Origin of the sequence: Pseudosulfitobacter pseudonitzschiae (genome assembly GCF_002222635.1) — a bacterium.
Classification (GTDB): Bacteria; Pseudomonadota; Alphaproteobacteria; order Rhodobacterales; family Rhodobacteraceae; genus Pseudosulfitobacter; species Pseudosulfitobacter pseudonitzschiae_A.
On record NZ_CP022416.1, the window covers coordinates 342,502 to 398,587 of the forward strand.

Below are 56,086 nucleotides of genomic sequence, written 5' to 3' on the forward strand. Positions count from 1 at the left end.
CAAAACCAGCGCCGCACCATCACCATTGCGGTGCAAAAGATCACCAACAACAACACGATGGATGTATGGAACGAACAATCCAACGTCGGCGAACGGGTGTTTTTCCCGAACCTTTGGGAAGGTCTGATCAACCGCGACTGGATGGGCGATCAGGGCGGTGTGCCCGGACTGGCGACAAGCTGGAAGCGGCTGGATGACAAAACGATCGAACTTAAGCTGCGCGAAGGTGTGAAATTTCACAACGGCGACGAAATGACCGCCGACGATGTGGTGTTTTCATTCTCGGACGAACGCGTCTTTGCAGGCACGCAACCCGATGGCGGCGCAACGCTTTATGCGGAAAACTTCAAACCCAAAACCGACAAAGAACTGCCCGCTGGTGTCCCCGGTGTTGGCCGTCGTCTGTGGCCCGCCCTTCGCGGTGTCGAGGCGATAGACAAATACACCGTGCGCTTTCACAACGCATCGCCCGACGTCACCCTCGAAGGCCGGATGATCGCCTTCGGGTCGCAAATTGCCAGCCGTCGTGCGTGGGACGAAGCGGCGACCTATGCGGATTGGGCAAATGCTCCGGTCACCACCGGCGCTTACAAGGTTCAGGAATATCGCCCAGATGTTTCGTTGACGCTGGTCGCACACGATGACTATTGGGGCGGGCGCCCGCCGCTGGCGGAAATCCGGTTCCTCGAAGTGCCCGAAGTGGCCAGCCGCGTGAACGGTCTGCTGTCCGGTGAATATGACTTTGCCTGCGACCTGCCACCCGACCAGCTTGACGCCGTGCGCAACACCGCAGGGCTCGAGGTGCAAGGTTCGACAATTCTGAACCACCGCATTCAGGTTTTTGACAAGGTGCATCCGGTTCTGGAAGATCCGCTGATCCGCCGCGCCATGACCCATTCCATCGACCGCCAATTGATCGTCAACGCATTGTGGGACGGTCAAACCGTCGTGCCCGCAGGGCTTCAGTTCGAATTCTACGATGATATGTTCATCAAGGGCTGGACTGCCCCCGAATTCAATCTGGAAATGGCGCGCGATCTGGTGAAACAGTCGGGCTATCAGGGCGATGCGATCCCCTTCCGCGTACTGAACAACTATTACATCAATCAGGTCTCGAACGCGCAGATCATGGTCGAGATGTGGAAACAGGCCGGTCTGAACGTCGAAATCCAGATGGTCGAGAACTGGGGGCAGGTGTTGGAAGACAACGACACCCGCGGCATCCGCGACTGGTCGAATTCGGCCACGTTCAACGATCCGGTATCGTCGATTGTCGCCCAGCACGGTCCCAACGGGTTGCAGCAGCAGCGCGACGAATGGTCCAACGTCGAGATGAACGAGTTGTCGAACTTCATGCAAAAATCGACAGACCGTGCCGCCCGCAAAAAGGCCTTTGCCCGTATGCTGGAAATCTCGGAGCGTGAAGACCCCGCATTTCAGGTGCTGCACCAGAACTGCGTGTTCACCGGCATGAAATCCGAACTGAACTGGAAGGCGGCACCCGCCTTTGCGATGGATTTCCGGACCAACAACTGGAACGCCTCCTAACCCAAGCCTGACACCGATGGCGCGGCGCATTGTGCCGCGCCATTCGGTATTTGAAAGCGTGATATGTCTTTTGTTTCCATACGCGACCTGAAAGTTGCCTTTGACGGCGTTCAGGTCTTGCACGGTATCGACCTTGATGTTGCAGCAGGCGAGGCACTGGGGCTGGTGGGTGAATCCGGTTGCGGCAAATCAGTGACGTGGCTTGCCGCCTTGGGCCTGTTGCCGGGCAAGGCTACAGTGACCGGATCGGTGACCGTTCAGGGCCAGCAGCTGATCGGGGCCAACCGCACCGCCGTCGAAGCGGTGCGCGGGGGCCGGATCGCGATGATCTTTCAAGACCCTTCGTCGTCGCTGAACCCCGTCCGCACAGTGGGCCGCCAGATTTGCGAAAGCCTGCGTCTGCATCGCGGCATGGACCGCAGCGCCGCCCATACAGAAGCAGTACGGCTGCTGGACATGGTCGGAATTCCCGATGCGCGCAAACGGGTGGACCTGTACCCGCATGAATTTTCCGGTGGGCAATGCCAGCGCGTGATGATCGCAATGGCACTGGCGGGTGCCCCCGATCTGCTGATCGCGGACGAGCCGACAACAGCGCTGGACGCCACCATTCAGGCGCAGATTCTTGATCTGCTGGCGATGCTGCGGCGCGAAACCGGCATGGCGATGGTGTTCATCAGCCATGACCTCGGTGCGGTCGGTGCGATCTGTGACCGCGTCCATGTGATGTATGCAGGCCAGATCGTTGAAAGCGGCGCAATCGGTCCGATGTTCGACACGCCACGCCACCCCTATACCCGTGGGCTGTTCGATGCGATTCCGCGATTGGACGGCACGCGCAACCGGCTGATCCCGATCCACGGCACCGTGCCCGACCCGCGCCACATGCCCAGCGGGTGCGCCTTTGCCCCACGCTGCCCCAAGGCGTCGGCATTCTGCAACAGCGCCGAACCTGCGCTGAAACCACAAAAAGACGACAGGCAACTGGCCTGTTTCTATCCTGTCACCGCGTCCCCCGCCGGTGCTGATACCCCCACCGAAAGGTTGCCGGCATGAACGCTTTGCTACAGGCACGCGGGCTGGTCCGTTGCTATGAAGGCCAGAAAACCCTGTTCAAACAGGCCACTTCGGTGCGGGCGGTCGATGGTGTCGACCTGACATTGCAGGCGGGCGAAACATTGGGAATCGTGGGCGAAAGCGGCTCGGGCAAATCCACGTTGGGCCGGATGCTGTTGGGCATTGATGCGCCAACGGCAGGGCAGGTCACCTTTGACGGGCAACCAATGCCCGACCTGCAAAGCGCTGCATGGCGTGCCCTGCGCGCACAGATGCAGTTTATCTATCAGGATCCCCTCGCGGCGCTGGACCGGCGGCTGACCATCGCCCGCCAGATCGGAGAACCGCTGGAGATTCACGGGCTTGCCAAAGGGGCCGAACTGCACGAACGGGTCGCGGACCTGATGGCGCAGGTGGGTCTGCGTCAGGATCAGGGCGCACGGTATCCGCACGAGCTTTCTGGCGGGCAGCGCCAGCGGGTGATCATTGCCCGTGCATTGGCCACGTCTCCACGGCTGCTGGTCTGCGACGAGCCTGTGTCGGCGCTGGATGTGTCTATTCAGGCGCAGGTGGTGAACCTGCTGCGCGATCTTCAGGAAAGCCACGGCATCGCCATGGTGTTCATCAGCCACGACCTGAAAGTCGTGCGCAACATCTGTGACCGTGTCGCGGTCATGTACCTTGGCCGCATCGTGGAAGAGGCCTCCTCGGACGAGATTTTCGCCCGTCCCGCGCATCCCTATACTCAGGCGTTGGTGTCGTCGGTGCCAGTGCCGGGCAAACGGCTTGAGGGGCGTATCCTATTGAAGGGCGAACCGCCAAACCCCGCACAGCGCCCCTCAGGTTGCGCGTTCCATCCGCGTTGCACAGCAGCCGTGCCCGCATGTGCCGCAACTGTTCCATTGCTTCAGCCCGTGGCACCAGCGCGACGTGCGGCCTGTCATCTGCTGGCCACGCCCTGTGCGGAACAGGCGGCGTGATGGCCCGCCGTATGAACCGGAAAGCTCCGACATGCTAAGCTATTTTCTGACCCGCCTGTTTCGTGCGGCGCTGACCATCCTTCTGGTGATGACCTTTGCCTTTGTCGTTTTGCGGCTGTCGGGTGATCCCGCGTCGATCCTGCTGGGGCCGGATGCTCCAACCGACAGCATAGATGCGTTCCGCGCCGAATGGGGCTTGGACGATCCGTTGTGGAAACAGTATTTCGCCTATTTGCGTTCCATTGCCCAACTGGATTTCGGCGTGTCCATGCGTGACCGGTCTTCGGCAATTGAACTGGTGCTGCAACGGGTGCCCGCTACGCTGGCGTTAACGGTGCCGACGCTGATCATCCAGCTGGGTATCGGCATTCCCGCAGGTGTCTATGCGGCGCTGCACCGTGAATCGGTGGCCGATCGCGGGGTGATCATGCTGTCGATCTTCGGCTTTACCATCCCGTCCTTTGTCATGGGGCTGGTGCTGGTGCTGATCTTTGCCGTCACGCTGGGCTGGCTGCCGTCGGGCGGTCAGGACAGTTGGCACCATGCGATCCTGCCCATCGCCACCATGTCCGTCGGCGGGATCGGTATCCTTGCGCGGTTCTCACGTTCGGCGATGATCGAGGTCATGGGACAGCCCTATATCCGCACGGCGATGGCCAAGGGGCTGAGCTGGCGCGATGTGGTCTGGAAACACGCGCTGCCCAATGCCTCGGTGCCGATTGTCACCATTGTCGGCTTTATGGTCGGGTCGCTGATCGCGGGGGCCGTGGTGGTCGAAAGCATCTTCTCGTGGCCCGGCATCGGCAGACTGCTGATCGTGTCGGTGTCGAACAGGGATCTGGCGGTGGTGCAATGCCTGCTGCTGATGATCGCCTCGACGATGGTCATCGCAAACCTGTGTGTCGATTTCGCCTATGGCCTGCTGGACCCGCGTCTGCGGTCCAAAGCCACAGCGCACTAAGGAGACGGATATGACCGCACAGGCAACCGACATCGCATCCGCACCCCGCATGATCAGACGGCTGCGGTTCAAGGCACCCTTGCTGGTCATGTTCGGGCTGGCGTGGCTGGGGCTGATGGTGATCACGGCAGTGTTTGCCGATGTCATCCGCCCCTATGACGTGACGCAAATGGACCTGTCCGCCCGACTGGTCGGCCCGCTGACCCAAGGCCACCTGTTGGGCACCGACGAATTGGGCCGTGATGTGCTGTCACGCCTGATCCAGTCGATCCGCGTGTCGCTGGTCATCGCCTTTGGCGCGACGCTGTTGTCGGCGTTCTTTGGCACCACATTGGGGTTTCTGGCGGCACAGTTCCGCGGTGTGGTCGAACATCTGATCCTCGTGCTGGCCGATTTTCAGGCGGCATTGCCCTTTCTGATCCTGTCGCTGGCGGTGCTGGCGTTTTTCGGGTCGTCCATGACGCTGCTGGTCGGCCTGATGGGGTTTTACGGGTGGGAACGCTATGCCCGCATTGCGCGCGGTCTGGCGATCTCAGCGGGCGCGCAGGGTTATGCCTCGGCGGTGGTTCAACTGGGGGCAAAACCGTCGCGGGTCTATCTGCGGCACATCCTGCCCAATGTCGCCTCGACACTGATCGTGTCGATGACCCTGACCTTTCCCGAAATCATCCTGATGGAAAGCGGTCTGTCCTTTCTGGGTCTGGGCGTTCAGCCCCCCGAAAGCTCGCTGGGCAATATGGTGGGCTTTGGCCGCGAATATCTGACCCGCGCGCCTTGGATCATGCTGGGGCCTGCCTTTGTCATCATGATGACTACGTTGTCGATCTCGCTGGTCGGGGACTGGCTGCGCGACAAACTTGACCCGACAATCCGTTAACAAAGGACGTTTTGCGTGACCAAAATCATCGCCCACCGTGGTGCCCGCAATTTGTGGGCAGAAAATTCGCTTCAGGGGTTTCGCAACGTGCTGGCGCTTGGCGTTGGTGCAGTGGAATTCGATCTGCACCTTGGTGCAGGCGGCGAGGTTCTGGTGATCCACGATGCGACGCTGGACCGCACCACAACGGGCACAGGGCCGGTGCGTGCATTGACAGACAACAGTCGCCACGCCGTGCGGCTGATCGGCCCCGATGGAGAAATCGACGAGGGTGTTCCGCTGTTGTCCGAAGTTCTAGACATTCTTGCGCCCGTTGCTGGTTTGCAAATCTATCCTGAAATCAAGGCAGATGAAAACGGCTACTATGATCCGACACTAGTTGCAGCCACGGTCGGGATGTTGCGTGCCTACGAGCTGGAAAGCCGTACGGTACTGCATAGTTTCGACACCGGTGTGCTGCGTTTGATCCGTGATACCGCGCCGGAATTCGCGCGCATGGTTTCAGTGAACGAAGATTGGATCAACCGTCAGGGCGGCGTGCAGACGTTCATTGCCGGATTGGGCGACCTTATTGGTGTCATGGCCGTACATCACGACCTGTTGGCACGTGAATTCGACAGCATCACGGCACGGCTGCCGTTGCAAAGGCTTGGCGTCTGGACGTTGAACGACCCCGACCAGATTACGCGTTGGTTGCGCCGCGGGGTGGGATACCTGACCACAGATGACCCGCGACTGGCCCAAGAGATCATGGCACGGGAGATGGCGGCATGAGCAATGTGGATCTGGTTATTTTCGACTGCGACGGAGTTCTGATCGACAGCGAGACGATAGGTGCCACCGCATTGGCCGGCGCGATCACCGATGCGGGCGTGCCAATGGCAGCGCTGGCGGCCGAACGCATGTTTTCGGGCGCGGGTTACGGCGAAACCTGTGCGTTGATAGAACGTTTGGGGCTGGCATCCGCGCCTGTCATCATGGATGCCGATGCACGTATGTCGGCATTGTTCGACGATGGCGTGTCGCCGGTGCAGGGGATGCACAGTGTTCTGGCATCCCTGCAGGTTCCGATGTGCGTGGCCTCCAACAGCAGCGTGGCGCGGCTGGGCAACAGCCTTGGCCGCACGCCGCTTGCAGCCTTTTTCGGGCCGCATATCTACAGCGCCGACCATGTGCAGCACAGCAAGCCGGCGCCGGATCTGGCGTTGCATTGTCTGGCGCAGATGAAAACCGCCGCAGAACGCGCTGTGTTCGTCGACGACAATACCCACGGCATCCGGTGCGCACGGGCGGCTGGCGTGATGGCCATCGGCTTTGTCGGGCCAACCGACCACCGTGCGGGCCATGCCGACAGGCTGCGGGCGGCGGGGGCCGATCATGTGGCTCACGGCGCCCGCGCCCTACAAGAGCTGCTGGCCCGGTTGACACAGCGCACCGTCGAAGACGTTGCCACAATCTGACTTTCCCCTTTCCCCAACCCTCAAGGAATACACCATGACCGACCTTCCGCTGCTGGGTGTCGCCATTCCGACGACCACGCTCGAGACGCTTCAGGATTTCATCCTGTCCGAAAACCGCGATCTGGAAATTCAGGATTTCTGCGATGCCGACCTGCTGAACGGCGACTGGAAAACGGTCGCTGACCACGCCCGCACCCTGCTGACGGGCTATACCGGACGATTGGGCATCCACGGCCCGTTCTGGGGGCTGAACATCGCCAGCCCCGACACCGAAATGCGCGCGCTGAACCGGCGCAAGCATTTGCAGGGCATAGAAGTTTGCGAACATCTGGGGGCCACGCAGATGGTCATCCACAGCCCCTATACCACATGGAGCTATAACAATCTCGACAACGCGCCCGAGCGCAAGGAATACGACCGGCTGTTGGAAAACTGCCATGACACGATGGACGAAGTGGTAAAACGCGCCGAAGATTGCGGCGTGACAATGGTGATCGAGAACATCGAGGACATCGACCCCGATATCCGCTGCGCGCTGGCCGACAGCTTTAGTTCGCCCGCGATGGCCGTGTCGATCGACACCGGTCACGCGCATTACGCCCACGGCACCAACGGTGCGGCTCCGGTTGACTACTACGTGCGCCGCGCGGCCAACCGGTTGCAGCACATCCACCTGCAAGATGCCGACGGCTATGCCGACCGTCATTGGGCGATCGGAGAGGGAACCATTCGCTGGGAATCCGTCTTTCGTGCCCTGGGCGAGTTTGACAGCAACCCGCGCCTGATACTGGAACTGCGCGACAAGGCAGGCATTTTGCCATCCGTCGCCTATCTGCAATCGCTGGGGCTTGCCCGCTGATAGCAGACAGCTGAACCCTTGGGCAATGGCTCAGGGGTTCAGCTCCGCCGCACCCGTGGCATAGCGCGTCAGACGGTCGGCCAGATGGCCCACAGTGATGTGCAGCGCCACGGTCAGCACTGCCAACACGATCAGGCTGGCAAACATCAGGTCGATCTTGGCGCGGCCATTGGCCAGCAGCATCAAATAACCCAACCCTTTCGACGCGCCCACCCATTCACCGATCACCGCCCCGATCGGCGCATAGACTGCCGCCAGCTTCAGCCCTGTGCCCAGACCGGGCAGGGCGTTGGGAATTTGCACGTGACGCATGAACCTGTATTTGCCCGCGCCCATCGTCACCGCCAGATCGCGCAGGCCCTGATCAACACGCGTCAGCCCGTCGTGAAATGCTGCCGTGACCGGAAAATAGATGATCAGCACCGCCATCACGACCTTGGACCCCATGCCGTAACCGAACCAAAGCGTCAGCAGTGGCGCCAGCGCAAAGACAGGGACCGCTTGGGTAAAGACCAGAACGGGCAGCAACAACCGCTCAGCCGTTTTTGACAGCGCCAGTTGGATCGCGGTAACCACGCCCAGCAGCGTGCCCAGCACCAGACCCAGCAGCACTTCGATGGCGGTGACACTGGCGTTTTCGGCAATGACCGCACGGCTGTGGTATGCCGCCTGTGCCACCCGCCACGGCGCTGGCAGGATAAAGTGCGGCGCACCCGTCAGCATCACCAGCCCCTGCCACGACGCCAACCCCAGCAGCACCGCCAGTGCTATGTCGCGCGCCCTCATGCCGCCGCCCGCAGGTGCGCCAGCAGACGGGTCTGACAGTCAAAGGTGCGTGGGTCGTCAATGGCCCGCAGAGCAGGGGTGTCGGGCACCGGCCAGATGCTGGTCTGTCGTGCAGTCATGACAATAATCTGGTCCGCCAGGCGGGTCGCCTCGGACGGGTCGTGGGTGACCAGCAGCACGGTACGGCCCTGCAAAACCTCGGCGGCCAGTTCCTGCATATCGGCGCGGGTGCCTGCGTCCAGCGCCGAAAACGGCTCGTCCAGCAAAACCAGCGGACGGTTTTCGAACAGCGTGCGGGCCAGCGCGGTGCGCTGGCGCATGCCGCCCGACAGCATGTGGGGCCGCTTGTCCGCATGGGACAGCAACCCGACACGGTCCAACAGCCTGCGCGCCCGCGCCACATCCGCCTGCGCCCCGCGCAGACGTGCACCGATCAACACGTTTTCCAGCGCAGACAGCCACGGCAACAACAGGTCCGACTGCGCCATATAGCTGATACGCCCCTGCAAAGGCTTGCCATCGGTCGCCGTCACCGTACCGGTAAACCGCCCGCCCGTTTCCAACCCCGGTATCAGCCGCAGGACGGTGGATTTTCCCACACCCGATCGCCCCAACAAACAGGTCCACCGCCCAGCGGGCAGGGTGATATCGGCGTCAAACAACAGGTGCCCATTAATGCGGTGCTGGCCTGCGACCCTGATGCCAAAAGGTGCGGTCATGGGCCGGTCAGCCCCATCTGCCAGAACCCGACCTCTAGCGTGGTCGCCTTGGTAAAGCGGTCTTGTATGGCCTGTCTGCGCGGCGCGCTTGCCAGATCCCCGACACGCCGCGCCACTGCGGTGTCGATCATCGTGCCGACAGTGGTGCAGACCTGCTGGTAACCGGCATCGGCATAGGTATCGATCCAGTCAGCGTAGGGCGTATCGGCCGCGCGTTCCTGCGCCAGCCGCAGGCCGATCTCGCCATAGCCCATCACGCAGGGCGCAAGTGCTGCCATCAGATCAAGAAAATCGCCCTGTGCGCCCGCGTCCATGACATAGCGGGTATAGGCCAGATTCTCGACTGCCTCGGGCGCGGTGAACAGGGCGTGTTCGTCGATGCCTGCGGCGGCACAGGTTTGCACATGCAACGACATCTCATGGTTGACCAGCGCATCGACAGTGCCCGCGCACACCTTCATTTCCCCAAGCGTTTCCGACTTGATCACACCCAGCGACCACGCCCGCGAGAAATGTACCAAAAACACGTAATCCTGTACCAGATAGCGCAGGAACGCAGCGCGCGGCAGCGTGCCGTCGCTCAACCCCTGCACAAAGGCGTGGCGGGTATAATCGGCCCAGACACCCGCCGCACCCGCCCGCCACAGCGCAAAGGTTTTACCATAGTCAGGGGCCGTCATGGCGCAGTCACGTCGATGGTGATGCCGGACACCGGTGTCTGGTCGGGGACCAGTTGCGCGGCGTGCAGGAACGCCTCGAACGTGGCATAGCGGCCCACATCCATCGCCGCAGGGCGCAGCGCGAAACGGGGTATCGTGTCAGCCCAGGCGCGGGCATTCAATTCGTCGCGCAATTCGGCGGATGTGGCTGCGAACACCTGCCAGCTTTCGTCGGGATGGTTGATAATGTACTGCGTCGCCTTTTCGGTCGCAGCCAGAAAGCGGGCGATCATATCCGTATCCATCGTGTCGGAATTGGCCACATAGATCAGCTCGTCATAGGCGGGCAGGCCGTGTTCCTCGACGAAAAAGCATTTACCTTCAACGCCTTCTATCTGCATCTGGTTCAGTTCAAAATTGCGATAGGCACCGATGACCGCATCGACCTGACCGGACATCAGCGACGGCGACAACGACCAGTTCACGTTGACCATCTCGACCGCATCCACAGGCAGGCCGTTGTGGCGCAGGATCGCGCCCATCATCGCCTCTTCGACGCCACCCACGGAAAAGCCCACCTTTTTGCCCGCCAAATCGGCAGGCGTCTTGATCGGACCATCGGCCAGCGTCAGCAGGCAGTTCAACGGCGTGGCAATCAACGTGCCGACACGCAGCAAAGGCAGACCTTCGTGGATGTGCAGGTGCAGTTGCGGCTGGTACGAAACCGCCAGATCGGCCTTGCCTGCGGCGACCATCTTGGGCGGGTCGGACGGATCGGCGGGGGCGATGATGTTTACGTTCAGGTCTTGCGCGGCAAAGTACCCCATCTCTTGCGCCACGATGATCGGCCCGTGATCAGGGTTCACAAACCAGTCCAGCATCAGGGTCACATCGTCGGCAGCCATCAGCGGGGCAGCGGTCAGGGACAGTGCGGTCGTCAAAGCGGTCAGTTTCATTTGTTGTGTCTTTCTGTCGGGGGCGTGTCGCCCGTTGCAATCAGGGAAATCTCTCCGGCCCAATGGGACCGAAGATGCGCCGCCGCTTGCCAGGCGCGCAGGCCCGAGCGGCAGGCGAAAACGGCGCGTTGGCCGTCCGGGGGCGTGGCGAGGTGTTGACGGTACTCTGCGACGGTGGTGCGCAGGGCTGCGGGTGTGACGGGCACGGGTGCGTCGACCCTATCGCGCAGTTCGACGACGAAATCCTGCGCGGTCAAATCGCTTGGCGCGATAAAGGTCGGGCCGCCTTCAGGCTCCGGGGTTCCGTCGAAGCGAAAGCCGCTGGCGCGAAACCCCTGCATGTCGAAATGCATCAGCTGGCCCAGCGGTGACGGCCGTTGCCCGATCAGAATACCCAAGGCCATCTGCGCCATCGCCGCGCCGACCAGACCCACGACCGGCCCCATCACCCCCGCTGTGGCACAGGTTGCGGCACGGTCAGGCAGATCGGGAAACACGGCGCGCAGGGACGGGGCAGAGCCGCAGAACCCGCCCACATAACCTGTAAACCCCAACACCGAGGCGCTGACCAGCGGCACACCCTGCGCATGGCAGGTGTCGGACAGAATATAGCTGGCGGCGAAGCTGTCGGCGCAGTCCAGAACAAGGGTCGAACGCGCGACAAGTTCTGCGGCATTCGCCGGATCAAGCGAGCAGGGCAGGGGCACCACGTCGCAATTGCCATTCAATCGCCGCAGGGTTTGCGCGGCCACATCAGCCTTGGTTCGACCCACGTCGTTTTCACGGAACAGGGTTTGCCGATGCAGGTTGGACAGCGCCACCACGTCACCATCCACAAGGGTCAGATGCCCCACACCCGCACCTGCCAGATATTGCAGGACAGGGGCGGCCAGCCCGCCCGCTCCCACCACCAACACGCGCGCGGCGGCGATGGCGCGTTGACCGGTTTCGCCCACTTCAGGCAGTTGCGTCTGGCGTGCATAGCGGTTCATCTGGTCACCGCCAGCCACGCAGCAACGCGGTCTTCGGGGCTGTCGTTCAGGGTAATGTCGGTAACCGCAGACACTACATCGGCCCCAGCATCAAAGGCACCTGTGGCACGTTCAACCGACATGCCGCCGATGGCGACCAACGGCGTACCCCCGATCAGATTGCGCCATGTGGTCAGTTTGGCCGTGCCCTGCTGATGCCATTTCATCTGTTTCAGGATTGTCGGATAAATCGGCCCAAGCGCGATGTAATCAGGCTCTAGCAAAATCGCACGGGCCAGTTCCGCCCGGTCATGGGTGCTGATACCCAGACGCAAACCCGCCGTGCGGATCGCGCCCAAGTCGGCGTCGTCCAGATCCTCCTGACCCAGATGCAGCCAGTCGCAACCGGTTTCGATGGCGATGCGCCAGTGATCGTTCAGCACCAGTGTGCAACCATGCTCGACACAGACGACCTGCGCGCGGCGTACATGCGCGCGGATCATGTCGGGGCTGGCGTCCTTGATGCGCAACTGCACCAGTTTGATGCCAAGTGGCACCAGCCGTTCGATCCAGTCGGCGCGGTCGAAAATCGGGTAGAAACGGTCGAGGGTCATTGTAGAAACGCCTTGCCGATCACGGGGGTTGACGGAGCAGCCATATCGCGCGGCTCCATCGGGTCTGCGGCAAATGCCAACCGGCCCGCGCGGATCGCGGTTGCAAAGGCCTCGGCCATCATCGCGGGATCACCCGCCTTGGCCACGGCCGTGTTCAACAGCACCGCGTCAAAGCCCAGTTCCATCGCCCGCGCCGCCTGCGACGGCAGGCCCAGCCCCGCATCAATCACCAGCGGCACATCGGGAAAATGCGCCCGCATCGCGCGCAGCCCGAAGATATTGTTCAGCCCCAGACCCGAGCCGATGGGCGCGCCCCACGGCATCAGCACCTCACAGCCTGCCTGCAACAGACGGTCGGCGACGACCAGATCCTCGGTGGTGTAGGGGAACACCTGAAAGCCGTCTTCGGACAGGATGCGCGCCGCTTCGACCAGACCAAAAACATCCGGTTGCAGGGTGTCTTCCTCTCCGATCACTTCCAGTTTGATCCATTTGGTGTCGAAAACCTCGCGGGCCATGTGGGCGGTGGTCACGGCCTCTTTCACGCTGTGGCAACCGGCGGTGTTGGGCAGCACATGCACGCCCAGATCGCGGATCATCTGCCAGAAATCCTGCCCCGCACGGTCCTGCCCGCTTTCGCGGCGCAACGACACCGTGGCAACGCCGGCGCCACTGCGCCGGAAGGCATCGGCCAGAATCGCAGGCGACGGATATTGGGCGGTGCCCAGCATCAAGCCGCCCGACAGGGACGTGCCGTAAAAATCACGCATCGCTCAGCCCCCCTGCATCGGGGCCAAAACCTCGATCTGGTCGCCATCGTTCAGGATGCGGGCGGCGCGAGCTGTGGCGGGAACAAAGCTGCCGTTGACGGCGGTTGCGATCTTGGCCCCACCAAACCCCTGAGCGTCCAGCAGGTCGGCCAACGTCACCGGCGGCGTGTCGAGCGGTTCACCATTAAGTTGCAGTTTCATCCATCACCTCGGGAGTTATGTTGTCAAAAATCAGGGTGGCGACCATGCGGGCCAGCGCCGGAGCCAGCAAAAACCCGTGCCTATACAAGCCGTTGGCGCGGATCAGATTGCCGTTGCGCCGGATGCGGGGCAGGTTGTCGGCAAAGGCGGGGCGGCTGTCCACGCCGATCTCGATCACTTCGGCCTCGGCAAAGGCAGGGGTCAGCGCATAGGCGGCGCTAAGCAGTTCCAGCAGGGCGCGGGCCGTGATATGGGGGCCTGCGCGGCCTTCAACCATTGTGGCACCCAGCATGAACACTCCGTCACCGCGCGGCACGACATAGAGCGGCACGCGCGGATGCAGCAGGCGCACAGGGCGCGACAACGTCACCTCGGGGCACGACAGCACCAGCATTTCACCTTTGACGCCGCGCAGGTCGGGAATTTGTGCGCGGGCCTGAAAGCCGCGGCAATCTATGGTCAGGCCGTGACGTGCCAGCGCTTCGGGATCGGCGTCGGCCTGTTCGAAGACAGCGCCATCGCGCTCCAGTCCAACCCGCAATTGTTGCAGGGCGGCGCGAGGGGCCAGATGGGCCTCGGATTCAAACAGCAGAGCTTTGGCGAAGCGACCTGCCAAATCGGGCTCAAGCTCCGCAATCTCTTGCGATTCCAGCCTGCGGAAATTGCGGGTGCGCCGGGCAAAACGGGCCAGATCACCCGTGTCGCGTGCGGGCGACACCACAAGCGATCCACGCCGATGGACGGCTCGGGTTTGTGCGGCCCACCAATCTGCGGCTTCCTGCCCCAGCCGCACCACCGGCTCTTCGGCACTCTCGCCCTCGCAGAACGGAGCCAGCATACCACCTGCCCACCACGAACAGGCTTGCGGGCCAAGGGTGGCACAACGGTCCAGCACGGTAACTTGCGCACCGCGATCCAGCAGGGCGCGCGCCACACACAGGCCCGCCACGCCTGCGCCGATGACAGTAACGCGGTGCATCACCACCACCTGTGAAAATGATGGACGGGGCCGTGACCCGCGCCGATGTTCAAACGGTCAGCGGCGGCAATGGCCCCTTGCAAATAGTGGTGCGCGGCAGTGACCGCATCGGGCAGGTTTTCCCCCAAAGCCAGTTGTGCCGCGATCGCCGCTGAATAGGTGCAGCCGGTGCCATGCGTGTTGCGCGTGGCTAGGCGGGGGGCGCGCAGTGTGGCGACAACGCCGCTTGCATCGACCAGAACATCGGTACAGGTCGGCCCGCTGGCGTGGCCACCTTTCATCAACACCGCGCGCGGCCCCAACGCCAGAAGTCGCATAGCCTGATCCGCCATTTCATCGGGCGAGATGGCAGAGGCATCGCCCACCAGCCGCGCAGCTTCGGGCAGGTTGGGGGTCAGCAATGTGGCCAGCGGCAATATCCGGCGCGTCATCGCGTCCACGGCGCTGTCATGCAGCAATGCGTGGCCGGTCTTGGCGATCATTACGGGATCAACCACGATCGGGCCGGCAAAACCGGCAAGCCCGTCGGCTGTTGCCTCGATGATTGCAGCGCTGGACAGCATCCCCAGCTTGATCGCGCGCACATCCAGATCGGATAGAACCGCATGGATTTGCGCGGCGACCACATCGGCGGGCACCTCCTGCACTGCAGTCACGGCGGTGGTGTTTTGCGCGGTGATGGCCGTCAGCACGCTGGCGGCAAAGACACCATGTGCGGACATCGTTTTGGTGTCGGCCTGAATACCGGCACCGCCGCCGCTGTCCGAACCGGCGATGGTCAACGCAATGGGGGGTCTGCTTGGCACTGGCACAACTCCAACATGTTTGGGCGTACCAGCGTAGAAAAAGAGCCTGCGCGATTTGTGCGCAACCTACCCGTTCCCTACGCCGGTATAACCCGGATCAGGTTCGACGGGTCGGTGCATGCACCTCTCAGCCCAGAAGGGCCCCCCGACGGATAATATGTCTGGCATCCAGCCACACGCGGGCGGTTCGGATGCTATTCCCCTATAGGGCTAGTCCGGAAGACTGCGGATCACAACCCGTTTTTCGCAGGATTCGGGTTTGGCTACTTATTGCCAGTCTTTCAGACGCTATGGAACGCGGGGCAGGGCCAATGTGTTTTCCCATCAGACGAGACAGGCAGTGGCCCCGTGGCCAGAGCCTGTTCAGGACACTTCAAAAAGGGAATATGAAATGACCAATATGACCGACGCAAAAATTCTGATCATGGCCACCAATGGCTTTGAACAATCCGAACTGCAAACCCCGCTGAAAGAGTTGCGCGATGCCGGTGCAACCGTCGATATCGCCACGCCGGATGGCAAGGCCATCAAGGGGTGGAACGAATCCGACTGGGGCGAAAGTGTCGAGGCGGATCTGAAGATTTCCGACGTGGACGTAGACGACTACATTTGTCTGGTTCTGCCCGGTGGCCAGATCAACCCCGACATCCTGCGCACCGACGAAAAAGCCGTGCATACGGTGCGCGACTTTGTGGCCAAGGACAAAATTGTCGCAGCGATCTGCCACGCGCCCTGGTTGCTGATCGAGGCGGGCGTGGTCAAAGGCCGCGAAATGACTTCGTATCATTCGATCCGCACCGATCTGAAAAACGCTGGGGCCAATGTGGTCGATAAAGAGGTGGCGATTTCCAACGGCATCATCACCTCGCGCAGCCCCGAGGATCTGCCTGCCTTCGTGGCGAAGATCATCGAAGAGGTGAAAGAAGGCGAACACACCCGCAACGTCGCGGCATAACCGCAGCGCACCTGTGTGGCTCGTATATCCCGCCCCCATGCCAGCCCTGGTGTGGGGGCGTTTTGGTGCGCGCTAATCTGCTGTCGGGGGCAAAAGCCGTGCCAGCACCTGTTCCAGCGCCAAGGCGCTGACCGGTTTTTCCAACCGCGCAAAGCGATCCCTGTCAGCGGGGTCGATGCTGTCAGCGCGGGGCAGTTGCGTGGACATTGCGACGGCACGGGTCTGCGGATGCCGCTCCAGTGCCAACCGGATCAGATCCCAACCGCTGTGCTGGGCGTCCAGTTTCAGATCGCTAAGCACCAGATCGGGCGGGGGCGGACCGGTCAGCAACGCCCGCCCGCTGGCATAGTCGGTCGCTGTTGTCACGTCAAAGCCGTGTGCGCGCAGGGCCGTGGCGGCAGCGGTCAGCGCCTTTGGGTCGTCATCAATCACCACCGCGTAACCTGCGTGGCGGGCGGAAAGTGCGGCGGCTTCGGCAATAGGGGGAAACAACAGGGTAACGGTGGTGCCCGCGTCAGGCTGCGATGCGATGTGCAGACTGCCGCCGGACTGGTGCACAAATCCGTCAACCATCGACAGCCCCAACCCCGTGCCGCTGCCATCGCGGCGCGCGGTAAAGAACGGCTCGGTCGCGTATCGCAACGTTTCTGCGGGCATCCCGTGGCCGTCATCGGCCACGCTCAGCGCGATCTGGTCATCATCGGTTCGGGCCACCGAAATCTCGATATGGCCCGAGTCGCTGATCGCTTGTCCTGCGTTGACACACAGATTGAGGATCGCGCTTTCCAGCTGTCCGGGGTCGATCATCGCCCAGATCGGCCCATCGGGGGTGGTGACGGACAAAACAGCGGTTTCAGGCAGGGCGATTTCCAGCAGATCGCGCATGGCGTTCAGCAGATCGACAATATCGGTGCGCTGCGGTTCCAGATGCTGTTTGCGTGCAAAGGCCAGCAGCCGTTCGGTCAGGGTAACGCCCAGATCAACCGCGTCTTCGATCCGCGCGCGCAACCGCCTGGCGGTTTCGGGGTCGGCGCGTTCCAACAGGTGCAGATTGCCCGAGATTGTGGACAGGATGTTGCCAAAATCGTGGGCCACCTCGCCTGTGACCTTGCCCAACGTCTCGACCCGCTGGATTTCTGCCAGCCGCGCATCGACCAGCCGCCGTTCGGTCACTTCGGAAAACAGCCAGACTGCACCCCCATCGGGAAAGGGCGAGCGGCGCAGTTCCAGAACGTGTCCCGCAGCGCTTTCGTATTCCAGATAGCCCGCCGCCGTCATCGCCGTATCGCGCAGGGCAAAGGGCGATTGCGCCAACAGATCGTCCACCGTTTCAGGCGCCTGTGCCGTGTCGGGCAGGCGCAGCAAATCGCGGGTGCGCAAGTTTTGCGCCAATATCCTGCCTGACGCGGCAGTGATCACAACCCCGTCGGTGATATTTTCGAAGACCCGCGAAAACAACGTGTTCTGCCGCCGGATCAGCCGCGAATTGCGGTCCAGCCGCAGCGCATTGGCGCGAAAGATACGAAAGGCCGAGAACAGCTGGCCAATCTCGTCGTCGCTTTCCAACCTGCGTTCCAGCCGCGTGGCGCGGTCGCCAGCCGCCAGCCGTCGCATGGCCTGAGCGATGCGGTGCAGGTTCATCACCACATAGCGCGAAACAAACACCGCCGAGACCACGGCGACCACCAGACTGATCGCCATCAGCGCCAGCATCACCCATTGCGCCACAGCCAGACGGGCGCGGGTGTCGGCCTGCGATGCCTCAAGCCGCTGACGGGCGGCGGTGACCTTTTGCGCGGCCAACTGGTTGATGCGCTCTGCCTCGGTGCGGATGCGGAACAGGGCGTTTTCAGCATCAAGCGAGATGGCGAGGTTGCGATAAACCAGATTGAACAGCGTATCGTCGCGAGTGATCGTGCGGTCGATTTCCTGCACGTTGTCCGCGACCAACGGCGTGGCGACGGCCAGAATATCGGCGCGAATTTTGGTATAGCGCTGGCGGAATTCCCCGATCGAAATCAGCGTGGTTGCCCGCGCGGTTCCCACGGCCTCCATCGCCAGTTGTTGCAGCGCCGACCATGCTTGCCGCTGATAGGTGGTGGCGACGCGCGTCGTGGTCCATTGCCGGTAACGACGCAACAGCCGTTCCAGATCGGCGTCGATGGCGTCAATATCGCGGCCAATCCGGTTTTGCTGGGGGATGATGTCCACCAGATCATCAACCGCCGCCCGCATACGGGCCACTGACAGACCCAGTTCGGCGTCGCCCTGCGCCATAGTCTCAAGCCGCGCAATCGCCGCATAGATTTCGTCGGTTTCGGTGGAAATGCCAAAGGGCGGGTTCAGCGACAGCAGGAAGGGCGCGGATTTTGACAGGGTCGCAGCGCTTTGCGACAGCTCCAACGCGCGGGACACTTCAGCCAGTGACACGCTGTGCAGCAGTTCGATCTGGCGATCGGCGCGGGCCAGCGTGTAAAAGGCGATGACACCGATCACTGTGGCCACCACCGACAGCAGGCCAATCGCGCAGAACAGCCGCGTGCGAATGCTCAGCCGCGACAGACCCCGCGCGGTCATGCCCCGCGCCCGTCCAGCACAAAGATATAGCCCTGTGCACGGCGGGTTTGCAGATGCACGGGCTTGGACGGGATCGGTTCGATCTTGCGGCGCAACCGCAGGATCAGCACGTCGATGGTGCGGTCCAGATAGCGTTCGGAATCGCTGCCCAATTCGTCCAGCAATTCGGGGCGCGGGATGATCCGGCCAGGATTGCGCACAAAGTAATCCAACAGCCGGTATTCCGCATTGGTCAGCGGAATTTCATTGCCCGCTGCGTCCTGCAGTTCGCGTTTTTGCAAATCCACCCGCTTGTCACCAAAGCCGATCTCGTGGCCGGTGGCGGGCGGTGTCACCGCGCCGTGGCCATAGCGGCGCAGCACAGCACGAATGCGGGCGACCAGTTCGCGCGGGTTGAACGGTTTTATCAGATAGTCGTCAGCGCCGGTTTCCAGGCCGATGATCTTGTCGATCTCGTCGCCGACTCCGGTCAGCATGACGATGGGCAGGTTGTATTTCTCGCGGATATGTATGGCCAGCATCAGCCCGCTTTCGCCGCGCAGTCGCAGGTCGATCAAAGCCAGTTCTATCGCGGGCGGATCACCCAGCGCATGAAACGCAGCACTGTCGGCACAGGTCACCGCACGATAACCGCTCTGCTCGAGCAGAGCGGAAAGCGTCTGGCGGACCTGCGCATCGTCATCGACAATGGCGATCGTGGGCTGCGGGTTGGCACGGGTCATGTCACAGCTATGTCATGGCACAGACGCACCCGCCAAGCGTTCAGAACGGTCATGTTGTGAAAAACACGCCAAACGGGTCCGTATTGTAATTCTGTTAACATTGCACCGGCCTGGGGTAACTCTGTTAGTCACTTGGACGGTGGTTAGGGCGGGGCATTGCCGACTAGCATCTGCCCATGTCGACCACATCGGGGCCAGCGGAGGGGCTGTTCCCTGACCTGCTGTTCGACAGATGTATTTACGGGAGGAACAAAATGCATATCACGAAATCCCTGTTGGGAACCGCCGTTGCCGTGGCCATGAGCAGCACCGCTGCCTTTGCGCAGGAAGACTGCACCGAGCGTGGCGCGCTGGACGTCATCTATTGTGACGCCAACGGCGATCTGGTCGCCGATGCGCCCACCGATCCGGCCAAACTGAACGATCCGTCGACGCTGGTCTTTGCTTATACGCCTGTCGAAGACCCCGCCGTTTACGCCGACATCTGGGAGCCGTTCATCACCCATCTGGAAGAGGCCACAGGTCGCGACGTACAATTCTTTGCAGTTCAGTCCAATTCGGCCGAGGTCGAGGCCATGCGGTCGGGTCGTCTGCACATTGCCGGTTTCTCGACCGGTCCCACACCCTTTGCCGTGAACCTTGCCGGTGCGGTGCCGTTTGCGATCATGGGCGCGGATGACGGGCAGTTCGGGTATAAATTGCAGGTGTTCACACAGGCAGATTCCGACATCAAGGAAATGGCCGACCTGAAGGGCAAGCGCATCGCGCATACATCGCCCACATCGAATTCGGGCAATCAGGCGCCGCGCGCTTTGTTCCCCGGTCTGGGCGTGATCCCCGACACGGATTACGAAGTGACCTATTCCGGCTCGCATGACCAGTCGATGCTGGGCGTGGTCGCAGGCGACTATGACGCGGCCCCCGTGGCCTCTGAGGTGGTCGAGCGTATGGCCGAGCGCGGTCTGTACGAACCCGAAGACGTGCGCCTGATCTGGGAAAGCGATCCGTTCCCCACAACGTCATTCACCGTGGCACATGATCTGGACCCCGAACTGGCCGAAAAGATCAAACAAGCCTTCTTCAGCTTCCAGTTCGAAGGCACCAAGCTGGGTGAAGAGTTTCAGGGCGTGAGCAAGTTCATCCCGATCACCTACAAGAAACAGTGGGCTGTGATCCGTGAAATCCAGTCCAGCAATGGCGTGGAATACACGCCCCAAGGCCTCGCTGCCAACTAAGCGTCAAACAGGACACGGGCCAGCCACACAGGCGTGGCCCGTGTCCCTTTGCGCCTGTCCCCCAGTCCCGTGAGAGGTCAAAATGCTGAAAATCGAAAAACTGGTCAAACGCTACAACGGCGGCGATCCTGTGTTGAAGGATCTTGATCTGGAGATTGGCGGCCAAGAGGTCGTGTCAATCATCGGGTCGTCCGGTGCAGGCAAAAGCACGCTGTTGCGGTGCATCAACCGTCTGGTCGAACCCACATCGGGCACGATCACGCTGAACGGCACCGATCTGACCAAACTGAAGAAATCCGAACTGCGCCTTGCCCGACGTCGCATCGGCATGGTGTTCCAAAGTTTCAATCTGGTGGACCGTCTGACAGTGATGGAAAACGTCCAGTCGGGGCGTCTGGGCTATATCTCCACATGGGCCGCACTGACACGCCGTTACCCCAAGGCGGACATCCGCCACGCCTATGAGCTGATGGAGCGGGTCGGGATTGCCCATTACGCCAACAAACGCGCGGATGAACTGTCGGGCGGTGAACGCCAGCGGGTCGGCGTGGTGCGCGCGCTGATGCAACAGCCGGAAATTTTGCTGGCGGACGAGCCCACTGCGTCACTGGACCCCAAAACGTCGGAACAGATAATGGCGCTGCTGCGCGATCTGGCGAACGAGCTGGAACTGCCGGTTGTCATCAACATCCACAACGTGACCGAGGCCAAGCAATACACCGACCGTATCGTTGGCATGCGCTATGGGCGGATCATTTTTGACGACACTCCCGACGCGCTGGACGCCGACGCGATGGACGAGATCTACGCCGGTGTGCCCGCCGAGGACCGCCAAGCACAGGGGGCCGCCGCATGAGTGATTTCCCCGACACGTGGCGCAAGCCGCCCTTTATCCGCAACACGTTGCTGCGGCGCGGGCTGTGGATTGCGATACTGGCCTATGTCGTGTTCACCATGGCCACGCTGCCCATCGACTGGGAGCGCGTGGTCGCAGGCATGGACCGCGCCGCCAAGATTTTCAGCGGGGCCTTTCCACCCAGCTTTGCCCGCGCCGACCTGCTGATCGACGGCTTTATGGAAAGCCTTAAAATTGCACTGCTGGCTACGGTGGCCGGTGTGGCGCTATCAATCCCCATTGCCTTTTGTGCTGCACGCAACATCGCGCCGATGCCGGTCTATTATCTGGGCCGGGCAACGATCATCATCGCGCGCAGCTTTCATCCCGTCATTGTCGCCATCATCTTTGTCAAAGCGGTCGGCTTCGGCCCCTTTGCCGGAGTGCTGACACTGACAGTCTATTCCGTCGGTTTTGTCGCCAAGCTGTTGGCCGAACGTATCGAGGAAATCGACTTTGGTCAGGTCGAGGCGATGCGCGCTGCCGGCGCACCGTTTTTCAGCACGCTGGTCTATGCCATTGCGCCGCAAATTCTGGCGCGCCAGATCGGTCTGTCCATCTATCAGCTGGACAGCAACCTGCGGGCGTCTGCAGTGGTCGGTCTGGTGGGGGCGGGGGGCATTGGCGCAACGCTGGCCAACGCCTTTGGCCGCTATGATTACGATTTTGCGCTGGCCATCACGATGGTTATCGTCGGCGTCATTCTGGTGTCCGAGGCGATCAGCGGCGTGATACGGGAGAAAGTGGCATGAGCAGCACCACACCGTTGGACCACTGGTCGCGCTATACCCCGAAACAACGCATCAAACGCTATGCCGTGTTGCTGTTGACCCTGCTGGTGGTTGCGTGGGCCCTGCAAAGCATCGACGTAATCTGGGAATGGGTCTGGGATTCACCAGCGCAGATGGCCGATTTGTTCGGGCGCATGGTGCCGCCTGATCCGCAAAACCTGCCGTCGATCATGTGGGCAATGTGGGAAACCGTAAACATCGCCACGATTGCCACCCTGTTTGCGGTCATCATCTCTCTGCCCGTCGCCTATATCGCGGCCAAAAACACCACGCCCAACGTTGCCACCCTGTGGCTGGGCCGGTTCATTCTGGTGTCGTCGCGGTCGGTCAACACGATCATCTGGGCGCTGCTGTTTGTCGCCATCTTTGGCCCCGGTATCATTGCGGGCATCGTGGCGATCATGTTCCGGTCGGTCGGGTTCATGGGCAAACTGCTGGGCGAGGCGATCGAGGAAATCGACACGCGCCCCGTCGAAGCGTTGCAAGCCAGCGGCGCGTCACGGTTCAAAGTGGTGCTTTACGCCATTGTCCCGCAGGTCATGCCGACGTTCTTTGCCGTCTCGATCCTGCGCTGGGACATCAACCTGCGCGAATCCACGGTGCTGGGACTGGTTGGTGCGGGCGGGATCGGGATTATCCTGCAAGGGGCCATCGACACATTCAACTGGCCCGAAGTGTCGACGGTGCTGTTGGCAATCCTTGCCTTTGTCATTCTGGGCGAGGTGGTGTCGATGTACCTGCGCAAACGCATCTTGTAATTTTGCAGAAACGGTCGGGCCCACATCCCGCCCCTGCAAAACCTTGCGCCCTGCGGGTCCTTCCCTCGCAGGGCGTTTTGGGTGGCTTGCTGATTGCCAACACCTTGTCAGTGCACGAAAACCCCGCGATCCTATACTGCATCGCCGTTGAAAACCGGCAATGGATATGCGGCTGGGGTTCCGCAAATTATAATAGGCAACTAAAATACTCAGGATTGTAATGGCCTGCGCTCCGATCTAGGTTCGCGACCGAATCGCACGGTGGAGCCAACGGATGTCCTTGCAAAATACCCTGACAAAAACGGTCCGGCCTGACGGGCAGGGCTGGCTTGCCACCTCTGACAGTGACGCTTTCTTTGATCTGGTGATGGATGCCTGCAAATTGTGGGAACTGCCCGTCGCACAGCAGAGCCGCACGCATCTGGTGGTTACATCAGACATTGGAGAGATCAATTTTGCCCGCGCCGATGCAGGAGTCGCGATTTCGATCGTCTCTGACACGGATGCGAACCTGTTTATGCTGCGCGAAACCGTGGCGGCACAGATCGACTATTTTGCGCCCACGCTGGCCGATTGTCTGACGTGGGACGCAGCACCGGACACCGGCACGATGCCGCCCAATTTCAGGTTGGCCAAAGTGGTGTCACTTGCTCCGCTGGGCGTGCATTTCTGGCGACTGACTGTCATGGGCGACGACCTTGGTGCCTTTTCGCACACGGGGTTGCATTTGCGGCTGGCCTTGCCCGAACGCGGGGGCAGGGCGCAATGGCCCGTTCTGAACGACCGCGGGCGCGTGCGCTGGCCGGACAAAAGCGCCCTGCATGTTGCGGTTTATACAATCCGGTCGTTTGATCCGGTGTCCGGCGGTCTGGTTATCGACGTGTTCCGCCATGCGGGCGGCACCAGCAGCGACTGGCTGGAACAGGCGGTTCCGGGTGCGATGGTGGGGCTGATGGGGCCGGGCGGCGGATGGGTTCCTGACGCACCGCATCTGGTGATTGCGGGCGACGAAACAGCGATCCCTGCGATCGCCCGCATTTTGGACGCAATGCCCGGCACCACCACAGGCACGGCGCTGATCGAGGTTGCAGAAACCTGCGATTATCCGCTGCCCGACTGTCCCGCGGGGATGGATTTGCACCTGCTCAGCCGTGCGCGCGGTGACACACTGGAAACGGCGATGGCCGGTGTTGATCTGGGCGCGGCCGACCACCGCTATGTCTGGTTTGCTGCCGAAAAGGACCGCGCCACCGCAATGCGGCAACACCTGCGCGAGACGCAAGGCGTGGGGCGGCACGAATCCTATATCTCTGCCTATTGGCAACGGGGCTGACCCTTCGAGACCATTCTTCAACCCACCCAGAAAAGGAACCGCCATGAAACACTTGCTGGCGATTGCATTTACCGCCCTTTTGGCCACGGCCACTTTTGCACAAGAGTATCCGGCGACCATTTCACACGCATTCGGCACCACCACGCTAAAGGCTAAGCCGGTGCGGATCGCCTCTGTTGGCTGGGCCAATCATGAAGTGCCGCTGGCGCTGGGGATCGTTCCGGTCGGGTTCGCGCGCGCGAACTGGGGGGACGACGATGGCGACGGGCTTTTGCCGTGGGTCAGTGCGCGGCTGTCCGAACTGGGCGCCGATGTGCCGGCCCTGTTCGACGAGGGCGACGGGATCGACTTTGAGGCGGTTGCGGAAACCAATCCCGATGTGATCCTTGCGGCCTATTCCGGCATCACCCGCGCCGATTATGACACCCTCAGCCGTATCGCGCCGGTCATCGCCTATCCCGAAGCGGCGTGGACAACGACATGGCGCGAGATGATCCACCAGAACGCGGCGGGCATCGGCATGGCAACCGAAGGCGACGCACTGGTTGCCGATCTTGAGGCGCAGATTGCAACCGCCGTGGCGAAACACCCCGAACTGAGTGGCAAGCGCGGCATGTTCGTCACCCATCTGGACCTGCGCGATCTCAGCACCATCGGCTTTTACGCCGCTGCTGACCAACGCGTGCAATTTCTGGAAGACCTTGGCATGTCCACGCCGCAAGCGGTGAAAGAGGCCAGCGAAGCGGGCAAATATTCAGGGCGGGTCAGCGCAGAGCGTGTCGATATGTTCGATGATGTGGACGTGGTGGTGACCTATGGCGATCAGGCGCGCATGGACGAACTGGCGAAAAACCCGCTGATTGCCAGATTTCCGGCAGTGGCGCGCAACGCTGTGGTGTTGCTGGCCAATGACCCGATGGGAACGGCTGCAAACCCCACACCACTGTCGATCCCCTATGTTCTGGACGACTATCTGACGCTTTTGTCCCAAGCGGCAACACGCGACACACAATGACCTTTGACCGCCGTCATAGCGCATACAAGGTGACGCTGGCCTTGATGCTGTTGGCGTTGACGGCGGGGATATCGCTGGCTGTGGGCACCAGACCTGTAGCGTGGCCCGAAATTTGGGCAGGTGTCACCGGACACGTTGATAGCATCGGCGCGGCAGCGGTTGCGGTGCGGATGCCACGCACCGCGCTGGCCTTGTTGGCGGGCGGTGCGCTGGGTGTGGCGGGGGCGGTGATGCAAGGTGTCACGCGCAACCCGTTGGCCGATCCGGGGATTTTGGGTGTGAACGCCGGGGCGGCGCTGTTTGTGGTGGTGGGCATCGCATGGTTCGACGTCAGCGGCGCGGTGACCTTTTTGTGGTTGGGCGTGGCAGGGGCGGGCTGTGCTGCCGTGTTTGTCTATGCCATCGGATCAACGGGACAGGGCGGGGCGACACCGCTCAAGCTGACCCTGGCAGGTACTGCGACCTCGATTGCGGCCTCGGCATTTATCGTGGCGCTGGTGCTACCACGCAACGACATCTCGGGCAGCGTGCAGGCGTGGCAGGTTGGCGGCGTCGGCGGTGCAAATTTCGAAACCCTGCTGCCCGCACTGCCGTTTCTGGCGGTCGGGCTGTTGCTAAGCCTTGCGGCAGGGCGGGTGCTGAATGCGCTGGCACTGGGCGAAGAACTGGCCGCAGGGCTGGGGCAGAATGTGGCAACAGGGCGGATCACATCAGCTGCGGGCGCAATCTTGCTGTGTGGTGCGGCGACAGCCCTGTGTGGGCCAATCGGATTTGTCGGGCTGGTTGTGCCCCATGCCTGCCGCATGTTCGGTGGCATCGACCACCGCATCCTGCTGCCGCTCAGCGCGATCGGGGGCGCGGTGTTGCTGGGCTGCGCCGATGTGCTGGGGCGGGTGATTGCGCGGCCCAATGAACTGGACGTGGGCGTGGTGACGGCCTTTGTCGGGGCACCGTTCTTTATCTGGACGGTCCGCCGTCAAAGGATGCGTGGCCTGTGACCCTGTCGCCTGCCTGTTCCTCGCCCGCTGCGGCGCGGCGCGCGCGTTATCGTGGCAACTGCCGTGCGCTTTTGGCAGTGTCGGTGCTTGTGATCCTCGTGGCATTTCTGGTCGGTCTGACACTGACCTGCGGGCAAAGCTGTCTTGCACCCGGTCAGGTGCTGTCGGCGCTGACGGGGGCGGATGCAGGTGGCGCGGATTTTGTGGTGAACGATCTGCGGTTGCCGCGTGCGTTGATGTCGCTGGTGGTCGGGCTGTGCTTTGGGCTGGGCGGTGTGGCGTTTCAGGTGATGCTGCGCAACCCGCTGGCCAGCCCCGACATCATCGGCATCAGCGCCGGTGCCGGCGCTGCGGCGGTGTTTGCCATTGTCGTCCTGTCGCTTGAAGGTTGGGCGGTCTCGGTTGTTGCGGTTGCGTCAGGGTTGTTGATTGCAACGGTGATCTGGGGCCTGTCGTCGGGGCGTGGTGCGGCGGGCGCACGGCTGATCCTTGTGGGGATAGGTGTTTCGGCAATGTTGAACAGCATCACGTCCTACATCCTGCTTGGTGCCCCTGCATGGGATCGCGCCGAAGCGATGCGCTGGCTGACGGGCAGCGTGAACGGGGCGCAGTTGGTGCAAATCTGGCCGGTGCTTGCCGCGCTGTTGGTGTTCGGTGGTTTGCTGGCGCTGTCTGCGCGCGATCTTGATCTGTTGCGGCTGGGCGACGACGCCGCGCGGGCGTTAGGGGTGCGGGCTGATGCCACGCGGTTCAAGGTCACGCTGGCGGCGGTCGGGCTGGTGGCCTTTGCGACCTCTGCGGCGGGGCCCGTGGCCTTTGTGGCCTTTCTGTCGGGGCCAATTGCGGCACGGCTGACGGGGGGCACCCGTGGCATTTTGCCCGCTGCGGGGCTGACGGGTGCGGTTCTGGTGCTGGCGGGTGACTATGCGGGGCAATTCCTGCTGCCGGCGCGTCTGCCTGTCGGCGTGGTCACTGGAGCCATCGGAGCGCCCTTTTTGCTTTTTCTCATTGTCAGAACCAACCGGAACAGGGGAACGATATGACCGTTGCACGCCTCCTGCGCGCACAGGATCTGTCTGCGGGGTACGACGCGCGGGTGATCCTGAACAACATCTCGCTGGAAATTCCTGCGGGGCGGATCACTGCCATTGTCGGGGGCAATGCGTCCGGCAAATCCACGTTGCTGCGCACGCTGGCGCGTATCCTCAAACCCAAGGGCGGCGCAGTGCTGCTGGATGATCGCGTGATACATGACATGGCGTCGAACACCGTGGCGCGGATCATGGGGCTGTTGCCGCAATCGCCCATCGCCCCCGAAGGCATCACCGTTGCCGATCTGGTGGGCCGTGGGCGGCATCCACATCACGGGTTATTCTCGCGTTGGGGCGTTGCCGACGACCGCGCGGTGGCCGACGCACTAAAGGCCACGGGCATCACCGCACTGGCCGACCGCGAGTTGGACACGCTGTCGGGCGGGCAACGGCAACGCGCGTGGATCGCGATGGCGCTGGCTCAGCAAACCGACCTGCTGTTGCTGGACGAACCGACAACCTTTCTGGACGTGTCGCATCAGATCGACGTGCTGGACCTGCTGGTTGACATGAACCTGTCGCGCGGCACCACCGTTGTCATGGTGCTGCATGATCTGAACCTTGCTGTGCGGTACGCCGACCACCTGATCGCCGTGGCAAACGGTGCCATCCACTGCAAAGGTGCGCCCGCCGACGTGCTGACCGAAGCAACTGTTAAAACAGTGTTCGGGCTGGAGTGTCGCATTGTCACCGATCCGGTGTCAGGCACTCCGACGATGGTGCCCATCGGGCGACACAAAAGCGGTGATATCGGGCAGGAATCCCAATTCTCAAAATAGTATACAAAAATACTAAGTTATGAGTCGCAGCCCGCGCAGGGGCATGCTAACGGGTTAACCAAGTAAATCACTCAACTACTGGAGAGCACTGTGCCGTCCCTGAACCATGCCCCGAGACCCCTGCGTTTGAGATCCCTCAAATCGATCCTTTTGTGCTGTACGGCCCTGTTGCCCGGTGCGGCGCTGGCTCAGGATGCGGTACAATTGCCCGATCTGGTTCTTGAGGCCACGGGCGGAGACGACACCGAAACCGTGGTGGCCAGCGAACTGAGCGCAGGCGGCAAGATACAGGGCGACATCCTGAATATCCCTGCATCGGTGTCGGTCATCACAAGCAAGGAAATCGAACAGCGCAATGCAACGTCCATCGAACAGGTGCTGAACTATACTGCGGGTGCGGTCACCGACAGCTATGGCGCGGACGACCGGTTTGATTACTTCTCGATCCGCGGGTTCGAAGCCTATACCTATCGTGACGGCCTGATGTTGGGGAAAAACTTTGGCGGCAACCGCGAAGAGCCGTTCGCCTTCGAGCGGATCGAGGTGTTCAAGGGCGCAAACTCTGCCACCTTCGGCGTCTCTGATCCGGGTGGCTCGGTGAATTATGTCACCAAGACACCGCGCGGCGAGCGGTTCGGGTCTGCCTATACCGCGTTGGGGTCTTTTGGCACTGCCGAGGTCGGTCTGGATTTTGGCGATACGTTGAATGCCGACGGCACGCTGTCCTACCGCTTTACCGGACTGCTGCGCGAGGGCGAGCGTGAATATCCCTATTCACGGAACGACGAAACCTTTGCGATGTTCGGCATCAGCTGGCGCCCGACAGACCGAACCGAACTGACCTTTATTCTGGACCATCTTGACCGCGACGACGTGCCGGGCAGTGGTGGATTTCCGGTGGGGTATGACTTCGACCGCAGTGAAACATTCTTTGGCGAGCCGGATTATAACTATCGTGGCACCGACCGCACCAACGCGACGGTGAAGGCACGGCATGATTTCGGCAACGGGCTAAGCTTTGGCAGCACCATTCGGTTCAGCGATGCCTACGACGACTTTGGTTATGCCTATGTCTCGGGCTCCAGCGGCACGACCGTCAACCGCGCATTCTTTGCCAGCGAAAGCACCGACCAGTCGTTCATTGGCGACGCGCACCTGTCCTATAGCACGCAGTTTGGCGGTGTGGTCAGCACCACACTGTTCGGCGTCGAGGTGTCGCAGTCGGATGCGACGAACAGGCGCTTTTTTGGTCCGGCCCCGTCGATGGATGTGAACAACCCGATTTTTTCCGGAGCGCCTGCAAGCGTGCCGCTTTATGCTGATTCCGCAACCGAGACAGACGGCAAGGCCGTCTTCCTGCAACAGGATCTGGATTGGAACGACCGCGTGATCGCCTCGTTCGGGCTGCGCCATGACTGGATTGACATCACCCAGACCGACAATATGGCAAGCACCGTGCAACAGGGTGAAATCAGCGAGACAACAGGGCGGTTCGGTCTGACCTACAAGCTGAATCCCAATGTATCGCTGTACGGAAGCTATGCGCAATCGGCGGTGCCAGCGGGGCTGGGCGTTGTGCCGGAAACCGGCGAGCAGTTCGAGCTGGGGGCCAAATGGCGTCCTGCGGGGACCAATACCTTTTTGACGGCGGCGGTCTATGATCTGTCCAAAACCAACATCACACGGACAAACCCGATCACTAACCTGCCCGAGCCGATTGGGGAAGTTCGGGTGCGCGGGTTGGATCTGGAAGCAAAATCCGAATTTGGCGCCTTCGAAATTGTTGCCTCGTACAGCTATCTTGACCCCGAGATTGTCGAGAACGGCACCAATGGCAACGTCGGTAATATGCCTGCGCGCGTGCCCAACCAAATCGCGTCGGTCTGGGTCAATCACACTTGGGAAAATGTCGGACGCGGCGACCTGACGGTGGGGCTTGGCGGGCGTTTCAATGACGGTTATTTCTATGACGATGCGAACGTCGCGGGCCATTCAGGCAGTTTCTTTGTGGTCGATGCTGCGGTCACCTATGACCTGACCCCGCAGACCTCGTTGGCGATAAACGTTAACAACCTGCTGAATGAAAAGCACGTGGCCTTTGGCGGGTTCTATGCCGACTTCTACAGCCCCGGCCGCGAGATTCAGGCCAAGCTGCGCCACAGCTGGTAGACAAACGCGGATCAAATGACCTGACATCCGAAACCGGCAGGCAAATGTTTGCTTAAATCGTTCCGGGAACCGCCGGCACAGGTGGTTCCCGGAACACTTCGGGGCAGCCCCTCTCGACAGACGTGGCTGCAAAGACGTACCAAGGCAGGGTGCTTACAAGAGGCCCTCTTCCGTGCCAGATCGCATTTCGCCATTGATATTGTTCCGCAACCAAACGTTTCGGTCCCTTTGGATTGCTGCGCTGGCCTCGAACTTCGGGGGACTTGTTCAGGCCGTCGGGGCGGCATGGTTGATGACGTCCCTGTCGGATTCGCAAAATATGGTTGCCTTGGTGCAGGGATCGGTTGCCTTGCCGATCATGATATTCTCGCTTCTTGCGGGGGTCTTCGCAGATAATTTCGACCGGCGGCGCGTCATGCTGATCGCGCAGGCGTTCATGTTTGTCGTCTCAGTGATCCTTACCTTTATGGCGTTCGAAGGCTGGCTTTCGCCGTGGTTGCTGCTGGCATTCACGTTCCTGATTGGCTGTGGCACCGCGCTGCACAACCCGTCGTGGCAGGCTACGATGGGTGATATTGTATCGCGCGAAGAATTGCCTTCGGCCGTGTCGCTGAACAGCATGGGCTTCAACCTGATGCGCAGTGTCGGTCCGGCGGCGGGTGGGGCCATTGTGGCACTTGCGGGGGCCGCGGCAGCCTTTGCGGTTAATGCGCTAAGCTATGTGGCCATTCTGACTGCGTTGCTGCGGTGGAAAGCCCCGATACGCGATACCCGACTCCCCCGCGAACCGATGGGCAGCGCCTTTTCCGCAGGGCTGCGATATGTTGCGATGTCTCCGAACCTGCTGCGGGTGATTTTGCGCGGATTCTGGTTCGGCCTTGCCGCCATTGCCTTGCTTGCTCTGTTGCCTGTTGTTGTGCGCGAAACTCTTGAAGCAACGGCATTTATTTATGGGGTCATGCTGGGGTGCTTTGGCATGGGGGCGGTTGCCGGTGCGCTGACAAACGCAAGTCTGCGTGTGCAATTCACCAACGAGACTATCGCCAGAGGTGCGTTTATCGGTTTTGCGCTAAGTTGCGTTGTTCTTGCCCTTAGCAAGCAACCCATCGTATCTGGCGCTGCCTTGATGCTGGCGGGCGCGTGTTGGGTGCTTGCGCTGTCGATGTTCAACGTGACAATCCAGCTTTCGACACCGCGGTGGGTCGTGGGGCGGGTTATCGCCCTCTATCAGACCGGCACATTTGGCGGCATGGCAGCGGGCAGTCTGATCTGGGGCGCGATGGCCGAACAGGCAGGGTCTGAGTACGCGTTGCTGACGGCCTCTGGCTTGTTGGTAATCGGTGCGCTGATCGGTCTGCAAATGCCTCTGCCCGAGTTCAGCGGCCTGAACCTTGACCCTTTGAACCGTTTCAAAGAGCCGTCAACGCGGTTCGATCTGAGCTATCGCAGCGGGCCGGTCATGGTCATGGTTGACTACGAAATTGCACAGGCGGACGTGCCCGAGTTTCTGGCCGCGATGAGCCTGCGGCGGCGTGTGCGTATTCGGGACGGCGCGCAACAATGGGCGCTGTTGCGTGACCTGCACCAGCCCGAACACTGGAGCGAAAGTTATCATGTACCGACTTGGGGCGAATATGTACGCCACAATGAACGGCGCACCAATGCGGACGCAGAGCTGTCCGACCGTATCAGAGTGTTGCACCGTGGATCAGAAGCGCCCGCGGTTCACCGGATGATTGAACATCAGGTCGTTCCGCTGAGGGACGACATGTTACAAAAGGCAGAGTAACTTTTGGTGGCTTGACAGGTCCGCTTGAATGAACGCGCCTTGAGACCAGCCCATAGGTGTTGTTCGCGGTCCTTGTTGCTGCAATCACATTTTTATGGTTGCAAATCAAAGGTCTAGGCGCGCATCGATCGCGTGGCACAACATATACTTTAGTTGCGTTTTTCGTGTTTAGTATGTATGCTATGATCCTAAGTTGGTAATGTGAACAGCTTAGTGCAGGTAAAAGCCCGCTAAAACAGGTTTGGGCCATCTTGGTTAGGGGACAACAAACGCTTTCCAGCTACGCCTCTGAATAGAAACCGAATTTTAAGTGGTCAGGGTGTTGTGATGAACGCGATCGAGATTTAAGAAAATTTACAGTCCGGAACCCCTCTCGATGTTTACAGCCACTTTTCGAGAGGCAAGACCAACCAACAAGGCATTGATGTGACCATGAAAATTCTAGCCGTTGATGACAACCTGCTAACTCTTGACTTGCTCACCACCCTTGCCGGTCGGCTCGGGTTTGATGACGTGACAACTGCATCATCAGGCGAGGCCGCCATGGAACTGGTGAACCGCGATACGGAACCCTATCAGTGCTTTCTAATGGATATCAGCATGCCAGGGATGGACGGGATTGAGCTGTGCGGCCTTGTACGGGCGCTTCCAGCGTACCGGAAAACACCGATTATCATGCTGACCTCGATGACTGAACGGGACTATGTCGATCAGGCCTTCAAGACCGGTGCGACAGACTATGCAACCAAACCATTTCATATCACCGAACTTGGTGCCCGACTACGAATGGCAAACGAGATCAACGCCACCCGCGTGGGGGCGCCATCCGATGCGCTGACCGCCGACTCGCAGAAAGAGCCGTTGTCCGAGAATGTGCAGATCGAAGGGTTTCCGGGCCTAATCACTTACAATGCCTTAGGTAACTACCTGTTACAGCTGTCCAAAGCTGCTTTGGCGGGGTCACAGGTTCTGGCGGTGAAAATCGACCAGATCGAGAGAATCCATATGCGGGGGTCATCGCAAGAATTTTCCTATGCACTGACCGAAGTGGCCGACGCAATTTGCGGCGCTTTCGAAACCAAGAGCAATATGTTTGCCTATGCTGGCAATGGCAGTTTCTTGGTCGTGCAAAGCAAAGACGCCAGTGTGCAGGCTATTGATCTCGAGCTTCAGGTTCAGAACCTTCTTGATGAGAAAGACACCGAATTTGACAACGGTGATCCGATGGATCTGGATGTGTCCATCGGCAACCCGATCGTTCCCAGCATCAACAGCACGCTTCCGGCGTGGGATACATTTGATCGGGCGATCTCGCGCGCCGAAAGCCGGATGGCCCAAAAGAGGCAACATCCGACTTGTCCAGATGTCGCTGTTCAAGTGCAATCGACTGTCCAATGACAAAAGAACAAGCGCGCACCTGACAAAAGCTGATCGACATCCACCCTCCACATCCTCGATCAGAACTGATCGGTCTGTTGTTTGGTGAAAGCAAGTCGTCATTAACGAAATTTTACATAATCAAGATTATAAGACACAAAATATATATATGATGTAGCCGGTGCAACATCCGTCAGCCACGAGACGATCTATGCGTATATCTATAGCCCTGATGGTCCGTCACAGGACTTGGCCCGTTACCTTCCAGAACGCCGCAAAACGCGGAAACCCCGTTATGCCCGAGCCCCACGTGGCATGATGTTCCCGCTGGAGCGGTCAATCCACAACAGGCCTGAACACATCAAAGACCGCGCAACATTTGGCGATTGGGAAGGCGATTTGATGATTTTCCGGCGCGCGCACGGGAAAGCCAACGTTGCATCCTTGATTGAACGCAAAACCCGCTTTGCCGTTTTGTTCAGAAACAACGATCGAAGTTCAAAGCATTTCATGGAGCGGCTGATGAACGTCATGGAACCCCTGCCCCAGACCGCCCGCCAGTCAATCACCTTCGACCGAGGAATCGAGTTCTCAGGATGGCGGAAACTGGAAGCCGGGATTGGGACGCGTGCCTGGTTCTGCGACCCGCAGGCCCCTTGGCAAAAGGGATCGGTCGAGAACCTGAACAAGCGCGCCCGACGATATTTACCGCGTGACACCCCATAGCGGCGCTCTCAAGTCGCGACATGAGCGCAATTTGTGACCGCCTCAACGGAACGCCAAGAAAGTGCTTGGGTTGGCGAACCCCTGCCGAGGCATTCGCTGAAGAAATCAGAAATCTAGGATCTAGAAATGTCGCAACCTGACTTGAGCTCACACAAACCAAAAGCGGCGCTGACGCCTCCCCCATGGCCTGATTTTGAGTCTGGTGGCTTGTGCGAGGATCGGAACCTGAATCCCTATCTTTGTACGGGTGCTTCACAGGTAGACACAGGCGACGGCCTGTTATGCTTGGCTTGCCGTGACTGCCGCGAAGGTTGAATTTGATGGATCGCGACGCGGTCTGAGCGGGGATTGGGTCCGAAAGCAAGGCCAAGCGGAAGCTATACGACGCTTTCTAACAGGGCGATTTCGTCTTCGGTCAGATCGAACAGGTCATAGACGATGCTGTCGATCTGGGCTTCGGCCTAGGCGATCTCGGCGGTCACCCAAACATCGCCAGCTGCTGAGGCTCCACCCAATAGCCGCGTTTGCACTTGGCGGTTTCCAGTGTGATCAGCGCCGCGACGGCCTGGCTTTCATCCGCGAACCAATCCATCCACACCCGCCCGCCCTGCCCTATGCGGCCCCATTCGCGGTAGAGCGTCCATTCGCCAAACAGGTTCGGCATGACGGCCATCCGGTAGAACCGGGCGACGTTCTTCGCAGGCTGGCGCTTTTCGAGATAGGTCTGCATGGCTCAGAGATGATACTTGCGCGCAATGTCCAGGGCTTCGGCCTGTTCGGTCCCAATATACTCCTTGGTGCGTTCAATGCTGGCGTAACCAAGCAACAGCTGGGCCGCGCGCAGGTTGTCGGTCTGCTGATAGATATGGGTCGGGAAGGTCCGACGCAGCGAATGCAGGCCATAGAGGCTGGGATCGAGGCAGGCCTTTTCCAGCCAGGACTTGAACAGCCGTCAGAGCTGGCTTTCGCTCAGGTGTGTTTGCGCCCACCTTGCTCCCCGCCCCGTGAACAGCCAGCCATGCAACGGCTTTTCAGAGTCCGCGAGATAGGCCTGCAGGCTGTCGCGTGTGCCCGAGGACAGCCGCGCCTGCACCGGGCGCGCATTGCATGTCTCGGTTTTTCTCTGCCGGATTTCGACGATTTCGCGCACCCCGGCAAGCGTGGCGACATCGACCACCCGCAGCCGTACCAGGTCAGAGCCCCCGAAGCTGGTGTCGAGGGCAACGTTGAACAACGCAAGATCACACAGAGCGTTCTCATGGTATCCGCGTCGTCAAACTGCCCGAGCGATATCTGGATCGCGGCCAGGTTATGGGTTATGCTGCTTCGATGCATCCTTGGGATGCTTGGTGACGGCCTCCTGGACGAACTGGAAGGCCTCCAGCGGCTTCTTGCGGTCAAAAAGGCCAAGCCCCTTCAAATGCAGGACATTTGCATTCTGCTGCGCAATTTTTGCGGCGCTGGCGAGATGTTTGTCGAAGGTCGGGTAATTCTTGGACCGGAGCGCCTCGGCGGCGGCTGACAGAAGCCCGTCGAGCTGCGTCTGTGTCTCGGTCCCAAGCGATCGTTTGGCGGAATCTTTCAATTTTACGTCTTTCGTGACCGAACAAGGCGGCCGGGGCGCATCTTGTTGAACATTTGAGCCTCCTAAGCTAAAGGATAGTCGATATTATCCAACGCAAAAAAGGGACAAGAACCATGGCCAAAGTTACCATTGACGGCACCGAATACGAAACCGACGGCATGTCTTCCGATGCGAAGGCGCAGATCCAGAATGTCATGTATTGCGATCGTAAGCTCGAGGAGCTGAAGAACGAAGCTGCTGTCATACAGACCGCCCGGAATGCCTACGCCCGCTCGCTGTCGGAGATGCTCGCGGGCGATCCCGAAAAGGCGAACTAAGGGCAAGGCACACGCCCCGATGTCCGGTATCCGGCGTTTCACCACAGATTACGTGGCGGTCGAGGACCGCATCCGGCTCTCGCTGGAGCGCAGCGACGGGACAGTGCGGATCCTGTGGCTGACACGGCCCCTGCTGAACAAGCTGGCGGCACGTCTGATCGAGCGGGTCGATGCAGCCGTCTCGACAGACAGGCCGCTGACGAGCGGCGTGCGGCAACGCTTCGTGCAGCAGGCCGCCGAGGCCTCGCTGAAGCCGCAAGAGCCCGTCCGGCCCGGGGGCAGCACAAGGCAGGCAGGCGTCGCCATGCTCGTGACCAGTATCGGCCTGCGCGACGGGCAGGGGGTGCTGACCGTCGAATTCAAGGGCGGCGACCAGGTGCTGGAGGCGGCCCCCTTCACCGGCGAGGCCCTGCGGCAATGGCTGGGCGTGCTCTACAAGTGCTATTGCCACGGTGGATGGGGCGGCGATTTCTGGCCCGGCTGGATCACCCCGGACCGCTCGCTGGCCGACATGGCCCGGATGAATTGATCGGGGAAGTGCTGCGCATGCGTGGATGCCACGCACCGCACCAATAGGACAGGATAATGGCCTGTACCCATGGAAACAATTTCGAGGCTATGCTAAGGTATAGCGATATTCATATGCCCCGGGCTGCGGAAAGTTCGTGAAAATGCGTCAAAAAACCTCGCTCGAGACAGCCTATAGCATGTTCCGGTCCACGTTCATCGCGACCGTCGTCTTCAGTTTTTTCACCAACCTGCTGATGTTCGTCGGGCCGCTCTACATGCTGCAGATCTACGACCGGGTACTGTCCAGCCGCAACGAGATGACTCTCATGATGATCACGGCGATCGCCATCGCCATGCTGGTCAGCTACGGGCTTTTAGAGTTCACGCGATCGCGACTCCTGGTACGGGCGGGGCTGCAGTTCGACGAGGTGCTGGCGAATCCGGTGTTCCACCGCGTGGTCAAGCAGCAGACGGCACTGCCGGGCAGCAACGCGCAGGTCGCCCTCAACGATGTTGACAAAGTGCGAGAGTTCATGACGGGGCAGGGGATCCTCGCGTTCTTCGACGCGCCCTGGGTGCCGCTGTTTCTCGCCCTGTGTTTCGCGTTCCACCCGTGGCTGGGCCTGGTGGCCACCATCGGCGCGGTCATCATCTTCGGCCTGGCAATCATCAACGAATTTGCGACCCGCAACGCCCTGCAGGATGCCAGCAAGGCGTCGCAAGGGGCCAACCATTTCGTGAACACCACCATGCAGAACGCCGAGATCATCCGCGCGCTCGGCATGGAAAAGCAGCTCACCAAGCGCTGGCTCAGCCAGCATGACGACATGCTGATTCACCAGGCGCGGGCCAGCGACCGTGCGGGCTCCATCATGGCCTCGTCGAAATTCGTGCGCATGAGCCTTCAGGTCGCCATCCTCGGCACCGGTGCCTACCTGGCCATCCAGCAGCTGATCTCGCCGGGGATCATGATCGCCGCGTCGATCGTGATGGGTCGCGCGCTGGCGCCGGTGGAGCAGGCCGTCGGCCAGTGGAAGCAGTTCGTGAACGCGCGCTCGGCCCACAAGCGGCTGAAGCAGCTCTTTGATAACATTTCTGAACAGTAAGAGCGGACCGAGTTGCCCGAACCTAAGGGCAACCTGAAGGTGGAGCAACTCTTCGCCACCGTTCCGGGCAGCCGGGACACATTGCTCAGGGGAATCAGCTTTTCCGTCACCCAGGGCGAGGTGCTCGCGATCATCGGCCCGAGCGGGTCGGGCAAGTCTTCTCTCGTGCGCCATCTCGTCGGGGCGATGACCCCGGTGGCCGGCAAAGTGCGTCTCGACGGCACCGAGATGCACCATTGGGACCCCGAACAGATAGGGCGATACCTAGGCTACCTGCCGCAGGACGTGAAACTTTTCGGCGGTTCAGTATCGGAGAACATCTCGCGCTTCGAGGATGACCCGCAGGACACCGATGTCATCGCCGCGGCCATCTTGGCCGGCGCGCATGACATGATCCAGAAGCTGAGCAATGGCTACGAGACCAATGTTGGCGATGGCGGCATGTTCCTGTCCGGCGGGCAGCGGCAGCGCGTCGGCCTCGCCCGGGCGGTGTATCGCTATCCTAGCCTCGTGGTGCTGGACGAGCCCAACTCCAACTTGGACAGCATGGGCGAAAAAGCGCTCGTGTCTTGCATCCAGAAACTGAAATCGATGGGCAAGACCGTCGTTCTGGTGACCCACAAGACCAATCTTTTCGCCCTGTCCGACAAGACGCTGATGCTGATGAATGGCACGGTCGAGAAATTCGGGCCCACTAGGGACTTCTTTCAGCAGCCACAAACTACACCTTCCGCGGCGCAGACGCAGACGCAGACGCAGACGCAGAAGGCAGCATCCAGGAATTCGCCCGCGGTGGTCAAGCTGTCCACGTCCGAAAAGGACGAAACCTGACAGCATCTGCTTGCAAAATCGGGTTTCCGGGCGATATCGGAACCGGACCAAGCCACATGAGGACGTGCCATATATGGCCAAGAAACCTAGCCCCAAACCGATTGCCATCATGGGATACGCGTTCGTGTTATTCACGTTCGGCGTGCTGGGCACTTGGGCGGCCGTCGCCAAGCTCGACAGCGCCGTCTTCGCACCGGGTACGATCTCGCTCGAGGGCAACCGCAAGGTTGTGCAGCATCTCGAAGGCGGGATCGTGGAAGAGATCCTCGTGAAAGAAGCCGCCTCGGTCGACTTAGGCGATGTCCTGCTGCGTCTCAGCGGGGTCGAGGCGCGCTCCAATCTTGAGGTCATCAACACCCGGATGAACATGGCTCTGGTCGCCGAGTCCCGGCTCCTAGCTGAGCGCCAGATGGCGGACCGGATCGAGCTGCCGGAGGAGATCGATCCCGACAACGCTACGAAAGCCGTGCAGGACGTGATTGCGGATCAGAGAGACCGGTTCAAGGCGCGGCGCTCCATCATGAAATCCCGGCTCGATATCCTCTCCAGCCGGGTCGACCAGACCGAAGAGCAGATCGAGGGGCTGCAGCTTCAGAAATCCGCGCTGGAACGCCGGGTCAAGAATTTCAACACCATGATTGAGCGGATGCGCGGCGGCCAAGAAAAGGGCCTGATCCAGACCAATCTCCTGTCGCAACGGGAGGACGAGATGATCCAGATTGAGGCGTCTCTCGGGCAGGTGATCTCCGAGATCGCGCAGGCCCGCAACGTGATCAACGAGACCGACTTCGAAGCCCTTCAGATCGAGCAGGAATATCGCGAACGCGCCAATACCGAGCTCGAGGAAGTCCGCTCCGAGATATCGGAACTCCAGCAACAGAAGATGGTCGCGGTGGATATCCTGCGGCGCACGAACATCCGCGCCCCCGGCTCCGGCACGATCCAGAACCTCAAGGTTCACACCGTCGGATCGGTGATCAAGGCGGGCGAGGTGCTCATGGAACTGGTGCCCGAGAACGAGGAGCTGATCGTGAACGCGCGGGTGGCACCGCGCGATATCGACAACGTGTCGCCAGGGCTCGACACCGAGGTCCGCTTCACGGCCTTCCAAACCAAGCTCACTCCGATCATGCTTGGCAGTGTGCGATCCGTGTCCAATGACGTCATCACGCCCGAGAATCCGCAGGAGATGCCCTATTACCTCGCCCGCATCGAGGTGGACGAAAAAGACATCCCCCCGGAGATCAAGGGCCGCCTGAGCGCCGGGATGCCGGCCGATGTCATCATCACCACCGGAGAGCGGACGGTGATGAATTTCATTGCCTCGCCCCTGCTCGACGCGGTGCGCAAGAGCCTGATCGAGGAGTGAAGGCTGGCGCAGGCGGCCCCGCTGACGCCTGTGCAGATCCGTGGCAGACCAACCTCGCCGCCGAGCAAGGTTCCCGTGTGAACGATCAATTCGCGAGCTCCTGCGCGGTGTGCGTGCGGAATGGTACGGCTTTCTCGGAGGTCTGGCAAAGCACGCATGTCATTTCTTTTTACCTCCCCCGAATCCGATCGATCCGAGCCTCCCCATCTGACTTAGTCCACCGTTATGGTTAGGAAACAGTGGACAAAGAATGGCAAACAAACGGCACAAGCCCGAAGAAAGCGGCAAACAATGCGCAGACCGTCGGCGGAATAGCATCCTTGAAAAACCCAACATGATAGGTTAAGTGCACTCATGGTTGCCATTCATCGTGCGCATGGTCTACGCGCCATCATCTTCACGGATGATCACGAGCTAGCCCATGTGCATGTGTTCGGTGACGGGCAAATAAAGATTAATCTGATCGGGCTTGACGGGGCTCCAGCTCTTGTGCGGGCGCAAGGCATAAAAGGGAACGATGTGCGCCGGGCCGTGCAGATCGTTCGCGACAAATAGGAGCAGTTTCTTGCCAGACAGAGGGAAATCCATGGTTGAACTGACTGGTGCTGAAATCGACACCGCCATTCAGCGTGGGAACATCGCGCAACAGGCCGAGCCACGCGCGGAATCCGCGCGCTATGACAAGCGAAACAGCCGCGTCATCGTCGATCTGAAAAATGGTTGTATCTTTGCCTTTCCACCTTGCCTGGCGCAAGGGCTGGAAACCGCAACCGATGAAGAACTCGCCGCGGTCGAAATCCTCGGCGCGGGTTACGGCCTGCATTGGGAAGCCCTCGATGTGGACCTTTCCGTGCCCGGCTTGCTGGCGGGGCTGTTCGGCACCAAGGCTTACATGGCTCGCCGGGCCGGACAAGCTACGTCCCCGGCAAAAGCGGCGGCAGCTCGTGAGAATGGTCGCAAGGGGGGCAGGCCGCGGAAGCAGGCCTGATCACCGCCGCCAGCCCGTAATCATGCCCCCTGTCCCGGCGGGCATGAACTTCGCGCTAAAGGCAGGGTGATTCGGGCGCGCGCGGGTCCAGCGCGGCGAGATCCCTGACCCATTGCACCTGGCGCGGCAGGCAGATGCTGTGCAGATCGTAGTTGCGTACAACGTGGCGGCGCGCGGCCTTGCCCAGCCGTTCGCGCATCCCAGGGTCGTCGAGCAGCATCGAGACTTCATCGACAATCGCGTCGCCGTCGAAGAAATCGACGAGGCGGCCGGTCTCATCGTGGGTGATCAGTTCTTTGACCGGGGCGGTGTCGCTGGCCACGATGGCACCTTCGACGCTCATCGTCTCGAACAGCGACCAGGAGAGCACGAAGGGATAGGTCAGGTAGACATGCACTCGGCTGAGCTGCAGCAGGGTCACGAACTGGTCATAGGGGATGCGGCCAAGGAAGTGGACGCGGGCCCAGTCGTCATCGGGGATCTGACTGCGCACCTCGTCGATGAAGATCCGTTTCCACGTCATACCCTTGGGTGGACAGGCGCCATAGCTCACCTCGTCGCCGCCCACGATCAGCACATGCGCCCGGGACCGTTCGCGTAACAGGCGCGGCAGGGCGCGCATGAAGACGTGATAGCCGCGATAGGGTTCGAGGTTGCGATTGACGAAGGTGATCACCTCATCCTCGCGCGAGAGGGTCCGGCCGCTCTTGAACGACAGGGACGCGGTGTCATCCGGCACGAGGCGGGCCGTGTCGATGCCGTCGAACCCCACGGTGATGCGGTCGCGAAAGGCGGCGGAAAATGTGTCGGCCTGGAACCGGGTCGGGCTAAGGCCCGCGTCGGCGATGGCGAAATGCATGTGGTTGTTGAGGTTCTTCATCCGCAAGCGCAGCGCGTTGGTCAGATCGGGTGGGCCGTCGAATTCGGGGTCAAAGCCGGTATGCGGATAATCGGGGCGGTAATAAAGCTCGCAATAGATGCCGATGCGCGCATCGGGCCAGACATCGCGCAGGAACAGCGATTCACCCCAGCCGGGATGGGCGATGATGACATCAGGGGTGAAGCCCTGATCGCGCAGCGCGCAGGCGGCGTGATAGCAGCTTTCGGCGCGGGTGACCTTGGAGTTGAAATCAACCAGCCAGGGGTGCAGCGCCTGCCCGGGGTCGCGGTTGATCGTATAGGGCAGCAGGGTCACGCCGTTCCATTTCTGCACCTCCTTGACCCGTAGCGTCAGGGCCGCCACCTTGTGCCCCCCGGCGGCCAGCACGGGGGCGAGATGCTGGAACTGGCCGGGGAAATTCTGGTGGATGAAGAGAAATTGCATGCGGGGTCCGGTCTTGATCCGTGTCCGAACTCTTTAGCGTCTGGGCGGCAGGCTGCAAAGCCCAATCTGCGCGGGCCAGGTGAAGCTGAGGTCATGAAGCCATTTGAAGTATTTAGTCCCCTAAGGCTTGCCACGTTTCTCAAAGCCTTCTTGCAGAACCCCATGAAGGCGGCGCTGGGATTTCGGAGGGCTCTGCCATCCATTCCCGCCATTCTTGTTCGAGGACATACACATCTCATCCCGGCGCGACGGTCCGCGCGTCGTGGTAGGCTTCCGGACCGAGTCGGATGTATGAAGGGTCGGAAGAGGCGCTTCCGGATTGATCGCTACGGCGGTTGGTGAAAATCGCCATATCATCTTCCACCTTCACAGCGTAGTCAGGCATGTGGACATGTTATTCCTCCTGGCGTACGATATTCATAACCAGACGGCGAAACTCCTTTTCTGTGGAACAGGGGCGGCACTTGGCTTGTGACTTTGCCAGTCCAATCTTCCATTCTTTCTTTGCCCCGCAATTCTTTCGAGCAAGTTCATAGATACGCCGCTCCAATGGTTTGCGTAGCGGAAATAGTCACGGTGCAGGGTCAGAACTTCACGATGCCGGATGGCATTGAACACCCAATCTGAGAGCCTGATCTCCACTTCCTGCATCCGTCCGTCGCGTGCCTCACGAACGATCCTGAACAGGTCAATCAGCCCAAAGCCATCGAACATTTCCGTGCCACCAGTGATAAGATTGGTCGTGATCATCGTGCTCTGAAGGCGCTCCAGGGCGGCCCTGAGTTGTTCATACCTGCACCCATCCGTTCCTCGATTTGTCGCTTTCAACAGGTCATATGCCCTGAAGCGAATAGTCGGACCGACCTCCCATTCCTCATTCAGAGCGGCGATGCATTGGCTGAAAGGGGACCGTTTGGTCGGTTTCGCCGCCTGTGCGGCCCTAGGGGCGTCCTGAGCGCCGTTCAGGGTTGTAGCGGGGAAGGTGGCGATGTCCTGGAGCGCTTGGGAGACGAGCGGGCGTAGGCGTCCAGCCAGTTGGGCGGCAGCACGAGGAATATCGAGACGGTTTGCTGTTGCAGCTCCGCGAAATGGAAGTCCGACCGGGAGATCACGTTGGCGATGCGCGGGCTGTCGAAAAAATGGGTGCGACGCTGCGCGTTCGACAGGACCGAGGCCGCTTCCCGGTCCGCCTTGCCGAGAAACTGGTTGGCGGCGCGGGCAACCAGCCCGCCCGCCGCAAGGAGATGTTCATGAACAAAGATCACCGCGAGATCCAACGCAAGTTGCGGATACTGCGATATGTCGAAGAGATCGGCCATGTTGCCAAAACCTGCCGCTATTTTGGGATCGGTCGCGCCAGTTTTTACCGTTGGCGCAAAGCCTATGCAGAACGCGGCGAAACAGGACTGATCAATGCACTGTCTGACGTCAGCACCTTTGGGACAAATTTAATTTGCTGATCAGGTTGCCCCATCAAGAGGCTTGCGTGTAAGAAGACCTACATTTGACCATTTCGAAGGCTTGCTGACTTGCCACCTTCTTCCAAATTTTCCCAGGTTCAGGTCGTGCGGCCTTCCGGCTCAGAGCGCTTGGAGACCGGCGCCCCAGACGGTGTCTCGAAGCAAGCCCCACGCCCGAAAGGGGACAGCGTGTCCGTTCTCAAGCGCCTCGAACGATATATCTCTGCCTTCTTCAAGCTCGGCCGCATCGAACGCATCGCCAAGCAGGCTAATCATGTGGCGCAACAAAATGCGGACAAGATCGCAGCCTTTTCACAAGATCTGAGGACCGCCATCAGGGAGCAGACCGCGTGGATGGAAGGCCGGTTGGCCGAGCATTCCCTGCACGACAACGAGCTGTCGCGCCGCCTCGACAGGATCATGTTGAACCGTGCCCCGCTTGTCGCCGAGGGCCAACCCAAGGTATCCGACGGCAATCCTGGCGAAATATCCGAAGGGTTCGCGCTTTTTCTCGACACCTTCTACAACCGTCTCGAGAACCGGTTTCGCGGCAGCCAGAAGGATATCCTGAACCGGCTCGCGGTGTACCAGCCCGATGTCGAGGCCGCGGCGATCCGGACCGGCGGGAAGCCGGCGCTGGATCTCGGGTGCGGGCGCGGCGAATGGCTGGAACTCATGCGCCGGCTGGGCATCCCCGCCTCGGGCGTCGATCTGAACGCGGCGCAGATCGCCGAGGCGCGGGAAGCCGGCCTCGCCGTCGAGGAGCTGGACGCACTGGCGGCCCTGGAGAAGGCCGAGGATGACAGCCTGTCGGTGATCAGCGCGCATCACCTTATCGAGCACATCCCGTTCCGGGACGTGGCCTGGATCGCACGGGAGGCGCTGCGCGTCCTGGCACCGGGCGGGCTGCTCATCTTCGAGACACCCAATCCGCGGAACGTGCTGGTGGGCGCGACCTCGTTTCACAACGATCCCACGCATCTGCGCCCGCTGACCGACCCGGCGCTCGGCGTGCTGTTCGAGACCGCGGGGTTTCATCCGGTGGAAACCCGCTTCCTGCATCCGCACGAGCGGCTGGACGAGTTCCTCGACCGACCGGGATTCGACCCGGAGCTGGCGCATCTTCTTTTCGGACCGCAGGACCTGGCCATGCTCGGGCAGAAGCCGCGAGAGAGCGCCTGAATGCGGATCGGCCTTCTCCAGACCCAGGTCCCCTTCGTGACCGGCGGTGCCGAGCGCCACAGCGCCAACCTGCGCGCGGCCCTACGGGAGCACGGCCATGAGGTGGCCGAGATCACCCTGCCCTTCAAATGGTATCCCAGCGAAACGCTCGTCGACAGCGTCCTTGCCGCGCGGCTCACAGACCTCTCCGAGACCGAGGGTGTGCCGACGGACCTCACCATCGGCCTGCGGTTCCCGGCCTATCTCGCCCGTCATCCCAACAAGGTCTTCTGGATCATCCATCAGTTCAGGCAGGCCTATGACCAGTGGGACACGGGCGTTTCGGAGCTGCTCGAGGACCCGGAGGGGGAGGCCATCCGCCATCTCGTGCGCGCCGAGGATCGCATGGCGTTCGCCGAGACGGCGCACCCCGTCTACGCCAATTCCGTGACGGTCGCGCAAAGACTGCAGACCTATCTCGGGCAGAAGGCGACGCCGCTCTATCACCCGCCGCCCAAGGCCGGGCTTCTGTCACAGGGGCCTTTCGGGGATTATCTGTTCGCCCCGGGGCGCTTGAACCCGTCGAAGCGCCCTGAGCTCCTGTTGCAGGCACTGGCGCGCACGGCCCCGCCCCTGCGGCTGGTCATCGCCGGCGTGGCCGGGAACCCAGGTTACCTGGAAAGACTGAAGACCATGGCCGACGATCTCGGCGTGGCCGGTCGCGTCGAATGGCTGGGCGGGATCGACGATGACACCATGCGCATGACCTATGCCAATGCGCGCGCGGTGGTGTTCGTGCCACAGGACGAGGATTATGGCTACATCACGCTCGAGGCCATGCTGTCGGGCAAGCCCGTCATCACCACCGAGGATGCCGGCGGCCCGCTTGAATTCGTGACCAACAGAACGCATGGACTGGTTTGCGCCCCCTCGCCCGCCGCGCTCGCGACGAGCTTCGAGACCGTGATGCAGGACAAACGGCTGGCTGAGCGTATGGGGGCCGCCGGACACGAGAAATACCACAAGCTCAATATCAGCTGGGATCATGTGGTCGAGACGTTGACCGGCCAGTCCCGCCCGCGGGATGCGCTGCGCCCGGGCCAGGCCACGCGTCGCCACGAAAACCATTCCCGGACCGCGAAGACATCCAGCCTCCAGGACGAGGTCGTTGCGACGCTTCGGCGCGCGATCGCGCCCTCGGCCCCGGCACGGGTCAGCCTGCCCTTCCGGTCCATCTCGGATGTCTTCGCAGCCTATGATTTTGAGACCCTGCCGCCTGCGCCCGATGGCGGACAGACCGTCACCATCGATCCCGGGATCGAGGATTATCTGGGCACGCACTGGACACGCTTCCTGACCACCCTCGACCTGGTGGCCGATCTTGCGCCCGGCTCGGTCCTGAATATCGGCACCTACCCGCCCCTCGCCTTCGAGGCGATGGTGGTGAACGCGTTTCCGGATGTCGATCTGCAGGGGCTGTGCCTGGGGCCGCATATCTACAGCCAACATGTGCGGGGTCGGGACAGCCGCTTTCCCGATTTCGATATCCGTCTCGACGCGGCCAACATAGAACGCGATTCCCTACCTTATGCCTCGGAGAGTTTCGACCTCGTGATGGGGATGGAGATTTTCGAGCACCTCGTAACCGATCCCTATTTCTTCCTGTCCGAAGCTTGCCGCGTCCTCAGGCCGGGTGGCCATCTCCTGCTGTCCACACCGAATGTTGCGAGCCATCGCGGGGTCTGGAAGACACTGAACGGGCAGGCCCCCTATTCGTTCGGCCTCTTTGTACCGAGCGACGGGGCATACGGGCGCCACAACCGCGAATACGCCCCCCGCGAAGTCGAGCGGCTGGCGGCGGCTGCGGGGTTCGAGGCCCGCGTCCTGAAGACCGTGGATGTCTACGATGACCGGATCGACCCCGGAACGGCGGAGCTGCTGCACGGCCGGGGCGACGATCTGACGTTGCGCGGCGAGACCATTTTCTTCGTGGGCAAGAAGACCGGGGCGCCCAGAGGTGTGCCCGAGGGGTTCTATCATGGCGATCCGGAACGCATGTCCGGCGCGCTGCGGGTGGCTTCGCACGAAGAGCGGACAGGGCTTGTCCGTGTCGAGGTGACGAATAGCAGCCGACGCTGGTGGCCGGTTCGGGAAAGGCACGCCACCTGCTTGCTGGCCGAATGGGCCGATCCGGACGGCATCCTGCGCCACACCAATATCCTGCTGCCCCTGGAGGACGCCCTGGGGCCGGGGGACAGCCACACTGTCACCCTGCGCCTCGACGCGGCCGGAACCGGCAAAACAAAGCCACGGGGAACCCTCTGGCTCGAACTGTTCCAGAAGGGAGTGGGGCGGTTGTCGGGAACGGGGCGGGCCAATGGCATCACCCTGCCCTGCTCCGAGGACGCCTTCGTCCGGCTGGTCCGCCGGAGCACCTGACCCATGCCTGAACAGCGCCCCCGGATCCACTGGGTCTCTCCCCTGCCCCCCGCGGAGACGGACATTGCCCATTACACGCAGCGCATCCTGCCCGAGCTTGCCGAGCGCGCCGACCTCACGCTCTGGACCGATGCGGAGACCTGGGATAGCGGGCTGGAAAGCTTCTGCCCGGTCCGGCACCTGGACCCATACCGGATAGTGCCGGGGCAGATGCGGACTGCCGGGCCGCGGGGCGACCGTCCCGGCACAATCTTCATCAATATCGGGAACGCATGGTGTTTCCACGCGGGCCTGCTGGCCCTCGCCCGGCGCATGCCCTCCGTCATCGTCCTGCATGACCTCGCCTTGCAGGAAATGTTCTGCGATGCCGTGCACAACGGTCTCCTTGCGCGCGACGACTACCTCGCCGCCATGCAGCACTGGTATGGCGAGGAGGGCCGGAACGTGGCGCAAGACGAAGGCAGGCAGAGCGCCATGGACCTGGGCCAGCGATTTCCGGGCTTCGAACTGACGATGGAGAACGCGGTCGCGGTGCTGACGCATACGCCAGCGGCCTCGCAGGCGGTCGCCGCCCGCGGGGTCCTTCCGGCCTACCGGCTCGACCTGCCCTTCCGGGCGACGGGGGCCGTCTACAGCGGCCGATCCATGCAAGGGCCGCTCCGCCTTGTTCAGTTCGGCCATATCGGCCCCAACCGGCGCCTGGAACAGGTGCTCGAGGCCTTGGCCGGGATGGGGCCGGAGTTCGATTTCGTTCTCGATATCGTCGGCAAGCTCTGGAATCCCGACCTGATCGAGGCGCGGTGCGCCGACCTGGGCATCGCCGGAAAGGTACGGCGGCACGGCTACGTGCCCGAAGCGGAGCTCGATGCGCTGCTCGGCCGGGCCCATCTCGTCTTCAACCTCCGTCACCCGACCATGGGCGAGGCCTCCGGCAGCCAGCTGCGCATCTGGAACGCGGCCGCGGCCTCGGTGGTGACGGACCAGGGCTGGTATCATCACCTGCCCGATGACACGGTCTTCCGCGTGCCCGTCGAGGAGGACGTGATCGCGCTGCGCGTCCTGCTGGAACGGCTCGACAAGGACAGGACCATCGGCCAGTCGCTGGGGGCCGCGGGATACGCCCGCCTTGTTGAACACCACGGCCCCGCACAGTATGCCGATGGCATCGCCGAGGTGGCGCGCGCCTTCGAGTCCGATACCCGGGATGCGGTTCTTGCCCATGCAGCTCGGCGGCTCCTATCGAGCGGCGCAGATGACACGGGCCTGGTGCGGCGGCGGCTGGCCCGGTTTTTCTGAACGGCTTTTAGTTCGCATGACTCGCTATGTCTTTGACGTGACAGCCCTCAGGCACTACCTGTGACCTGACCGATTACGCGACATTGTGCGGCCTGCTCAAGATCACCCCGAGCCCCCTGTCGCTTCCCGGGATGGAGAAACATGCCAGGGGCTCGGTCAAGCGCTGGCTCCGCGTGTGGACAGGGACCTGCGTGCGGCCATCGGGGGTGCAAAATACTTCCGGCGCCGGAACCTGTCACTGGAGGCGTGGAAAGCCGCCCGTGCCGGGTACTCCCGCCGCCAGGCCCATGCGAGGGCGCAGCTCGGCCTGAAGGTCTGCGTCCTGCTGCACGACCTGATCCCGCTCATGACACCGCAATACACTGAAGACGAGATCTGCCACCGGTTCCATGACTGACTGACGCGCTCCGCCAGCTATGTCACGTGCTTCCTGGCGAATTCGGAGAATACTGCCAGCGACCTGCGCGCCTTCCTGGAAAGCCAGGGGGCGGAGGTGCCCGTTCGGGTGGTCCCGCTCGCACATGCCACCCACCCCGCACGATGCCCCCGCAACGCTGACCTGCCCGCCCCAACGGGCAGCCCTTATGCCGCCTTCCACGAGGGGGCGGGCATACCCGATCGCATCCGGGTCCTGATCAAGCCTGGTGGTGGGCACCCCGGAGATGCGCAAGAACCTCTGGCGACTCGCGACCGTCTGGGACAGGCTGCGCAGGCAATCCGGCCGCGCCCCCTCGCGATGTCGTCAGGGTCGTCTCGGCAGGCTCCACCGCGGGCAGCCTCGCATACCGGCTATCCGCGGACATTACAGACAGCTTTGCAAGTGGGTGGATGTCGCCCGCGAAGTCAGGCGGGTTTACGAAGGCTGACCTTACTGTAACGGCTGTCTGACGTCAGAAGATGGAGAAGACACGCGCTAGACGACCAGATCGTACGCCTCGTAATCGCTGCGCAGGCCGATCGTGGAGATGATCTCGCCGTTGTCCAGCGTCCAGGAGGCAGTGAACGTGTCTTCCACGGCGACGTTGAATATCTCGGGATCGAGCAGGATCAGCTCGTTGCCGACCACGATCATTTCCAGATCGTTATCCTTCGACATGAGGAAGGAGATGAAGGCGAACGCCTCGTCGTCATATAACTGGAACTGGTTCTTCTGACCGGACGCGCCCCCGAAGTCCACGTCGATGACATCCTGCGCCGGCTTTCCCGTTTCCGGCGGGCCGGTAATCAGGTCCCTTGCCTTCTCCAGCTCGCTGGCACTCACGTCGAAGGTCGCGACCACGGCGTTGTTGTCGAAGGTGTATTCGCGCGCGTTGGTTTCGAGATTCTCCGAGACGTTCTCCAGGCCGAACCTGGAGAGCATCTGGGCCATCTGATCGGTGTCCTGGGCATAGGTGATGGCCGTCTCGGCCAGCGCGTCCTGCACGGCCTCCACCTCCGGTGTGGCCGTGGCCCGGGCCGTCTCGACGGTTGGTTTCCCGGTGTCGCGTAGCTGTTCTTGCGCCTCGAGGAAGGCACTGACCTGGGTCGCGAGACCCTCGACGAATGCCGAAACATGGCCCTGGACATTGGCGTCCTGATGCACCTCGATATCCGAGGTCGTGGCCTCCTTCCCATCCCTGCCCGCGAGCGAGACCTCGTCGAAAAACCGCGTCAGCGCCGCGAGGAAATCCTGCATACCGGTCTGGGCAAACCCGAGGTCATCCATGCCGTCCCCGGCCGCGCTCTCCTGGCCGGCGATCATGGCGAGGATGCTTTCCGGGGTCATCGCATCCACGTCCGGGACCTGCGTCTCCGACATGAAGCCGAGCGATATGGCAATGGCGCTCAACCCGATCGCATAGGTGTTTTGCCCGAGCTTCTCCTCGGTGAACGCCTCCGTGTCATGCGCGTCCCGGATCAGGACGCCGTCTTGCCTGACGGCGTCGTCCTGCATGCCTTGGTCCTGCAGGGTTAGCTGCAGCGGATCGAACTCCGTATCCCAGGGGCCGGAGCCGGGCACCAGGTCGCCGGGGAGGTCGGGAACGGGGCTGCCGGCGCTCTCCTCCGGCAGGATCAGGACGAGCTCTTCGGCGGCCAGGAACAGGGTCCAGATAAGCGCCGCCAGTATCGTGGAGGGATGCAGGAACACCTTGCCGTTGCGCCCCAGCCGGACGACGCGTTGCGTGTCCGGTGCGTCGCCCTCTGCGGGGGCCCTGCGCCTAGTGAATTCCTCAATCAGCGCGTTGAAATCGCGCCCACGCAGCGGTTGGCTTATGTTGGGGCTGTCGAGGAGATAGACACCGTCGAGGCGGCACAGGTGAATGTACACCTCGCCATTGCCGTCGCAGAAGAGAAACCAAGGATCGCCCTCGTCGGTGATGCCGCGGTCGATCTCGTTCGGGACGCCCGCCGCATCCAGAAGCCGCTTGACGCGGAAGAGGTTGGCCAGCTCCTGGTTGGACCAGTCCTTGGCGCGCAGTTTGCCCAAGTCGCGGTAGCTCTTCGCCTTGGGCAGCGGGAAGGTGTGATCGTTGGCGAGGGTCTGGTCGTCGAAATGCAGGATGTCATCACCGTCCTGAAGAAACGCCAGGCGTTTCACTCCTCCACTGGTCTCGGGGAATTTCAGGATGTTGGCCATGGGTGATGGTGCTCTTGCTCTCTCGTACGCGGACCGGCTCTCCCCAGCTTACGACGCTTCGTCTTCGAATAGAACCCGGTATGTCATCGGCTCGTAATGCTTGAGCAGCATGCGGACGAAATCCTGCGGGTTCTGATCCAGCGCATGGGCCCATTCGACATAGCGGTGCGCGGGGATCTTGCCGCGGCCGTTCTCCAGCTGGGAGATGAACGTGTAGTAGTCGAGCGACAGGATATCGGCCAGATCGCGCTGCGACAGCCCCTGTTCCTCGCGCAGCGAACGAAGCCACAGGCCAAGCGTGACCCTTTGCTCCTTGGTCTCTTCGGGTGAGGTCTTGTGAAGTCCGGCCAACATTTCAGTATCCTCGTGGGCAGCAGTCTTGAGAGGTTCAGGTCAATGAGCCTCGTGGCGCCACAGACGTTCAGTATATCATTATACATCACTTGCTTTCTCGAGGCAAACCTCGCGTGGCAGCCCGATTGTATACCTTCGCAGAGCATAAGTATAACCGGGAGTGACGGGTTTTTGTTGATTTCGCAGAGCGCCCCTTGCCGGATGGCCCGTCTTGTGGACGAACCGATTCGGCTTCGGCGCACGGGGCGGCGTTTGCCCCGAATTCCGGCCATACGGAGGATGTTCCACCTCTGTTCCGACACAGAGGTGGGGAAGCCAGACGGCTTCTATAGTATATTTCCGCATGAGACCCACAATATCCTGCAGAATCACTTGCCGGCCCGTGCTTGCCCCAGCATAATATTACGCTCATAAGGTGTTGTGGCGCGGAAAACCGTAACTAACGACAGTGCGCCCTTGGGTGAGGGATGATGATCAGCACGCGGATCGACCTTCTTGTCGGTGAGCACGCACTCAAGCTCTCGGAGCGGCTGCAGGCCCACCGGGCACAGCTCTTCCCGCCCGATTCCCGCAAGGAGATGCGGAAATTCACCAGTTGCGCGGCTCCTCGATGTCAAGGATGCCTACCTGCGTAAGTTGCATCTCGCTGGCAAGGGCCCCTCCCCAGAGATCCGCGTCAGGGGGCGACACTATTACACCACCGCTGACATCCAAAGCCTGCGCGAGCTCCTTGAGGCCGGCGCCAAGAGTCTGGGCACCTACCTGCCGGGGCGGCGCGAGGGCGATCACCTGCAGGTCATCACGGTGATCAATTTCAAGGGCGGGGTTGGCAAAACTACCGCCGCCGCGCACTTGGCGCAGAAGATGGCGCTCGACGGCTACCGGGTGTTGGGCATCGATCTCGACCCGCAGGTCAGCTTCTCGGCGCTGCACGGGTTCCAGCCGGAATTCGACCTGTTCGACTGCGGCACGCTCTATGATGCGATCCGTTACGAGGATCCGGTGCCGCTCAGCCGGGTGATCCGGCGTAGCTATTTCACCAATCTCGACATTGTACCGGGCAATCTCGACGTCATGGAGTTCGAGCATAAGATCCCGCGCATGCTGGCCGAGCGGGACGGCACGCTGTTCTTCACCCGCGTGGGCGATGCGCTGGCCGAGATCGAGGCGATTACGACGTGGTGGTGGTCGACTGCCCGCCGCAGCTCGGCTTCCTGACTATGTCGGCGCTCTCGGCGGCGACCACGGTGCTGGTTACGGTGCATCCACAAATGCTCGACGTGATGAGCATATGCCAGTCCCTGCTGATGACCTCAAACCTCTTGAGTGTGGTGTCGGAAGCAGGGGGCAATATGTCCTATGACTGGATGCGCTATGTCATCACCCGCTACGAGCCAGACGACGGGCCGTAGAACCAGATGGTCAGTTTCATGCGCTCAATGTTCGTAAGCGCGAACTTCTCTGCATAGTTGAGGTTTTTGGGGCGTTTTGGCTCTTTTTTATTCAGTTGGCGCTGATTTTTTGAAGTTGAAGGGTAACAGATCGCTGATGTCGTCGTCGTGGTTGCGTTGCGGCAACCTCACGCGCCTAAAGCGACCCGCCCAAAACCTGAATCGCGGGGATTCCCACACGCATGATTTTGTGATTCATCCTGTTTGGGAGGATGGATCATGTCAGCACCTTTGCCAGACGCGCTTCGGGCGCGGTTTCAGCGATACATTGAGGAAGGGTTAAGCGGTCGCGCGGCGGCATTGCGCTTGAAACTCTCGCCCGCCACGGGAGCGCGGTGGGCGCTTGCGATCCGGCGGACCGGCCGGGCAGAGGCAGCTCCGCAGGGCCGACCAAAAGGCCGGGGCAAGCTGGACCCGCATCGGAGCTTCTTTGCTGAAATCATCGAGCAAGATGGAGACATCACGATGCCCGAGCTGAGTGCAGCCCTGTTTGACGCAACGAGTGTTCAGGCGCACCCCAACGCCATCGGTAAGTTCCTTCGCAAGCTGGGCTATACGTATAAAAAAAATCGCTGGTCGCCACCGAACGCCGCCGTGCCAAGGTAAGGCGACAGCGCGAAGACTGGTTCAAGCAGCGCCTCCCAGCCGTATCGAAGCACCCGGAACGCGTTGTCTTTATTGACGAAACATCCGTGAAGACGAACCTGACGCGGCAGCGGGGATGGGCCCCTTGCGGCAACCGCCTGATTATGGACACCCCCTTCGGCTCATGGGGCACCCAGACCTTCATAGCCGGACTGAGTGCCGACGCGATGATCGCCCCCTGGGTGATCAAAGGGGCCATGGATGGCGCGGCCTTCGCCGCTTACGTTGAAAAGGTGCTGGTGCCGGAACTCTCACCCGGAACCGTCGTCATTCTGGACAATCTCGCCACGCACAAGAATGCCGAAGCGGAAAAAGCATTGCGCAAGGCAGGGTGCTGGTTCCTGTTCTTGCCGCCCTACAGTCCCGACCTCAACCCCATCGAAATGGCGTTCTCAAAGCTCAAAGCACACCTGCGCCGGATCGGAGCGCGAACATTCACCGACATGTTCAACGCAATCGCCGAGATCTGCGACCTCTACTCTCCCGACGAGTGCTGGAATTACTTCACGGCTGCCGGATATGTCGCAGGTTAAAGGCAGGACGCTTTAGAGCCCTTGTTCATGCGTCAGTGGTGCGCGCTGCCGCAAACCTCAAAGATGACCAAGCAGGGCTCCTGCTGGGCCATGAACGCGGGGAACTGCTGTCGCGTGAGCTTTTTGCGAAACTGGATCTCCCCCGTCCGCAGGGCGCCGTGTATCTGGAAAACACTCTTTGCCAGATCGACTCCGATCATCATATCCTTCATCTTGCCGTCCTCCTTTTTGCGTGGCGTTGAGCACCACGACTTTGGCACATTGCGATGCCGTCTGGGGAGGGCGGCAACCACTCCATCTCGAATGGTACGCCCTGCGCTGGAAAATTGAGACTTTCTTCCGGACGTTGAAGTCCGGCTGCCGGATCGAGGAGCTACGTTTGGCCACGGCCGATCGCCTAGCCAACTGCATCGCGCTCCGCTGTGTGGTGACGTGGCGGGTGACATGGCTGGCAATGCTCAGCCGCAAGGCCTCCGACTGGTATTTGTGGGTAACTGCAAGGCGCACGGCAAGCTTATATCAGGGGCATTCTAACAGTTGTATGAAAACTCATAGTAAGGTTTGATCAAAATCCTGGCAAAGGTGACGCCGCAGTTCCCTGATTTCTGTGACAGGTAAGCGTCAACTGCAGGTCTGAAGGTCGAAGCCTTGCCGTTTGGAGATGGTATCAAGCCAAGTGTAAGTCCCGTAGCGACACCAGCCCCAGCGGCAGCACGAACACTTGGGGTTATCATTAAGCGGCCTTCCTGCGGTTTGTCAAAAATACGCCATACCCGACCGTTGTGTTGTATCTCTTGAGACAAAACGTTTGAGTAGTCTTTCGTGTAAAATTCAGTTTCACCTGTGCAGCCAGAAACCACGTAGAATGCTGCTAAAACAGCAAGAAATTTCTTATTGAAACCTCTTCGCATAACGCCAATGTAACCCCCGCAGAATGTCATCTGCAACAGATTGCCCTTGTACAATGTGAGGCACAAGTCTTTTCTGACAGCGTGTGCCCGTCATAAGGGTTGCCGGGCAGCGCACGCAGGCCCACCACGAAGCCTTCCTTGATCGTCGTGGCAATACTGACTTTGGTGCCAAATTCGTGCCGGATCTGGGCCTTGCCCTTGGAGATGAAGCCGACATCAGGTTCATGCAGGGCATAGATTTCACCGCTGCCCTTTGGGGCTGGTGCAGCAGACGCGAGACCAGGACCAAGGTGTCGAGGACAGTTTCGCGCAACGCGCCGACCGGTATCAGACCGAGTTGACGGCGCAGATCACACATCACACGGCCAGTGTATCCCTTCAATGTTCTCAAGGCCTTGCGCATGCGCTTGAACTGTCGCGCAAGCGCATAGGCAATGGACTATGGATGGTCGGTGGGAGCGGAGGTCGACTGACCGGCTTCCTGAATCGCCCGCTATTTTGGGCTAGTTTTGTCCTCTCCGAGGAGACAGGCGATCCAAGTTCACGGATGAACAGACCATCGGTATCTTGAAGAAGCATCGGGAAGATGTCTGATTGCTTCCAGCACTGTGAAATAAGACCCACTCATCATCACAGATGTTTCTCTCCGCAGAAACTGTGCTTACTCTTGAACCATGGCTTCCAGAAAATCATTCGTGACATCATCCCATGTGCGCAGTGACGCTCCTGCAATTTTTCTCTCAAGCGCGCGGCGATGGTCAGGATTGGCTATAAGCT

Annotated in this window: 55 protein-coding genes, 6 pseudogenes and 1 riboswitch (2 of these 62 running past the window's edge); of the genes and pseudogenes, 36 read left to right on the plus strand and 25 right to left on the minus strand. The window is 61.0% G+C overall.

Annotated features, from left to right (window positions below; translation table 11 throughout):
* From SULPSESMR1_RS19205 to SULPSESMR1_RS19240, 8 genes are all read left to right on the plus strand, one after another.
* Positions 1-1,548, plus strand: partial view of an ABC transporter substrate-binding protein gene (locus SULPSESMR1_RS19205; RefSeq protein ID WP_089422674.1) — the 3' portion only. Its footprint begins 81 nt before the window's first position; 1,548 of the gene's 1,629 nt are visible here — the last part of the coding sequence; its start codon lies off the left edge, out of view; its stop codon occupies positions 1,546-1,548.
* Positions 1,549-1,611: 63 nt separating this feature from the next.
* Positions 1,612-2,604: an ABC transporter ATP-binding protein gene (locus SULPSESMR1_RS19210; protein WP_089422675.1), complete on the plus strand. Its 993-nt coding sequence runs from the start codon at positions 1,612-1,614 to the stop codon at positions 2,602-2,604.
* Positions 2,601-3,584 carry an ABC transporter ATP-binding protein gene (locus SULPSESMR1_RS19215; protein ID WP_089422676.1) on the plus strand — a complete coding sequence of 328 codons (984 nt, stop codon included), beginning with the start codon at positions 2,601-2,603 and terminating at the stop codon, positions 3,582-3,584. The genes SULPSESMR1_RS19210 and SULPSESMR1_RS19215 overlap by 4 nt, the downstream gene beginning before the upstream one ends.
* A 31-nt stretch (positions 3,585-3,615) precedes the next feature.
* Positions 3,616-4,545, plus strand: a complete 930-nt coding sequence (locus tag SULPSESMR1_RS19220; RefSeq protein ID WP_089422677.1) for an ABC transporter permease — start codon at positions 3,616-3,618, stop codon at positions 4,543-4,545.
* A gap of 49 nt (positions 4,546-4,594) precedes the next feature.
* Positions 4,595-5,422 carry an ABC transporter permease gene (locus SULPSESMR1_RS19225; protein ID WP_205387987.1) on the plus strand — a complete coding sequence of 276 codons (828 nt, stop codon included), beginning with the start codon at positions 4,595-4,597 and terminating at the stop codon, positions 5,420-5,422.
* Positions 5,423-5,437: 15 nt separating this feature from the next.
* Positions 5,438-6,196 carry a glycerophosphodiester phosphodiesterase family protein gene (locus SULPSESMR1_RS19230; protein WP_089422679.1) on the plus strand — a complete coding sequence of 253 codons (759 nt, stop codon included), beginning with the start codon at positions 5,438-5,440 and terminating at the stop codon, positions 6,194-6,196.
* Complete coding sequence (locus tag SULPSESMR1_RS19235; RefSeq protein ID WP_089422680.1) at positions 6,193-6,882, plus strand: HAD-IA family hydrolase; 690 nt, start codon at positions 6,193-6,195, stop codon at positions 6,880-6,882. The genes SULPSESMR1_RS19230 and SULPSESMR1_RS19235 overlap by 4 nt, the downstream gene beginning before the upstream one ends.
* A 34-nt stretch (positions 6,883-6,916) precedes the next feature.
* Positions 6,917-7,741, plus strand: a complete 825-nt coding sequence (locus SULPSESMR1_RS19240) for a sugar phosphate isomerase/epimerase family protein (protein WP_089422681.1) — start codon at positions 6,917-6,919, stop codon at positions 7,739-7,741.
* A 30-nt stretch (positions 7,742-7,771) separates the two neighbouring features.
* On the opposite strand, the gene SULPSESMR1_RS19245 is transcribed toward SULPSESMR1_RS19240, so the two are convergent.
* The 10 genes from SULPSESMR1_RS19245 to thiD are packed head-to-tail and all read right to left on the minus strand — an operon-like array spanning position 7,772 to position 15,202.
* A complete protein-coding gene (locus tag SULPSESMR1_RS19245; RefSeq protein WP_089422682.1) occupies positions 7,772-8,527 on the minus strand; it encodes an ABC transporter permease in 756 nt (251 codons plus the stop codon).
* Positions 8,524-9,246 (minus strand): ABC transporter ATP-binding protein, encoded by a 723-nt coding sequence (locus SULPSESMR1_RS19250; RefSeq protein WP_089422683.1) that lies wholly within the window; start codon positions 9,244-9,246, stop codon positions 8,524-8,526. Before SULPSESMR1_RS19250 ends, SULPSESMR1_RS19245 begins: the two co-directional genes overlap by 4 nt.
* Complete coding sequence (locus SULPSESMR1_RS19255) at positions 9,243-9,926, minus strand: TenA family protein (protein ID WP_089422684.1); 684 nt, start codon at positions 9,924-9,926, stop codon at positions 9,243-9,245. The genes SULPSESMR1_RS19250 and SULPSESMR1_RS19255 overlap by 4 nt, the downstream gene beginning before the upstream one ends.
* Complete coding sequence (locus SULPSESMR1_RS19260; protein WP_089422685.1) at positions 9,923-10,861, minus strand: ABC transporter substrate-binding protein; 939 nt, start codon at positions 10,859-10,861, stop codon at positions 9,923-9,925. The genes SULPSESMR1_RS19255 and SULPSESMR1_RS19260 overlap by 4 nt, the downstream gene beginning before the upstream one ends.
* On the minus strand, positions 10,858-11,853 hold the full coding sequence (locus SULPSESMR1_RS19265) for a HesA/MoeB/ThiF family protein (RefSeq protein WP_198362903.1): 996 nt from the start codon (positions 11,851-11,853) through the stop codon (positions 10,858-10,860). Before SULPSESMR1_RS19265 ends, SULPSESMR1_RS19260 begins: the two co-directional genes overlap by 4 nt.
* The gene (locus tag SULPSESMR1_RS19270) at positions 11,850-12,446 is read right to left on the minus strand and encodes a thiamine phosphate synthase (RefSeq protein WP_089422687.1); all 597 of its coding nucleotides are present in this window, start codon (positions 12,444-12,446) and stop codon (positions 11,850-11,852) included. Before SULPSESMR1_RS19270 ends, SULPSESMR1_RS19265 begins: the two co-directional genes overlap by 4 nt.
* Entirely contained in the window at positions 12,443-13,216 is a 774-nt protein-coding gene (locus SULPSESMR1_RS19275; RefSeq protein ID WP_089422688.1) for a thiazole synthase, read from the minus strand. The genes SULPSESMR1_RS19270 and SULPSESMR1_RS19275 overlap by 4 nt, the downstream gene beginning before the upstream one ends.
* A gap of 3 nt (positions 13,217-13,219) precedes the next feature.
* Positions 13,220-13,417, minus strand: a complete 198-nt coding sequence (gene thiS / locus SULPSESMR1_RS19280) for a sulfur carrier protein ThiS (protein WP_089422689.1) — start codon at positions 13,415-13,417, stop codon at positions 13,220-13,222.
* Positions 13,401-14,396 (minus strand): FAD-dependent oxidoreductase, encoded by a 996-nt coding sequence (locus tag SULPSESMR1_RS19285; RefSeq protein ID WP_089422690.1) that lies wholly within the window; start codon positions 14,394-14,396, stop codon positions 13,401-13,403. The genes thiS and SULPSESMR1_RS19285 overlap by 17 nt, the downstream gene beginning before the upstream one ends.
* Positions 14,396-15,202, minus strand: a complete 807-nt coding sequence (gene thiD, locus SULPSESMR1_RS19290; RefSeq protein ID WP_421086459.1) for a bifunctional hydroxymethylpyrimidine kinase/phosphomethylpyrimidine kinase — start codon at positions 15,200-15,202, stop codon at positions 14,396-14,398. Before thiD ends, SULPSESMR1_RS19285 begins: the two co-directional genes overlap by 1 nt.
* 57 nt (positions 15,203-15,259) lie before the next feature.
* Positions 15,260-15,360: riboswitch (TPP riboswitch) on the minus strand.
* A 233-nt stretch (positions 15,361-15,593) separates the two neighbouring features.
* On the opposite strand from thiD, the gene SULPSESMR1_RS19295 reads away from it, so the two are divergent.
* Positions 15,594-16,157 carry a type 1 glutamine amidotransferase domain-containing protein gene (locus SULPSESMR1_RS19295; RefSeq protein ID WP_089422692.1) on the plus strand — a complete coding sequence of 188 codons (564 nt, stop codon included), beginning with the start codon at positions 15,594-15,596 and terminating at the stop codon, positions 16,155-16,157.
* Between the two features lie 72 nt (positions 16,158-16,229).
* Here SULPSESMR1_RS19295 and SULPSESMR1_RS19300 read toward each other — a convergent pair whose 3' ends face one another.
* The gene (locus SULPSESMR1_RS19300; protein WP_089422693.1) at positions 16,230-18,734 is read right to left on the minus strand and encodes an ATP-binding protein; all 2,505 of its coding nucleotides are present in this window, start codon (positions 18,732-18,734) and stop codon (positions 16,230-16,232) included.
* Positions 18,731-19,456 carry a response regulator gene (locus SULPSESMR1_RS19305; RefSeq protein WP_089422694.1) on the minus strand — a complete coding sequence of 242 codons (726 nt, stop codon included), beginning with the start codon at positions 19,454-19,456 and terminating at the stop codon, positions 18,731-18,733. The genes SULPSESMR1_RS19300 and SULPSESMR1_RS19305 overlap by 4 nt, the downstream gene beginning before the upstream one ends.
* Before the next feature lie 299 nt (positions 19,457-19,755).
* Here SULPSESMR1_RS19305 and phnD point away from each other — a divergent pair, with 299 nt between their 5' ends.
* From phnD to SULPSESMR1_RS19370, 13 genes and pseudogenes are all read left to right on the plus strand, one after another.
* Positions 19,756-20,691 (plus strand): phosphate/phosphite/phosphonate ABC transporter substrate-binding protein, encoded by a 936-nt coding sequence (phnD, locus tag SULPSESMR1_RS19310; RefSeq protein ID WP_434223021.1) that lies wholly within the window; start codon positions 19,756-19,758, stop codon positions 20,689-20,691.
* Positions 20,692-20,773: 82 nt separating this feature from the next.
* The gene (gene phnC, locus SULPSESMR1_RS19315; protein WP_089422696.1) at positions 20,774-21,547 is read left to right on the plus strand and encodes a phosphonate ABC transporter ATP-binding protein; all 774 of its coding nucleotides are present in this window, start codon (positions 20,774-20,776) and stop codon (positions 21,545-21,547) included.
* Positions 21,544-22,338, plus strand: a complete 795-nt coding sequence (phnE, locus tag SULPSESMR1_RS19320; RefSeq protein WP_089422697.1) for a phosphonate ABC transporter, permease protein PhnE — start codon at positions 21,544-21,546, stop codon at positions 22,336-22,338. The genes phnC and phnE (SULPSESMR1_RS19320) overlap by 4 nt, the downstream gene beginning before the upstream one ends.
* Entirely contained in the window at positions 22,335-23,135 is an 801-nt protein-coding gene (phnE, locus tag SULPSESMR1_RS19325; RefSeq protein ID WP_089422698.1) for a phosphonate ABC transporter, permease protein PhnE, read from the plus strand. Before phnE (SULPSESMR1_RS19320) ends, phnE (SULPSESMR1_RS19325) begins: the two co-directional genes overlap by 4 nt.
* A gap of 274 nt (positions 23,136-23,409) precedes the next feature.
* The gene (locus tag SULPSESMR1_RS19330) at positions 23,410-24,468 is read left to right on the plus strand and encodes a siderophore-interacting protein (protein WP_089422699.1); all 1,059 of its coding nucleotides are present in this window, start codon (positions 23,410-23,412) and stop codon (positions 24,466-24,468) included.
* Between the two features lie 43 nt (positions 24,469-24,511).
* On the plus strand, positions 24,512-25,483 hold the full coding sequence (locus tag SULPSESMR1_RS19335) for an ABC transporter substrate-binding protein (RefSeq protein WP_089422700.1): 972 nt from the start codon (positions 24,512-24,514) through the stop codon (positions 25,481-25,483).
* Entirely contained in the window at positions 25,480-26,481 is a 1,002-nt protein-coding gene (locus SULPSESMR1_RS19340) for a FecCD family ABC transporter permease (protein WP_089422701.1), read from the plus strand. The genes SULPSESMR1_RS19335 and SULPSESMR1_RS19340 overlap by 4 nt, the downstream gene beginning before the upstream one ends.
* Positions 26,478-27,524, plus strand: a complete 1,047-nt coding sequence (locus SULPSESMR1_RS19345) for a FecCD family ABC transporter permease (RefSeq protein ID WP_205387978.1) — start codon at positions 26,478-26,480, stop codon at positions 27,522-27,524. Before SULPSESMR1_RS19340 ends, SULPSESMR1_RS19345 begins: the two co-directional genes overlap by 4 nt.
* Positions 27,521-28,351 carry an ABC transporter ATP-binding protein gene (locus SULPSESMR1_RS19350; protein ID WP_089422702.1) on the plus strand — a complete coding sequence of 277 codons (831 nt, stop codon included), beginning with the start codon at positions 27,521-27,523 and terminating at the stop codon, positions 28,349-28,351. The genes SULPSESMR1_RS19345 and SULPSESMR1_RS19350 overlap by 4 nt, the downstream gene beginning before the upstream one ends.
* 120 nt (positions 28,352-28,471) lie before the next feature.
* Entirely contained in the window at positions 28,472-30,520 is a 2,049-nt protein-coding gene (locus tag SULPSESMR1_RS19355) for a TonB-dependent siderophore receptor (RefSeq protein ID WP_250161484.1), read from the plus strand.
* Between the two features lie 172 nt (positions 30,521-30,692).
* The gene (locus SULPSESMR1_RS19360) at positions 30,693-32,309 is read left to right on the plus strand and encodes an MFS transporter (protein ID WP_089422704.1); all 1,617 of its coding nucleotides are present in this window, start codon (positions 30,693-30,695) and stop codon (positions 32,307-32,309) included.
* Between the two features lie 432 nt (positions 32,310-32,741).
* Positions 32,742-33,707 (plus strand): response regulator, encoded by a 966-nt coding sequence (locus SULPSESMR1_RS19365; RefSeq protein ID WP_089422705.1) that lies wholly within the window; start codon positions 32,742-32,744, stop codon positions 33,705-33,707.
* Positions 33,708-33,872: 165 nt separating this feature from the next.
* Positions 33,873-34,552, plus strand: a pseudogene (locus tag SULPSESMR1_RS19370) (IS30 family transposase); the annotation flags it as partial.
* Positions 34,553-34,890: 338 nt separating this feature from the next.
* On the opposite strand, the gene SULPSESMR1_RS19375 reads toward SULPSESMR1_RS19370, so the two are convergent.
* The 4 genes from SULPSESMR1_RS19375 to SULPSESMR1_RS19390 all read right to left on the minus strand — a co-directional run bounded on the left by SULPSESMR1_RS19375 (position 34,891) and on the right by SULPSESMR1_RS19390 (position 35,997).
* Positions 34,891-35,142 (minus strand): WGR domain-containing protein, encoded by a 252-nt coding sequence (locus tag SULPSESMR1_RS19375; protein ID WP_089422706.1) that lies wholly within the window; start codon positions 35,140-35,142, stop codon positions 34,891-34,893.
* Positions 35,143-35,145: 3 nt separating this feature from the next.
* Complete coding sequence (locus tag SULPSESMR1_RS25880) at positions 35,146-35,361, minus strand: tyrosine-type recombinase/integrase (protein WP_089422707.1); 216 nt, start codon at positions 35,359-35,361, stop codon at positions 35,146-35,148.
* Between the two features lie 3 nt (positions 35,362-35,364).
* Complete coding sequence (locus SULPSESMR1_RS19385; protein WP_089422708.1) at positions 35,365-35,646, minus strand: hypothetical protein; 282 nt, start codon at positions 35,644-35,646, stop codon at positions 35,365-35,367.
* A gap of 75 nt (positions 35,647-35,721) precedes the next feature.
* Positions 35,722-35,997 (minus strand): hypothetical protein, encoded by a 276-nt coding sequence (locus tag SULPSESMR1_RS19390; protein WP_089422709.1) that lies wholly within the window; start codon positions 35,995-35,997, stop codon positions 35,722-35,724.
* A 113-nt stretch (positions 35,998-36,110) separates the two neighbouring features.
* On the opposite strand from SULPSESMR1_RS19390, the gene SULPSESMR1_RS19395 reads away from it, so the two are divergent.
* The 7 genes from SULPSESMR1_RS19395 to SULPSESMR1_RS19420 all read left to right on the plus strand — a co-directional run bounded on the left by SULPSESMR1_RS19395 (position 36,111) and on the right by SULPSESMR1_RS19420 (position 41,118).
* Positions 36,111-36,314 carry a DUF6447 family protein gene (locus SULPSESMR1_RS19395; RefSeq protein ID WP_089422710.1) on the plus strand — a complete coding sequence of 68 codons (204 nt, stop codon included), beginning with the start codon at positions 36,111-36,113 and terminating at the stop codon, positions 36,312-36,314.
* Positions 36,315-36,333: 19 nt separating this feature from the next.
* Positions 36,334-36,843 (plus strand): hypothetical protein, encoded by a 510-nt coding sequence (locus SULPSESMR1_RS19400; protein ID WP_089422711.1) that lies wholly within the window; start codon positions 36,334-36,336, stop codon positions 36,841-36,843.
* Positions 36,844-36,985: 142 nt separating this feature from the next.
* Positions 36,986-37,930: a type I secretion system permease/ATPase gene (locus SULPSESMR1_RS25555; protein WP_250161477.1), complete on the plus strand. Its 945-nt coding sequence runs from the start codon at positions 36,986-36,988 to the stop codon at positions 37,928-37,930.
* A 12-nt stretch (positions 37,931-37,942) separates the two neighbouring features.
* Complete coding sequence (locus SULPSESMR1_RS25560) at positions 37,943-38,761, plus strand: ATP-binding cassette domain-containing protein (RefSeq protein ID WP_250161478.1); 819 nt, start codon at positions 37,943-37,945, stop codon at positions 38,759-38,761.
* Positions 38,762-38,834: 73 nt separating this feature from the next.
* The gene (locus SULPSESMR1_RS19410; protein WP_089422712.1) at positions 38,835-40,130 is read left to right on the plus strand and encodes an HlyD family type I secretion periplasmic adaptor subunit; all 1,296 of its coding nucleotides are present in this window, start codon (positions 38,835-38,837) and stop codon (positions 40,128-40,130) included.
* A gap of 354 nt (positions 40,131-40,484) precedes the next feature.
* Positions 40,485-40,685 carry a DUF4160 domain-containing protein gene (locus tag SULPSESMR1_RS19415; protein ID WP_089422713.1) on the plus strand — a complete coding sequence of 67 codons (201 nt, stop codon included), beginning with the start codon at positions 40,485-40,487 and terminating at the stop codon, positions 40,683-40,685.
* A 31-nt stretch (positions 40,686-40,716) separates the two neighbouring features.
* Complete coding sequence (locus SULPSESMR1_RS19420) at positions 40,717-41,118, plus strand: DUF2442 domain-containing protein (RefSeq protein WP_089422714.1); 402 nt, start codon at positions 40,717-40,719, stop codon at positions 41,116-41,118.
* A 55-nt stretch (positions 41,119-41,173) separates the two neighbouring features.
* Here SULPSESMR1_RS19420 and SULPSESMR1_RS19425 read toward each other — a convergent pair whose 3' ends face one another.
* The 3 genes and pseudogenes from SULPSESMR1_RS19425 to SULPSESMR1_RS19435 form a co-directional block, all read right to left on the minus strand.
* Positions 41,174-42,442 carry a glycosyltransferase gene (locus tag SULPSESMR1_RS19425; RefSeq protein WP_089422715.1) on the minus strand — a complete coding sequence of 423 codons (1,269 nt, stop codon included), beginning with the start codon at positions 42,440-42,442 and terminating at the stop codon, positions 41,174-41,176.
* A gap of 394 nt (positions 42,443-42,836) precedes the next feature.
* Positions 42,837-43,498, minus strand: a pseudogene (locus SULPSESMR1_RS25565) (replication initiator protein A).
* On the minus strand, positions 43,405-43,761 hold the full coding sequence (locus SULPSESMR1_RS19435) for a type IV secretory system conjugative DNA transfer family protein (protein ID WP_114284586.1): 357 nt from the start codon (positions 43,759-43,761) through the stop codon (positions 43,405-43,407). Before SULPSESMR1_RS19435 ends, SULPSESMR1_RS25565 begins: the two are co-directional and overlap by 94 nt.
* Here SULPSESMR1_RS19435 and SULPSESMR1_RS19440 point away from each other — a divergent pair.
* The 4 genes and pseudogenes from SULPSESMR1_RS19440 to SULPSESMR1_RS19455 form a co-directional block, all read left to right on the plus strand.
* Positions 43,693-43,860: pseudogene (locus SULPSESMR1_RS19440) on the plus strand (helix-turn-helix domain-containing protein); the annotation flags it as partial. The gene SULPSESMR1_RS19435 and the pseudogene SULPSESMR1_RS19440 overlap by 69 nt on opposite strands.
* A gap of 231 nt (positions 43,861-44,091) precedes the next feature.
* Positions 44,092-45,084, plus strand: a complete 993-nt coding sequence (locus tag SULPSESMR1_RS19445) for a class I SAM-dependent methyltransferase (protein ID WP_089422717.1) — start codon at positions 44,092-44,094, stop codon at positions 45,082-45,084.
* On the plus strand, positions 45,085-47,502 hold the full coding sequence (locus tag SULPSESMR1_RS19450) for a glycosyltransferase (RefSeq protein ID WP_089422718.1): 2,418 nt from the start codon (positions 45,085-45,087) through the stop codon (positions 47,500-47,502).
* A 3-nt stretch (positions 47,503-47,505) separates the two neighbouring features.
* Positions 47,506-48,798 carry a glycosyltransferase family protein gene (locus SULPSESMR1_RS19455; RefSeq protein WP_089422719.1) on the plus strand — a complete coding sequence of 431 codons (1,293 nt, stop codon included), beginning with the start codon at positions 47,506-47,508 and terminating at the stop codon, positions 48,796-48,798.
* Between the two features lie 913 nt (positions 48,799-49,711).
* Here the strand turns inward: SULPSESMR1_RS19455 and SULPSESMR1_RS19465 are convergent.
* Together SULPSESMR1_RS19465 and SULPSESMR1_RS19470 are read right to left on the minus strand one after the other, a co-directional pair.
* Positions 49,712-51,415, minus strand: a complete 1,704-nt coding sequence (locus SULPSESMR1_RS19465; RefSeq protein WP_089422721.1) for a hypothetical protein — start codon at positions 51,413-51,415, stop codon at positions 49,712-49,714.
* A gap of 48 nt (positions 51,416-51,463) precedes the next feature.
* Positions 51,464-51,769: a helix-turn-helix domain-containing protein gene (locus SULPSESMR1_RS19470; protein ID WP_089422722.1), complete on the minus strand. Its 306-nt coding sequence runs from the start codon at positions 51,767-51,769 to the stop codon at positions 51,464-51,466.
* Between the two features lie 467 nt (positions 51,770-52,236).
* Here SULPSESMR1_RS19470 and repA point away from each other — a divergent pair.
* Positions 52,237-53,178: pseudogene (gene repA / locus SULPSESMR1_RS19475) on the plus strand (plasmid partitioning protein RepA); the annotation flags it as partial.
* A 261-nt stretch (positions 53,179-53,439) separates the two neighbouring features.
* Positions 53,440-54,398 (plus strand): IS630 family transposase gene (locus SULPSESMR1_RS19480; protein WP_089422512.1). Its coding sequence is split into 2 segments (ribosomal slippage): positions 53,440-53,781 and positions 53,784-54,398, totalling 957 coding nucleotides; the frame shifts between segments, so codons are not numbered across the junction.
* A gap of 35 nt (positions 54,399-54,433) precedes the next feature.
* On the opposite strand, the pseudogene SULPSESMR1_RS19485 reads toward SULPSESMR1_RS19480, so the two are convergent.
* Positions 54,434-54,610, minus strand: a pseudogene (locus tag SULPSESMR1_RS19485) (IS110 family transposase); the annotation flags it as partial.
* Between the two features lie 20 nt (positions 54,611-54,630).
* Between SULPSESMR1_RS19485 and SULPSESMR1_RS25570 the strand changes: the two are divergent.
* Positions 54,631-54,963 carry a transposase gene (locus SULPSESMR1_RS25570; RefSeq protein WP_240311339.1) on the plus strand — a complete coding sequence of 111 codons (333 nt, stop codon included), beginning with the start codon at positions 54,631-54,633 and terminating at the stop codon, positions 54,961-54,963.
* Here the strand turns inward: SULPSESMR1_RS25570 and SULPSESMR1_RS25050 are convergent.
* From SULPSESMR1_RS25050 to SULPSESMR1_RS19500, 3 genes and pseudogenes are all read right to left on the minus strand, one after another.
* Positions 54,929-55,345 (minus strand): hypothetical protein, encoded by a 417-nt coding sequence (locus SULPSESMR1_RS25050; RefSeq protein ID WP_157729059.1) that lies wholly within the window; start codon positions 55,343-55,345, stop codon positions 54,929-54,931. The two genes, SULPSESMR1_RS25570 and SULPSESMR1_RS25050, sit on opposite strands and share 35 nt — an antisense overlap.
* Positions 55,346-55,380: 35 nt before the next feature.
* Positions 55,381-55,739, minus strand: a pseudogene (locus SULPSESMR1_RS19495) (IS5/IS1182 family transposase); the annotation flags it as partial.
* 231 nt (positions 55,740-55,970) lie between these two features.
* On the minus strand, positions 55,971-56,086 hold the final stretch of the coding sequence (locus tag SULPSESMR1_RS19500; RefSeq protein WP_089422725.1) for a glycosyltransferase family 4 protein. Its footprint extends 1,309 nt past the window's final position; the window shows 116 of its 1,425 coding nt (coding positions 1,310-1,425); its start codon lies beyond the right edge, outside the window; the stop codon is at positions 55,971-55,973.

Coding starts and splice junctions, on each gene's coding strand:
- SULPSESMR1_RS19420 (WP_089422714.1), top strand. CDS start 40,717: ATGGTTGAACTGACTGGTGCTGAAATCGACACCGCCATTCAGCGTGGG.
- thiS (WP_089422689.1), bottom strand. CDS start 13,417: ATGAAACTGCAACTTAATGGTGAACCGCTCGACACGCCGCCGGTGACG.
- SULPSESMR1_RS19245 (WP_089422682.1), bottom strand. CDS start 8,527: ATGAGGGCGCGCGACATAGCACTGGCGGTGCTGCTGGGGTTGGCGTCG.
- SULPSESMR1_RS19400 (WP_089422711.1), top strand. CDS start 36,334: ATGTCCGGTATCCGGCGTTTCACCACAGATTACGTGGCGGTCGAGGAC.
- SULPSESMR1_RS19335 (WP_089422700.1), top strand. CDS start 24,512: ATGAAACACTTGCTGGCGATTGCATTTACCGCCCTTTTGGCCACGGCC.
- phnE (WP_089422698.1), top strand. CDS start 22,335: ATGAGCAGCACCACACCGTTGGACCACTGGTCGCGCTATACCCCGAAA.
- SULPSESMR1_RS19300 (WP_089422693.1), bottom strand. CDS start 18,734: ATGACCGCGCGGGGTCTGTCGCGGCTGAGCATTCGCACGCGGCTGTTC.
- SULPSESMR1_RS19265 (WP_198362903.1), bottom strand. CDS start 11,853: ATGAACCGCTATGCACGCCAGACGCAACTGCCTGAAGTGGGCGAAACC.
- SULPSESMR1_RS19240 (WP_089422681.1), top strand. CDS start 6,917: ATGACCGACCTTCCGCTGCTGGGTGTCGCCATTCCGACGACCACGCTC.
- SULPSESMR1_RS19220 (WP_089422677.1), top strand. CDS start 3,616: ATGCTAAGCTATTTTCTGACCCGCCTGTTTCGTGCGGCGCTGACCATC.
- SULPSESMR1_RS25555 (WP_250161477.1), top strand. CDS start 36,986: ATGCGTCAAAAAACCTCGCTCGAGACAGCCTATAGCATGTTCCGGTCC.
- SULPSESMR1_RS19340 (WP_089422701.1), top strand. CDS start 25,480: ATGACCTTTGACCGCCGTCATAGCGCATACAAGGTGACGCTGGCCTTG.
- SULPSESMR1_RS19395 (WP_089422710.1), top strand. CDS start 36,111: ATGGCCAAAGTTACCATTGACGGCACCGAATACGAAACCGACGGCATG.
- SULPSESMR1_RS19435 (WP_114284586.1), bottom strand. CDS start 43,761: ATGGCCGATCTCTTCGACATATCGCAGTATCCGCAACTTGCGTTGGAT.
- phnE (WP_089422697.1), top strand. CDS start 21,544: ATGAGTGATTTCCCCGACACGTGGCGCAAGCCGCCCTTTATCCGCAAC.
- SULPSESMR1_RS19285 (WP_089422690.1), bottom strand. CDS start 14,396: ATGCACCGCGTTACTGTCATCGGCGCAGGCGTGGCGGGCCTGTGTGTG.
- SULPSESMR1_RS19275 (WP_089422688.1), bottom strand. CDS start 13,216: ATGCGTGATTTTTACGGCACGTCCCTGTCGGGCGGCTTGATGCTGGGC.
- SULPSESMR1_RS19465 (WP_089422721.1), bottom strand. CDS start 51,415: ATGGCCAACATCCTGAAATTCCCCGAGACCAGTGGAGGAGTGAAACGC.
- SULPSESMR1_RS19305 (WP_089422694.1), bottom strand. CDS start 19,456: ATGACCCGTGCCAACCCGCAGCCCACGATCGCCATTGTCGATGACGAT.
- SULPSESMR1_RS19270 (WP_089422687.1), bottom strand. CDS start 12,446: ATGACCCTCGACCGTTTCTACCCGATTTTCGACCGCGCCGACTGGATC.
- SULPSESMR1_RS19330 (WP_089422699.1), top strand. CDS start 23,410: ATGTCCTTGCAAAATACCCTGACAAAAACGGTCCGGCCTGACGGGCAG.
- SULPSESMR1_RS19235 (WP_089422680.1), top strand. CDS start 6,193: ATGAGCAATGTGGATCTGGTTATTTTCGACTGCGACGGAGTTCTGATC.
- SULPSESMR1_RS19255 (WP_089422684.1), bottom strand. CDS start 9,926: ATGACGGCCCCTGACTATGGTAAAACCTTTGCGCTGTGGCGGGCGGGT.
- phnD (WP_434223021.1), top strand. CDS start 19,756: ATGAGCAGCACCGCTGCCTTTGCGCAGGAAGACTGCACCGAGCGTGGC.
- SULPSESMR1_RS19225 (WP_205387987.1), top strand. CDS start 4,595: ATGATCAGACGGCTGCGGTTCAAGGCACCCTTGCTGGTCATGTTCGGG.
- SULPSESMR1_RS19250 (WP_089422683.1), bottom strand. CDS start 9,246: ATGACCGCACCTTTTGGCATCAGGGTCGCAGGCCAGCACCGCATTAAT.
- SULPSESMR1_RS19450 (WP_089422718.1), top strand. CDS start 45,085: ATGCGGATCGGCCTTCTCCAGACCCAGGTCCCCTTCGTGACCGGCGGT.
- SULPSESMR1_RS19455 (WP_089422719.1), top strand. CDS start 47,506: ATGCCTGAACAGCGCCCCCGGATCCACTGGGTCTCTCCCCTGCCCCCC.
- SULPSESMR1_RS19410 (WP_089422712.1), top strand. CDS start 38,835: ATGGCCAAGAAACCTAGCCCCAAACCGATTGCCATCATGGGATACGCG.
- SULPSESMR1_RS19295 (WP_089422692.1), top strand. CDS start 15,594: ATGACCAATATGACCGACGCAAAAATTCTGATCATGGCCACCAATGGC.
- phnC (WP_089422696.1), top strand. CDS start 20,774: ATGCTGAAAATCGAAAAACTGGTCAAACGCTACAACGGCGGCGATCCT.
- SULPSESMR1_RS19350 (WP_089422702.1), top strand. CDS start 27,521: ATGACCGTTGCACGCCTCCTGCGCGCACAGGATCTGTCTGCGGGGTAC.
- SULPSESMR1_RS19260 (WP_089422685.1), bottom strand. CDS start 10,861: ATGAAACTGACCGCTTTGACGACCGCACTGTCCCTGACCGCTGCCCCG.
- SULPSESMR1_RS19470 (WP_089422722.1), bottom strand. CDS start 51,769: ATGTTGGCCGGACTTCACAAGACCTCACCCGAAGAGACCAAGGAGCAA.
- SULPSESMR1_RS19365 (WP_089422705.1), top strand. CDS start 32,742: ATGAAAATTCTAGCCGTTGATGACAACCTGCTAACTCTTGACTTGCTC.
- SULPSESMR1_RS19375 (WP_089422706.1), bottom strand. CDS start 35,142: ATGCAGACCTATCTCGAAAAGCGCCAGCCTGCGAAGAACGTCGCCCGG.
- SULPSESMR1_RS19210 (WP_089422675.1), top strand. CDS start 1,612: ATGTCTTTTGTTTCCATACGCGACCTGAAAGTTGCCTTTGACGGCGTT.
- SULPSESMR1_RS19215 (WP_089422676.1), top strand. CDS start 2,601: ATGAACGCTTTGCTACAGGCACGCGGGCTGGTCCGTTGCTATGAAGGC.
- SULPSESMR1_RS19425 (WP_089422715.1), bottom strand. CDS start 42,442: ATGCAATTTCTCTTCATCCACCAGAATTTCCCCGGCCAGTTCCAGCAT.
- SULPSESMR1_RS19415 (WP_089422713.1), top strand. CDS start 40,485: ATGGTTGCCATTCATCGTGCGCATGGTCTACGCGCCATCATCTTCACG.